This window comes from Asaia lannensis NBRC 102526, assembly GCF_024054035.1.
In the GTDB taxonomy this organism is placed as follows: Bacteria; Pseudomonadota; Alphaproteobacteria; order Acetobacterales; family Acetobacteraceae; genus Asaia; species Asaia lannensis.
The window spans coordinates 55,323-110,575 of sequence record NZ_JAMXQU010000009.1 but is presented as its reverse complement, the minus strand read 5'-3'; the positions used below and the strand labels follow the sequence as shown (position 1 = coordinate 110,575).

The 55,253-nt window shown below is 59.1% G+C and carries 60 protein-coding genes and 1 tRNA gene (2 of these 61 cut by a window edge); 21 read left to right on the top strand and 40 right to left on the bottom strand.

The annotated features are described in order from the left end of the window. The 3 genes in view from NF685_RS11815 to NF685_RS11805 are tightly spaced (at most 19 nt apart) and all read left to right on the top strand, a layout consistent with a single transcriptional unit that may run on beyond the window. Positions 1-244 carry the end of a FecCD family ABC transporter permease gene (locus tag NF685_RS11815; protein ID WP_252849758.1) on the top strand. 770 nt of this gene lie to the left of the window's left edge, so only the last 244 of its 1,014 coding nucleotides appear in the window; its start codon lies beyond the left edge, outside the window; the stop codon is at positions 242-244. Further along, a complete protein-coding gene (locus NF685_RS11810; RefSeq protein WP_252849757.1) occupies positions 244-1,077 on the top strand; it encodes an ATP-binding cassette domain-containing protein in 834 nt (277 codons plus the stop codon). The genes NF685_RS11815 and NF685_RS11810 overlap by 1 nt, the downstream gene beginning before the upstream one ends. 19 nt (positions 1,078-1,096) lie before the next feature. After that, positions 1,097-1,411 (top strand): antibiotic biosynthesis monooxygenase family protein, encoded by a 315-nt coding sequence (locus NF685_RS11805; RefSeq protein ID WP_222548498.1) that lies wholly within the window; start codon positions 1,097-1,099, stop codon positions 1,409-1,411. 747 nt (positions 1,412-2,158) lie between these two features. Here the strand turns inward: NF685_RS11805 and NF685_RS11800 are convergent. The 4 genes from NF685_RS11800 to NF685_RS11785 all read right to left on the bottom strand — a co-directional run bounded on the left by NF685_RS11800 (position 2,159) and on the right by NF685_RS11785 (position 7,580). Next, positions 2,159-3,967 (bottom strand): Hint domain-containing protein, encoded by a 1,809-nt coding sequence (locus NF685_RS11800; protein ID WP_252849756.1) that lies wholly within the window; start codon positions 3,965-3,967, stop codon positions 2,159-2,161. 563 nt (positions 3,968-4,530) lie between these two features. Then, the gene (locus NF685_RS11795; protein WP_222547648.1) at positions 4,531-5,034 is read right to left on the bottom strand and encodes a CinA family protein; all 504 of its coding nucleotides are present in this window, start codon (positions 5,032-5,034) and stop codon (positions 4,531-4,533) included. Continuing rightward, on the bottom strand, positions 5,027-6,997 hold the full coding sequence (locus tag NF685_RS11790) for a lytic transglycosylase domain-containing protein (protein WP_252849755.1): 1,971 nt from the start codon (positions 6,995-6,997) through the stop codon (positions 5,027-5,029). Before NF685_RS11790 ends, NF685_RS11795 begins: the two co-directional genes overlap by 8 nt. Next, complete coding sequence (locus tag NF685_RS11785) at positions 6,984-7,580, bottom strand: TerC family protein (RefSeq protein ID WP_261390351.1); 597 nt, start codon at positions 7,578-7,580, stop codon at positions 6,984-6,986. The genes NF685_RS11790 and NF685_RS11785 overlap by 14 nt, the downstream gene beginning before the upstream one ends. A 207-nt stretch (positions 7,581-7,787) precedes the next feature. Here NF685_RS11785 and purB point away from each other — a divergent pair, with 207 nt between their 5' ends. From purB to NF685_RS11735, 10 genes are all read left to right on the top strand, one after another. After that, positions 7,788-9,119, top strand: coding sequence for an adenylosuccinate lyase (gene purB / locus NF685_RS11780; protein ID WP_252849754.1), 1,332 nt, complete (start codon positions 7,788-7,790; stop codon positions 9,117-9,119). A gap of 98 nt (positions 9,120-9,217) precedes the next feature. Next, positions 9,218-10,606, top strand: coding sequence for a sugar porter family MFS transporter (locus tag NF685_RS11775; RefSeq protein ID WP_222547644.1), 1,389 nt, complete (start codon positions 9,218-9,220; stop codon positions 10,604-10,606). Between the two features lie 96 nt (positions 10,607-10,702). Then, positions 10,703-11,467, top strand: a complete 765-nt coding sequence (gene purC, locus NF685_RS11770) for a phosphoribosylaminoimidazolesuccinocarboxamide synthase (protein ID WP_025886165.1) — start codon at positions 10,703-10,705, stop codon at positions 11,465-11,467. Further along, entirely contained in the window at positions 11,464-11,706 is a 243-nt protein-coding gene (gene purS / locus NF685_RS11765) for a phosphoribosylformylglycinamidine synthase subunit PurS (protein ID WP_222547643.1), read from the top strand. Before purC ends, purS begins: the two co-directional genes overlap by 4 nt. Continuing rightward, positions 11,703-12,104 carry a Rap1a/Tai family immunity protein gene (locus NF685_RS11760; RefSeq protein WP_222547642.1) on the top strand — a complete coding sequence of 134 codons (402 nt, stop codon included), beginning with the start codon at positions 11,703-11,705 and terminating at the stop codon, positions 12,102-12,104. The genes purS and NF685_RS11760 overlap by 4 nt, the downstream gene beginning before the upstream one ends. After that, the gene (purQ, locus tag NF685_RS11755; RefSeq protein WP_222547641.1) at positions 12,101-12,802 is read left to right on the top strand and encodes a phosphoribosylformylglycinamidine synthase subunit PurQ; all 702 of its coding nucleotides are present in this window, start codon (positions 12,101-12,103) and stop codon (positions 12,800-12,802) included. The genes NF685_RS11760 and purQ overlap by 4 nt, the downstream gene beginning before the upstream one ends. Further along, on the top strand, positions 12,799-14,997 hold the full coding sequence (gene purL / locus NF685_RS11750) for a phosphoribosylformylglycinamidine synthase subunit PurL (protein WP_222547640.1): 2,199 nt from the start codon (positions 12,799-12,801) through the stop codon (positions 14,995-14,997). Before purQ ends, purL begins: the two co-directional genes overlap by 4 nt. Positions 14,998-15,000: 3 nt before the next feature. After that, positions 15,001-15,231: a BolA family protein gene (locus tag NF685_RS11745; RefSeq protein ID WP_031241086.1), complete on the top strand. Its 231-nt coding sequence runs from the start codon at positions 15,001-15,003 to the stop codon at positions 15,229-15,231. A 72-nt stretch (positions 15,232-15,303) separates the two neighbouring features. Next, positions 15,304-15,642, top strand: coding sequence for a Grx4 family monothiol glutaredoxin (gene grxD, locus NF685_RS11740; protein WP_222547639.1), 339 nt, complete (start codon positions 15,304-15,306; stop codon positions 15,640-15,642). A 166-nt stretch (positions 15,643-15,808) separates the two neighbouring features. Further along, positions 15,809-16,117, top strand: coding sequence for a hypothetical protein (locus NF685_RS11735; RefSeq protein ID WP_222548772.1), 309 nt, complete (start codon positions 15,809-15,811; stop codon positions 16,115-16,117). A 204-nt stretch (positions 16,118-16,321) separates the two neighbouring features. On the opposite strand, the gene NF685_RS11730 is transcribed toward NF685_RS11735, so the two are convergent. From NF685_RS11730 to NF685_RS11720, 3 genes are read right to left on the bottom strand one after another with little or no spacing between them, the layout of a single operon-like run. After that, positions 16,322-16,696, bottom strand: a complete 375-nt coding sequence (locus NF685_RS11730; protein ID WP_252849753.1) for a YraN family protein — start codon at positions 16,694-16,696, stop codon at positions 16,322-16,324. An 11-nt stretch (positions 16,697-16,707) separates the two neighbouring features. Next, a complete protein-coding gene (gene hemB / locus NF685_RS11725) occupies positions 16,708-17,706 on the bottom strand; it encodes a porphobilinogen synthase (RefSeq protein WP_252849752.1) in 999 nt (332 codons plus the stop codon). Beyond that, positions 17,703-19,166: an APC family permease gene (locus NF685_RS11720; RefSeq protein WP_252849751.1), complete on the bottom strand. Its 1,464-nt coding sequence runs from the start codon at positions 19,164-19,166 to the stop codon at positions 17,703-17,705. The genes hemB and NF685_RS11720 overlap by 4 nt, the downstream gene beginning before the upstream one ends. Before the next feature lie 123 nt (positions 19,167-19,289). On the opposite strand from NF685_RS11720, the gene glyA reads away from it, so the two are divergent. Next, positions 19,290-20,597: a serine hydroxymethyltransferase gene (gene glyA / locus NF685_RS11715; protein WP_252849750.1), complete on the top strand. Its 1,308-nt coding sequence runs from the start codon at positions 19,290-19,292 to the stop codon at positions 20,595-20,597. Positions 20,598-20,695: 98 nt separating this feature from the next. Here the strand turns inward: glyA and NF685_RS11710 are convergent, their stop codons facing one another. From NF685_RS11710 to NF685_RS11700, 3 genes are all read right to left on the bottom strand, one after another. Continuing rightward, positions 20,696-21,772, bottom strand: a complete 1,077-nt coding sequence (locus NF685_RS11710) for a M14 family metallopeptidase (protein WP_252849749.1) — start codon at positions 21,770-21,772, stop codon at positions 20,696-20,698. After that, positions 21,721-22,872 (bottom strand): acetylornithine deacetylase, encoded by a 1,152-nt coding sequence (gene argE / locus NF685_RS11705; protein ID WP_252849748.1) that lies wholly within the window; start codon positions 22,870-22,872, stop codon positions 21,721-21,723. Before argE ends, NF685_RS11710 begins: the two co-directional genes overlap by 52 nt. Before the next feature lie 112 nt (positions 22,873-22,984). Then, positions 22,985-24,109, bottom strand: coding sequence for a DEAD/DEAH box helicase (locus NF685_RS11700; protein ID WP_252849747.1), 1,125 nt, complete (start codon positions 24,107-24,109; stop codon positions 22,985-22,987). A gap of 45 nt (positions 24,110-24,154) precedes the next feature. Here NF685_RS11700 and NF685_RS11695 point away from each other — a divergent pair, with 45 nt between their 5' ends. The 3 genes from NF685_RS11695 (at position 24,155) to NF685_RS11685 (ending at position 27,158) form a co-directional block, all read left to right on the top strand. Next, a complete protein-coding gene (locus NF685_RS11695) occupies positions 24,155-25,084 on the top strand; it encodes a mitochondrial fission ELM1 family protein (protein WP_252849746.1) in 930 nt (309 codons plus the stop codon). A gap of 46 nt (positions 25,085-25,130) precedes the next feature. Beyond that, positions 25,131-27,017: a hypothetical protein gene (locus tag NF685_RS11690; protein WP_252849745.1), complete on the top strand. Its 1,887-nt coding sequence runs from the start codon at positions 25,131-25,133 to the stop codon at positions 27,015-27,017. A gap of 66 nt (positions 27,018-27,083) precedes the next feature. Then, positions 27,084-27,158: transfer RNA gene (locus tag NF685_RS11685), tRNA-Val, on the top strand. A gap of 594 nt (positions 27,159-27,752) precedes the next feature. Here the strand turns inward: NF685_RS11685 and NF685_RS11680 are convergent. The 9 genes from NF685_RS11680 to NF685_RS11645 form a co-directional block, all read right to left on the bottom strand. After that, a complete protein-coding gene (locus NF685_RS11680) occupies positions 27,753-27,941 on the bottom strand; it encodes a hypothetical protein (protein ID WP_222547580.1) in 189 nt (62 codons plus the stop codon). Continuing rightward, positions 27,938-28,273 carry a hypothetical protein gene (locus NF685_RS11675; protein WP_222547579.1) on the bottom strand — a complete coding sequence of 112 codons (336 nt, stop codon included), beginning with the start codon at positions 28,271-28,273 and terminating at the stop codon, positions 27,938-27,940. The genes NF685_RS11680 and NF685_RS11675 overlap by 4 nt, the downstream gene beginning before the upstream one ends. Then, positions 28,270-28,509 (bottom strand): hypothetical protein, encoded by a 240-nt coding sequence (locus tag NF685_RS11670; RefSeq protein WP_222547578.1) that lies wholly within the window; start codon positions 28,507-28,509, stop codon positions 28,270-28,272. Before NF685_RS11670 ends, NF685_RS11675 begins: the two co-directional genes overlap by 4 nt. Continuing rightward, positions 28,506-29,000 (bottom strand): hypothetical protein, encoded by a 495-nt coding sequence (locus NF685_RS11665; RefSeq protein ID WP_252849744.1) that lies wholly within the window; start codon positions 28,998-29,000, stop codon positions 28,506-28,508. The genes NF685_RS11670 and NF685_RS11665 overlap by 4 nt, the downstream gene beginning before the upstream one ends. Further along, positions 29,000-29,329 (bottom strand): hypothetical protein, encoded by a 330-nt coding sequence (locus NF685_RS11660; RefSeq protein ID WP_222547576.1) that lies wholly within the window; start codon positions 29,327-29,329, stop codon positions 29,000-29,002. Before NF685_RS11660 ends, NF685_RS11665 begins: the two co-directional genes overlap by 1 nt. Beyond that, positions 29,329-29,841 carry a hypothetical protein gene (locus NF685_RS11655; RefSeq protein WP_222547575.1) on the bottom strand — a complete coding sequence of 171 codons (513 nt, stop codon included), beginning with the start codon at positions 29,839-29,841 and terminating at the stop codon, positions 29,329-29,331. Before NF685_RS11655 ends, NF685_RS11660 begins: the two co-directional genes overlap by 1 nt. Positions 29,842-30,343: 502 nt before the next feature. After that, positions 30,344-30,475, bottom strand: coding sequence for a hypothetical protein (locus NF685_RS14315; RefSeq protein ID WP_264813771.1), 132 nt, complete (start codon positions 30,473-30,475; stop codon positions 30,344-30,346). After that, positions 30,472-31,320, bottom strand: a complete 849-nt coding sequence (locus tag NF685_RS11650) for a KilA-N domain-containing protein (RefSeq protein ID WP_252849743.1) — start codon at positions 31,318-31,320, stop codon at positions 30,472-30,474. The genes NF685_RS14315 and NF685_RS11650 overlap by 4 nt, the downstream gene beginning before the upstream one ends. Beyond that, positions 31,292-31,477, bottom strand: a complete 186-nt coding sequence (locus tag NF685_RS11645; RefSeq protein ID WP_252849742.1) for an Arc family DNA-binding protein — start codon at positions 31,475-31,477, stop codon at positions 31,292-31,294. The genes NF685_RS11650 and NF685_RS11645 overlap by 29 nt, the downstream gene beginning before the upstream one ends. Positions 31,478-31,556: 79 nt before the next feature. Between NF685_RS11645 and NF685_RS11640 the strand changes: the two genes are divergently transcribed. The 4 genes from NF685_RS11640 to NF685_RS11625 all read left to right on the top strand — a co-directional run bounded on the left by NF685_RS11640 (position 31,557) and on the right by NF685_RS11625 (position 33,689). After that, positions 31,557-31,982 (top strand): Arc family DNA-binding protein, encoded by a 426-nt coding sequence (locus tag NF685_RS11640; protein ID WP_252849741.1) that lies wholly within the window; start codon positions 31,557-31,559, stop codon positions 31,980-31,982. A 557-nt stretch (positions 31,983-32,539) separates the two neighbouring features. Continuing rightward, positions 32,540-32,965: a hypothetical protein gene (locus NF685_RS11635; protein WP_252849740.1), complete on the top strand. Its 426-nt coding sequence runs from the start codon at positions 32,540-32,542 to the stop codon at positions 32,963-32,965. After that, a complete protein-coding gene (locus NF685_RS11630) occupies positions 32,950-33,417 on the top strand; it encodes a hypothetical protein (RefSeq protein WP_252849739.1) in 468 nt (155 codons plus the stop codon). The genes NF685_RS11635 and NF685_RS11630 overlap by 16 nt, the downstream gene beginning before the upstream one ends. Then, on the top strand, positions 33,414-33,689 hold the full coding sequence (locus NF685_RS11625; protein ID WP_222547572.1) for a hypothetical protein: 276 nt from the start codon (positions 33,414-33,416) through the stop codon (positions 33,687-33,689). The genes NF685_RS11630 and NF685_RS11625 overlap by 4 nt, the downstream gene beginning before the upstream one ends. Here the strand turns inward: NF685_RS11625 and NF685_RS11620 are convergent. The 21 genes from NF685_RS11620 to NF685_RS11520 form a co-directional block, all read right to left on the bottom strand. After that, positions 33,667-36,045: a transglycosylase SLT domain-containing protein gene (locus tag NF685_RS11620; protein WP_252849738.1), complete on the bottom strand. Its 2,379-nt coding sequence runs from the start codon at positions 36,043-36,045 to the stop codon at positions 33,667-33,669. The two genes, NF685_RS11625 and NF685_RS11620, sit on opposite strands and share 23 nt — an antisense overlap. Then, the gene (locus NF685_RS11615) at positions 36,035-37,513 is read right to left on the bottom strand and encodes a hypothetical protein (RefSeq protein ID WP_252849737.1); all 1,479 of its coding nucleotides are present in this window, start codon (positions 37,511-37,513) and stop codon (positions 36,035-36,037) included. The genes NF685_RS11620 and NF685_RS11615 overlap by 11 nt, the downstream gene beginning before the upstream one ends. Next, the gene (locus NF685_RS11610; RefSeq protein WP_252849736.1) at positions 37,513-38,319 is read right to left on the bottom strand and encodes a hypothetical protein; all 807 of its coding nucleotides are present in this window, start codon (positions 38,317-38,319) and stop codon (positions 37,513-37,515) included. The genes NF685_RS11615 and NF685_RS11610 overlap by 1 nt, the downstream gene beginning before the upstream one ends. Positions 38,320-38,674: 355 nt before the next feature. Then, positions 38,675-38,992: a hypothetical protein gene (locus NF685_RS11605; protein ID WP_252849735.1), complete on the bottom strand. Its 318-nt coding sequence runs from the start codon at positions 38,990-38,992 to the stop codon at positions 38,675-38,677. After that, positions 38,956-39,447, bottom strand: a complete 492-nt coding sequence (locus NF685_RS11600) for a hypothetical protein (protein WP_222547566.1) — start codon at positions 39,445-39,447, stop codon at positions 38,956-38,958. The genes NF685_RS11605 and NF685_RS11600 overlap by 37 nt, the downstream gene beginning before the upstream one ends. Continuing rightward, positions 39,444-40,889, bottom strand: coding sequence for a packaged DNA stabilization protein (locus NF685_RS11595; protein WP_252849734.1), 1,446 nt, complete (start codon positions 40,887-40,889; stop codon positions 39,444-39,446). The genes NF685_RS11600 and NF685_RS11595 overlap by 4 nt, the downstream gene beginning before the upstream one ends. After that, positions 40,889-42,847 (bottom strand): glycoside hydrolase family 66 protein, encoded by a 1,959-nt coding sequence (locus tag NF685_RS11590; protein WP_252849733.1) that lies wholly within the window; start codon positions 42,845-42,847, stop codon positions 40,889-40,891. The genes NF685_RS11595 and NF685_RS11590 overlap by 1 nt, the downstream gene beginning before the upstream one ends. Continuing rightward, the gene (locus NF685_RS11585; protein WP_252849732.1) at positions 42,838-43,929 is read right to left on the bottom strand and encodes a hypothetical protein; all 1,092 of its coding nucleotides are present in this window, start codon (positions 43,927-43,929) and stop codon (positions 42,838-42,840) included. The genes NF685_RS11590 and NF685_RS11585 overlap by 10 nt, the downstream gene beginning before the upstream one ends. Further along, positions 43,926-44,771: a hypothetical protein gene (locus tag NF685_RS11580; protein ID WP_252849731.1), complete on the bottom strand. Its 846-nt coding sequence runs from the start codon at positions 44,769-44,771 to the stop codon at positions 43,926-43,928. The genes NF685_RS11585 and NF685_RS11580 overlap by 4 nt, the downstream gene beginning before the upstream one ends. A 165-nt stretch (positions 44,772-44,936) precedes the next feature. Further along, positions 44,937-46,232, bottom strand: a complete 1,296-nt coding sequence (locus NF685_RS11575) for a P22 phage major capsid protein family protein (protein WP_252849730.1) — start codon at positions 46,230-46,232, stop codon at positions 44,937-44,939. A gap of 164 nt (positions 46,233-46,396) precedes the next feature. Continuing rightward, positions 46,397-47,263, bottom strand: coding sequence for a hypothetical protein (locus tag NF685_RS11570; RefSeq protein WP_252849729.1), 867 nt, complete (start codon positions 47,261-47,263; stop codon positions 46,397-46,399). A 283-nt stretch (positions 47,264-47,546) separates the two neighbouring features. After that, positions 47,547-49,754 carry a portal protein gene (locus NF685_RS11565; protein WP_252849728.1) on the bottom strand — a complete coding sequence of 736 codons (2,208 nt, stop codon included), beginning with the start codon at positions 49,752-49,754 and terminating at the stop codon, positions 47,547-47,549. A 42-nt stretch (positions 49,755-49,796) separates the two neighbouring features. After that, complete coding sequence (locus NF685_RS11560) at positions 49,797-51,161, bottom strand: hypothetical protein (RefSeq protein WP_252849727.1); 1,365 nt, start codon at positions 51,159-51,161, stop codon at positions 49,797-49,799. Next, positions 51,158-51,463, bottom strand: coding sequence for a hypothetical protein (locus NF685_RS11555; RefSeq protein WP_252849726.1), 306 nt, complete (start codon positions 51,461-51,463; stop codon positions 51,158-51,160). The genes NF685_RS11560 and NF685_RS11555 overlap by 4 nt, the downstream gene beginning before the upstream one ends. Positions 51,464-51,656: 193 nt before the next feature. After that, the gene (locus NF685_RS11550) at positions 51,657-51,959 is read right to left on the bottom strand and encodes a hypothetical protein (protein WP_252849725.1); all 303 of its coding nucleotides are present in this window, start codon (positions 51,957-51,959) and stop codon (positions 51,657-51,659) included. Continuing rightward, positions 51,956-52,144, bottom strand: a complete 189-nt coding sequence (locus tag NF685_RS11545) for a hypothetical protein (RefSeq protein WP_252849724.1) — start codon at positions 52,142-52,144, stop codon at positions 51,956-51,958. Before NF685_RS11545 ends, NF685_RS11550 begins: the two co-directional genes overlap by 4 nt. Beyond that, complete coding sequence (locus tag NF685_RS11540; protein WP_252849723.1) at positions 52,141-52,329, bottom strand: hypothetical protein; 189 nt, start codon at positions 52,327-52,329, stop codon at positions 52,141-52,143. The genes NF685_RS11545 and NF685_RS11540 overlap by 4 nt, the downstream gene beginning before the upstream one ends. Before the next feature lie 77 nt (positions 52,330-52,406). Further along, positions 52,407-53,894 (bottom strand): replicative DNA helicase, encoded by a 1,488-nt coding sequence (locus tag NF685_RS11535; RefSeq protein WP_252849722.1) that lies wholly within the window; start codon positions 53,892-53,894, stop codon positions 52,407-52,409. Then, on the bottom strand, positions 53,887-54,066 hold the full coding sequence (locus NF685_RS11530) for a hypothetical protein (protein WP_252849721.1): 180 nt from the start codon (positions 54,064-54,066) through the stop codon (positions 53,887-53,889). The genes NF685_RS11535 and NF685_RS11530 overlap by 8 nt, the downstream gene beginning before the upstream one ends. Next, entirely contained in the window at positions 54,063-55,040 is a 978-nt protein-coding gene (locus tag NF685_RS11525; RefSeq protein WP_252849720.1) for an HNH endonuclease, read from the bottom strand. Before NF685_RS11525 ends, NF685_RS11530 begins: the two co-directional genes overlap by 4 nt. A 197-nt stretch (positions 55,041-55,237) precedes the next feature. Then, positions 55,238-55,253 carry the final stretch of a putative PDDEXK endonuclease gene (locus NF685_RS11520; protein WP_252849719.1) on the bottom strand. Its footprint extends 317 nt past the window's final position, so 16 of the gene's 333 nt are visible here — the last part of the coding sequence; the start codon falls outside the window, past its right edge; its stop codon occupies positions 55,238-55,240.

Sequence of the window (55,253 nt, the reverse complement as noted above, 5' to 3'; positions counted from 1 at the left end):
GGGCGTGATCGGTTTCGTCGGGGTGATCGTGCCGCATCTGGTGCGTCTGATAAGCGGTCCGGACCACAGGGTGCTCGTGCCTGCTTCGGCTCTTTCGGGCGGAATCCTGCTTGTACTGTCCGATACGCTGGCCCGCGTCGTTGCACCGCCTTCCGACATGCCGGTCGGGATCATTACTGCGGCGATCGGCGCGCCGGTTTTCCTGTGGCTGCTGCTGCGTCTCGGCGATCGGGATATCGCATAATGAGCCTTGTTCTTGATGATGTAACGGTCGCAACCGGGAGGCAGATCGTGCTCGATCGCGTGAGTTTTGCGTTTTCGCCGGGCGAGATGGTTGCGCTCATAGGCCCAAACGGTGCCGGTAAAAGTACGATCATGCGTGTGGCCTCCGGTCTGCTGCGACCGAGTGCCGGACGCGTGACCCTCGGCGGGCAGGATCTCGCGCAATTCCCGATCCCGGTTCTTGCAGCGCGCCGTGCCATGCTGACGCAGGATCACCGCTTCGATGCGCGGTTCTCGGTAAAGGAGCTGGCCTGTTTCGGGGTGGTTGCGCAGTCCGGCATACAGGAACGGCGTCGGTTGCAGACGCTTGTGAGAGACGTGCTTGAGGAAGTGGGCCTGTCGGCACTGGTGGGGCGCGATGTGACCACACTGTCAGGCGGCGAGCGTCAGCGCGCGCATCTGGCCAGGGTGCTGGTTCAGCTACGATGGCACGGAAACAAGGGATACCTGTTGCTGGACGAGCCTGTCTCGGCGCAGGATATTGCCCGCCAGGGACAGATCCTGTCACTGGCGCGGGCGCATACGGGCAAGGGCGGTCGGCTGGGCGAGGTAACGGGCAGGCAGGGAGCCTGCCTTGCCGTCCTGCACGATCTGAACTGGGCAGCCGCCTTTGCCGACCGGATTGTCGTGATTCACGAGGGGCACGTCTATGATGACGGCCCCGCCACACAAATCATGACAAGCCGGATGCTCGAAGACGTATTCGGTCTGACCGGTTACGTTCCCGGGCACCATAGCGGGACGGGGCGGCCTTTCATTCTGCCGCATGACCTCGTTCCGCCCGGTTCATTTTGAAGCAACAAGGGTTATGACGATGTATATCGCAATGAACAGGTTCCAGGTCCTGCCTGAGAGCGAAGAGGCTTTTCGCCAGCGCTGGCTCGATCGCGAAGTGCTGCTGACCACCGTGCCGGGGTTCGTTTCCTTCTCGCTCCTTCGCGGTCCGGTCAAGGACGACCATATTCTCTGGTCGTCTCACACGATCTGGTCTTCGCAGGAGGCCTTTCGCGACTGGACCCAGTCCGAGCAGTTCCGCAAGGCTCACGCCGGGGCAGGGGGCAACAAGCCGCTGACGCTCGGTCCGCCGGTTTTCGAGGGTTTCGAAGTGGTCCAGCATATCGACGCTTAGCCACTGTCAGAGGTCTCTGGGGTCCGTGGCGGTTGCATGTGTGATCGCAGAGAGCAATGAGGCCGTGGCTTTCCTTCAAGTCCGGTTAGAGCGGTCCGTCATTTCCGGAAACGTGTCTGGAGGTTCGCAGCGAGGTGTCGGTAGCGATACGTCCTTTCCGGTAGGGCGACCGCTACCTCGTTGCGTTTTCGCGAGACGAGTGGTCAAGACCTCTTTTCGAGGGTTTCCCTCATACGCCGGGTTTCATCCGATGGATGAAACGTGAGGAGGCGATCCGCCGGAGACCAAGTCCCTTCGGGAGTGCCTTCCAAATGACGCCGATGTCGTAACACTACTACAACGGTAATGACGCTGCGGACTGCGCGGCGGCGTCATTACCGTTCGGACGTGCGACGTTAATCGGCAGTTCCAATGTCCCGATGCTCACTGTCAAACGGCACTCTCTGCATCAGCCTCATCGCAATGGATCATGCCACGCCGAGATGGCTTCAAGGTATTTGCCCGGTTGTCCGGCTGCATTGAAATTATGCTGGGAGCTATGCCCCCAAGGCTTCTGGCGTGATCGAGCGGGTTACTTTTATGAATGGAAACCACCAGGATGATGTCGTTCGAGCGTACCGCCACGCGCTATGAGCTATGACAAGACATGGAAATTCCGGCTCGTTCACCTCAACCTGATCGAGAGTGAGCTGATGCTGGCATCTTTTGTCAATTGAACTCGGATATCCATGATAAACAGCGTTTGGGTTATGCATGAATTGTGACCGCGACTACCGTCGTCTCGAATTCGGTCCGGATATCAGGTAATTCTGCCCGCGCACCCGTCCAACGATAAAGATCGCTCTCGCGGTCATGCCATCCGGTCAACGCGTTTTCGTCGAGGTGCGAGCGGAATGTGCTCATTCCTTCGGGTGAAAACAGATACACTTCGCCAACCAGAACCCCGAGCATGCGGCGATCATCGACGAATGGGCCAATATGCTCATTGGGCGCTTTCGCCTCGGTCAAGATGCTCAATGAACGGATCGGTTCATTGATCGTAAATACCAGAGTGCTGTCTTTTCTGCGGGTGGGCGCTACGGGCGTCTTGTCGTTGAGGAGCAGGACGACATCACTCACCGCTTCAGCGACTGCCTCATCGCTTGTAACAACAAGTCCTGGAACACGGGCGGCAATCTTTCGGAAAATCGGTTCGACGAACCCACGCGTGGTACATAACGGCGCCGCACCATCTTTTTCCCAGGTCAGATTCCGGCTCTCACGTTCTTCAAAGGCAATATGGCCGGTGTCGAGGAATGATTCCGAAAGGAGGCCATTAGCCCGGATGATCGAGTGTGTCTCAAGTTCGATGTGGTAGACATCGTAACTTCGCGAGCACGTATCCAGCACGATCGAATGACCGTTTACGAGCATGCGAACAGGAACAAAACAGTCATCGAGAAACAGGCAGTGCTCTTCGGTAACATACAGGTCTATAAAAGGCCTGTTTACACCCAGTGCATTTGTACGAATAATCACGGGAGGGTGTGTAGCATCTACCCGGGTTTTACCTGTCCAGATTACTGCGCGGGCGATCTGCTTTCCGTCCTCATATGCCAGTACATAATCAGATGGAGTAATATCCTCCACAGCAACCAACCCGCGTGCTGTATCGATCATGGTGCCAGCCAGATAACAGGGCGGGGCCGGAGTGTAACTGACGCCGGTATCGGTCGATCCTGTGTAAGTTTTTACAATAGTAAACCCGCTTGGGTCATAGCCAAGACCAATATCGATATTCAGACTTACAGTGGCCCCATTATAATTCGTTGAGATTGTGAGAATACCTGTCTTGGGATCGTATACGTAGCTATCATTAGAGCCAATGGAACCCAGATCCAGTATATCTCCAGCGCCGAAGCCCCGAATTTTTAGCCCTTTAACGTTGGATATAATGCTTGAATTAATCGCAATGTAATTATTTCCACCGGTACAATTTATGGTTACATTGTCCAGCGATCCCACGCCACCATTACTGCCGAAAGAAATCTGGGATTTGACCATATTTATAGTCTGGCCAGAAATGTTTGTGAATGTCGCATTCTGGTAGCAATACTGATCGTTGGATATATCAGTTGCCAAAGTGACGTTGGTGAGGTTGATTACTCCAGATCCAGTTATGGTTCCAGTATTTTGCCAGTTCAGGAGCGAACAATTGGAAATATTCAGAATTCCGTTGTTCGTCGTGTGTCCGGCTATGTTGAAAAACCCTATCGCTACGCCGGTAGAAACGTCGGCTGCTCCCTGATCACCGCTCCCATTGACGGTCACTACACCATTGCTTCCTATAATGGCTCCATAGTAGTCGGAGCCTGAATAGGAACCCAGTGCAACGCTGGAATTCACCGCCATATTGAAAATCAATGTTCCGTCGACATTGAACGGGCTATTCTGTCCACTGGGCCCATGTGTCCAGCACCAGTTGGCGCCCGTGCTGAGTGTGATGGTATTCGTTACACCGGCAGGAGTTGTGGCGTCTGCATGACTCACAAACGATGGGAAACTTATATTTGCCATTTATCAACACTTCTCAATCTGACCGGTATTTCCCTTCACGCTAGCGGATACCCAAGGCGCGTTCTGTCAAATTTCGGACACATTGCCGCACGGGGCGACTATGCGAATGATGATGTTGGATCGAGCACAAATTCTGTTACATCCACTGCGCCGTGAGAGCCGTGAGAGCTATGAGAGAGGCGTGCGCTAGGAACATACTTCGCGAGCGACAAGCAGAATGGCGTTGCGTGCCGGCGAGAAAGCGTTGGCAAAATGCCTGCACGATCGGCCTGAGTCCTGATCCATTATTCACTTCAATGCAGACGTTGCGATGGAGGAACTATGATACGAGGCGATCTGAGGGATCAGAGTTGGACAGTAATTGGTCCGCGTGTGCCACCTGAACGAGGTCGTTGGTATCGCCTTGTCGTTCGTGATTTCCCTTTACCCCGTCGCATGAATGTCCGATCCGGACTTTTTGTCGACGCGAGCGGGGCAGGCTCTCGAGAGCCGGCGTCGGGTTCTTACGCGTGCATAGTCATCCCGCCTGCGCAGGCGGGAAAATCACTGGGCTGTTCGTATTGTCAGAGACGTGTGAGGATCAGGTCGAAGGCGCGTGAGACCGTTGCCAGACGTATTGCCTCGCGATCGCCGGAGAAATGGGCGGTCTCGAGGATCGGATTTTTCGCGCCCTCCATGATGCACAGGCAGACTGTGCCAACAGGCTTGTCGGGCGTTCCACCATCCGGCCCGGCAATGCCCGTGACAGCAACAGAGATGGACGCGTTTTCGGCGCAGTCGAGCGCGCCCATCGCCATCTCGGTGGCAACGGCCTCGCTCACGGCCCCATGATCTTCAAGAGTGCGTGTCGCGACGTCGAGCACGCTCATTTTCATTGCGTTGGAGTAGGTCACGAGGCCGCCCTCGATGGCATTTGACGACCCTGCAATGGCGGTCAGAGTGGCGGCTATGAGTCCGCCCGTGCAGCTCTCAGCCGTTACCAGTCGCGCGTTACGCTGGCGCAGAAAATCGAGAACGCGGGTCGCCTTGTCCGACAGTGCGGACGGCGTGAAAGCTGTTTCAGCCATGCTGGTTAGTCTCCAGAACACGATAAAGGGCCATGTTTTCTTCTACACGCTGAATATAGGAGCGCGTTTCTTCATAAGGCAGGCTCTCTATCCAGTCGATCATCCCTTCCTGGGTGAGGGGCTGAGGCAGGGGCAGGCTCGCAAGCCACTGGTCCGTGCGATGAGGCCCGGCATTATAGGCTGACAGGACCAGCGGTACGACATTGTCGAACCGTGCCAAAAGCTGGGAGAGATAGGTGCGGCCAAGTGTGAGATTGGTGGCCGGATCACGCAGGCCTGCGATACTTGTGTCCAGTCCGCTCAGCCCTGCACGACGGGCAACGTCTTTTGCCGTGCCCGACTGTAGCTGCATCAGCCCGATGGCTTTCGCAGGGCTGCTCACATGGGCATCGAAACTGCTTTCCTGACGTGCAACGCCCAGAGCAAGGCCGCGGGGCAGGGCGTCTCCTTCAGCCTGAGCCGCATCGAGGACAGGCCAGCCCTCGGGATAAAGTGCCGTGCCGAGGCGACCTGTACGACGCGCCGCAAAAACGGCCGGTTCGAGCGAGCCGATCGAAAGCGCAAAACGCGCCAGAGCCGCTTGTCCGGGGGCGTCCTGAACCTGGGTATAGCCAAGCATCAGGAATTCGCGTGCATGATCGTCATCGCCACGCTCATGCAACAGACGCGCTGCCTCGATCAGATCGGCGCGTGAGATGGCACCGCTCTGCAGGACAGGCAGGCGAGCAAGCGCCTGAGAAAGGCCAGGCACGTCGCTGCCGTTCGGCAGGAGCGTATTGTCCTGTCCGGCGATGGCAGCCAGGGCAAGCTGGCCGTAATAGGTCGTCGGCATGCTTGCCGCCTGACGCCAGGCAGCCTGCGCCTGCGCCCGGTTGCCTTCTGCCTCATAGGCACGGCCCAGCCAGTAAGCCCCGCGACTTCTGGTAATCAGGCTTGTCTGGCGGGCAAGAGGGGCAAAGGCCTCTCTTGCCAGAGCAGGATTTCTGAGAAAGCGCAGATCGAGCCAGCCGCGTAGAAAGCGGGCTTCAAGCCCCGCTGTCGCATTCGTTCCGAGTGTCGTGTCGTCCGCAAGCACACGGGCCTGCGGAACCGAACCCTGCATGAGAAACGCCCGTGCCAGACCCAGACGTTCGGTTGTCCAGTCGCTCGAAGGCGCAGCTTTCTGCGCGGCGAAGCCACCCGATTGCCAGAGAGCGTAGGCACCGGCCAGATCGGATGCCCTGCGCATCTGCCTGAGCCGCGCGATCATGATCTGCGGTTCGGCCTGCACAGCAGCAGGCAGGGAAACGAACTGGACCTCGGCATCGGCCGCGTTCGATAGCAGCGCGACAAGGGCACGCGCTCCGGCCTGTTTTGATGGTGGAAGAAGCGCAATCTGTCTGCCCGCTGCAGTAAACTGAAGGGTGCGGATCTGGCGCTGGAACCGCGCCCAGTGATCGTCCGGTGTCAGTGCAGCGCTGTACTGCGCGAGGATGAGACTCTCGTCCGTCTCACGATCGGCACCGTTGCGCCATATCCGTCTGGCCTGACTGGCCGCGTCGGGAAGAAGGGTGGCGCAGCGTATGAAAGCCTGAACGCCGGTCAGCGGTTCGCGCGGGCAAAGCTGCGGCAGTTCGGCGTCGCTCGTGCGCGTCGCGAGTGCCTGCTGGTAGCGTGCGAGCATGGCAGCGCGCTCAGGCCAGGCCGGTGTCATGTCCAGAAAATCGGCATAGGCGCGCGCCGATGGCGGCGTGCTGGCCTGAACCAGGGAAAGCCACATATCCAGACGGGAAGCGACATCGCTCCCCTGCGAATTCTGTGTCAGCGCCCTGATCTGTCCTTCGTTCAGCGCATCGGAAGAAACGTCTCCCTGCGACAGCGAATCAGGTTGTGGGGATGAGGGCTCAGGCTCCTGAGCGTGTGAGCTGCATCCCCCCAGAAAGAGAAAGGATCCGGCGAGAAGAAAAGACTTAACCCGCGACATGATGCACCACCTCGATACTTCCCTTGTAGATCAGCTCGCAGGCGACGAAAGCGACGATGGCAAGCCCCAGCCAGGCGATCCAGCGATAACGCTCGAGCAGTTTTGCAACGAGCGTGGCAGCAACGCCCATGAGCACGACCGAAAAAGCGAGGCCAGTCACAAGCACGTAAGGATGCCCGAGCGATGCACCGGCAACGGCGAGCACGTTATCGAGACTCATGGAGAGATCGGCCAGGATGATGCGGAAAATGGCCTGACCGAGCGTGCCGTGATGCGTCGTGCCTTCCACCGCTTCGGGGTGGCGCATCTCCTGATACATCTTCCAGCATACCCAGAGCAGCAGAAGCCCGCCTGCAAGGGTGAGGCCGATCACTGCCAGAAGCTTTGAGGCCACAAGAGCGAGCACGATGCGCATGAGCGCGGCGCTGGCCACACCGACGACGATTGCCTTGCGTCGCTGCGCAGCGGGCAGCCCGCGCACGACCATGCCAATGACCACGGCATTATCGCCAGCCAGGGTGATGTCGATCATGACGACCTGGGCGAGCGCGATCAGGGCATGCCAGGTAAGATCAGGCGTCACATTTTCCTCCATGGGGTTGCTTGCATGGAAGTTAGTGAACTGTCTGCACCTGTGCAATTCGCAAGGATGCGGCGCGATCTTGTCGCCCGTTTACGTCAATGGTTGGGGGGCGGTGCAGCGCAGATGACAAGCATGGTGTTCGAGGTCGCCAAGTTGGGGTAAGAGGGGCGCATCAAGCGTCCCCGACTGCCAAGGAGCCCGACCGACATGGTGCCTCGCTATAGCCGCCCCGAAATGACCGCCATCTGGTCCCCCACCAACCGCTATCGGATCTGGTTCGAGATCGAGGCCCTTGCCTGCGAGGCGATGGCCGAACTCGGCGATATGCCCAAGGAGGCGGCAAAGATCATTCGCGAGCGCGGCGATGCTGCCATGGCGGCATTTTCGGATGCCGACCTCGCCCGTATCGACGAGATCGAAGCGGTTACACGTCATGACGTCATCGCCTTTCTGACCTGGCTGGCCGAGAAGATCGGGCCCGAGAGCCGCTTCGTGCATCTGGGCATGACATCTTCGGACGTGCTGGATACGTGTTTCTCGGTGCAGCTGGTTCAGGCGACCGATCTGCTGCTGGAAGACCTCGATGCCGTGCTGGCAGCGCTCAAGAAGCAGGCCTTTGCTCACAAGAACACGGTTACGATCGGTCGCTCGCATGCCATCCATGCCGAACCGACCAGCTTCGGCCTGAAAATTGCCGGTCATTATGCCGAGTTTGCACGCAACCGCGAACGTCTGCTTGTGGCACGCAAGGAAATCGCCATCTGCGCCATTTCCGGCGCTGTCGGCACCTATGCCCATATCGACCCGCGCGTTGAGGAATTCGTTGCGGCACGTCTGGGGCTCGCAGCGGAAGATGTTTCCACGCAGGTCATACCCCGTGACCGCCATGCAGCGTTTTTCTGCGCGCTTGCCGTGATCGCGAGCGGCATCGAGCGTCTGGCTGTGGAAGTGCGTCATCTCCAGCGCTCCGAAGTACGCGAGGCGGAAGAGTTCTTCCATCCGGGCCAGAAGGGCAGCTCGGCCATGCCCCATAAGCGCAATCCGGTCCTGTCGGAAAACCTGACCGGGCTTGCACGTCTGATCCGTTCGCATGTCATTCCCGCTCTTGAGAATGTGGCGTTGTGGCATGAGCGCGATATCAGCCATTCTTCCGTCGAACGTAACATCGGCCCCGATGCGACCGTTGGTCTCGATTTTGCCCTGATGCGTCTGGCCGGGATGATGGACAAGCTTGTCGTCTATCCGGAGCGCATGATGGCCAATCTCGAATCGCTGGGCGGTGTCGTGCATTCGGGTGAGGTTCTTCTGGCGCTGGCCCGTTCGGGCATCTCGCGTGAGGACGCCTACCGTATCGTGCAGCGTAACGCGATGGAGACATGGACCAAGCTGGGCGAGCCCGATGGGCGCAGCTTCCGCGAAAATCTGGACAACGATCCGGAAGTCGCCGGTCGTGTCGACGCCAAGGTACTGGATGAAGCCATGGACAGCACACGACATCTTGTTGCCGTTGACCGGATTTATGACAGGATTTTTGGTTAACTTCCCACATTGTGTGTTGACCTTGTGGTAGCTTGATGTGGAAATGACGTGTTTGTAATCTCAAGCACGTTCATCTGGATCAGGACGAAAGCTCTACAATGGCTTCCACACCACGCCCGAGAGGGCACAGACTCACCAACTTCATAGCCGTGATCGCCGCCACGGGCGGCCTTCTTTTCGGCTATGATACCGGCATCATCTCGGCGGCCTTGCTGCAGCTTACGCCTCAGTTCCAGCTGACAACGGAAAGCGCCGAGATCGTCACTTCGGCGGTTATTCTCGGCGCGCTTATCGGTTGCATTTCCGCCGCTCCACTGTCCGACAGACTCGGACGGCGCCGTACGATCATTGCAGCGGCCACGCTGTTCCTGATCGGCACCGTGATTGTGACCTTCGCTCACTCCGTTTCTGTGCTGACTTTTGCCCGTCTGATTCTGGGTCTGGCAATCGGTGCCTCCTCGCAGATCGTGCCGATCTATATTGCCGAAATCGCACCGCCCGAGCGTCGTGGTTCTCTGGTTGTGGCCTTCCAGTTCGCTATTGCATTCGGCCAGCTGATATCGTTCGTCACCGGTTATCTGCTGCAGGATTACTCCTGGCGTCTGATGTTCGGTCTGGGCGTCATTCCCGCGGTTGTTCTGTTCATCGGCATGCTGTTTCTGCCGAACAGCCCCCGCTGGCTGGCAATGCAGGGCGAGTTCGAGCAGGCACGTGAAGTACTGCGCAGCGTCCGTCATTCCGATGCCGCAGCCGATCGCGAACTGCAGGATATCCAGGACCAGCATGACGAGAAGGCACCGCTTTCCGAAGTGTTCAAGCCCTGGGTTCGCCCCGCAACCATCGCCGCTGTCGGTATTGCGCTTCTTTGCCAGCTCACCGGTATCAATGCCGTGATGTATTATGCGCCGACGATTTTCGCCGATGCAGGTTTCGGACAGTCATCCGCGCTGCTGACCTCTGTGGCAGTCGGTGTGTCGATGGTCGGTACGGTGGCATTTGGCGGCTGGGCGGTCGATGCCTGGGGCCGACGCACCCTGATGCTGCGTATGCTCCCCGGTGCCGTGGTCTCGCTCATTCTGCTCGGTTTCATGTTCTTCACGGGTCAGACCCATGGCTGGGGCGCCTTCGTCACGGCTGCTGCGGTCGTTGGTTACGTCGTGTTCAACGTAGGCAGTCTTTCCGTCGCCGTCTGGCTGGTCGGCGCAGAAGTCTTCCCGCTTTCCTGTCGCGGCACGGGCATGAGCCTTGTTGCTGCCAGCCACTGGGGTGCGGATCTGATCATCTCGCTCACCACGCTGAGCATGGTGAAAGCGCTCGGAGCCGGCGGAACGTTCTGGCTGTTCGCTGCCGTGAACGCGCTCGCCTTCTTCTTTGTGCTGCGTTACGTGCCCGAGACGCGCGGTCGTTCGCTCGAACAGCTCGAAGCCTCACTGCGTGATGGGACATTCGCTCCGATCCAGCGCGAAAGAGCTGCTGAAGCGAAGTAATTTTAGCGCTGCGGCTTGGGGCGATCATGGGTATGAACGGCGTTGCTCCGCTGCTATATGCGGGACAACGCCGTTCACCGTTTTTGAAAGATCGTCATGGCACGCCGTCGTCAGCTCTATGAAGGAAAAGCCAAGATCCTGTTCGAGGGGCCCGAGCCCGGGACGCTCGTCCAGTATTTCAAGGATGACGCCTCCGCCGGCAACGGCGTGAAAAAGGGCATCATTACCGGCAAGGGCGTGCTGAACAACCGTATCAGCGAACACCTCATGCTGCGCCTGCATGAAATCGGTATCCCGACGCATTTCGTCCGTCGCCTCAACATGCGCGAGCAGCTGATACGCGAAGTCGAGATCATTCCGCTCGAAGTGGTCGTGCGCAACGTGGCTGCGGGCTCCATTGCCAAGCGGCTCGGTCTGGCGGAAGGCACACGTCTGCCGCGCTCGATCCTTGAATATTACTACAAGAACGATGCGCTCAACGACCCTATGGTGTCGGAAGAGCATGTGACAGCGTTCGGATGGGCCAATGCCCAGGATCTCGACGAGATCAATGCCTATGCGCTGCGCACCAACGATTTTCTCACCGGCATGTTCCAGGGCATCGGCATCCAGCTTGTCGATTTCAAGCTGGAATTCGGCCGTCTGTGGGAAAACGACGAGATGCGCATCGTTCTCGCCGACGAAATTTCACCCGACAACTGCCGCCTGTGGGATACCAAGACGAGCGAGAAGCTCGACAAGGACCGTTTCCGCCGGGATATGGGGCGTGTCGAAGAAGCCTATCAGGAAGTCGCCCGCCGTCTTGGCATTCTGCCCGAAGCAGGGAATGGCGATCTCAAAGGACCGGAGGTCATGCAATGAAAATTCGCGTCAATGTCATGCTGAAGGAAGGCGTGCTCGATCCCCAGGGCAAGGCCATCGGTCACGCCCTTGAGGTGCTCGGTTTTGCCAATGTGGGCGAAGTGCGCGTGGGCAAGACCATGGAACTCGAAGTTGCGACCGACGACCGCGAAAAGGCTCTTGCCCAGGGCGAGGCCATGGCGCGTGAACTGCTGGCCAATCTCGTGATCGAGGACTTTGCTGTCGAGGTCGTTGGATGATCCGCAAGCTGGCTCTCCTGACGGCAGTCGCGCTTGCGCTGCCCGCAGGCGGCCTTGCCGGTGTGGCCCAGGCCGACGAGCATCGTCTCTCCTCCATGCAGGCGGGCCGCTTCGGCGCGATCTGCTCCAAGCCGCAGGGCAAGGCCGTGTGCGATGCCTATATTGCCGGTATGGCCGATTCAGGTGCCCTGTCCGCGCTCAATGCCAAGAGCAACGGCGACAGCGCTGCGGTCGTCGGTTTTTGCGTTCCCGATGCCGAGACGACCGACGCCATGCGCGGCAAGGTGATCTCATGGCTCAAGAGCCATCAGGATGTGCTGAAATATCCTGTCGGTAAATCGGTATTCGCCGCCCTGCATGATGCGTATCCGTGCTCGGGGCAGGGAGGAAAGCCATGAAGGCGGGTATTGTCGTTTTTCCGGGGACCAACCGTGAGCGCGATATGGCGCAGGCGCTTCGTCTCGTCAGTGGCAAGGCCCCCACCATGCTCTGGCATCGTGACACAAGCCTGCCCGAACTGGATCTGATCGTCCTGCCGGGCGGTTTCAGCTTCGGTGACTATCTGCGCTCCGGCGCGATGGGCGCACATTCGCCTATCCTGCGCGAAGTCCGCGCCTTCGCCGAGCGCGGTGGCTACGTTCTGGGCGTTTGCAACGGTTTTCAGATCCTGACGGAAGCGCAGCTTCTCCCGGGTGCGCTGCTGCGCAATGCAGGTATGCGCTTTCTGTCTCAGGACGGTTTCCTGCGCGTCGAAACCAGCGACACGGCCTTCACCCGCGACTGGTCCAAGGGCGACGTGTTCCGTGCGCCTCTGGCACATGGCGATGGCAATTACACGGCGTCGGAAGCCGAACTCGATCGTCTCGAAGGAGAGGACCGGGTGGCGTTCCGCTATGTCTGCCCCCACGGGACGCTGGATGCGGCGAGCCGCGTCAGCAACCCCAATGGCAGCCAGCGCTCGATCGCCGGTGTCCTGAGTGCCAACAAGCGTGTTTGCGGGCTGATGCCCCATCCTGAAAATCTGGTCGATCCCGATCTTGGTGCGACAGATGGCGTGCCGCTGTTCTCGGGTCTGGTGAAGAGTCTCGTCGCATGAGCATGATCGTCAACGCTGAACTCGCCGCCCGCTTCGGTCTTTCCGCTGAGGAATACCAGAAGGTTCTCGACATCATGGGCCGCGTGCCGAGCCTTACCGAGCTCGGTATCTTCTCCGTCATGTGGTCGGAGCATTGCTCCTATAAGTCCTCACGCGTTCATCTCAAGACGCTGCCGACCAAGGCACCCTGGGTTATTCATGGTCCGGGCGAGAATGCCGGCGTCGTGGATATCGGCGATGGGCTTGCTGCGGTCTTCAAGATGGAGAGTCACAACCATCCGTCGTTCATCGAGCCCTATCAGGGCGCAGCGACAGGTGTGGGCGGCATCCTGCGCGACGTGTTCACCATGGGTGCGCGTCCCGTTGCCAATCTGAATGCCCTGCGCTTCGGCGATCCGTCGCTTCCGGTGACGCAGCGCGTGATCGATGGCGTGGTGCGTGGCATTGGCGGTTACGGCAACTGCGTGGGCGTGCCGACAGTCGGCGGCGAGATCAACTTCCATCCGGCCTATAACGGCAATCCGCTCGTCAACGCGATGACGGTCGGTATCGCCAGCCAGGACAAGATCTTCCTGTCAGCAGCGGCGGGTATCGGTAATCCGGTCGTCTATGTCGGCTCCAAGACAGGGCGTGACGGTATTCATGGTGCAACCATGTCGTCGGCCGAGTTCGATGAGCACGCAGCCTCCAAGCGCCCCACGGTGCAGGTTGGCGATCCGTTTACCGAGAAGCTGCTGATCGAGGCCTGCCTCGAGCTGATGGCTACCGACGCCATTGTGGCTATCCAGGATATGGGTGCGGCAGGTCTTACGTCGTCTGCCGTCGAAATGGCGGGCAAGGGCGGCGTTGGCATCGAGCTCGATCTCGATCATGTGCCGCAGCGCGAAACGGGTATGACGGCCTATGAGATGATGCTGTCCGAAAGCCAGGAGCGTATGCTCATGGTGCTCAAGCCCGAGCGGACCGATGTGGCACGCGCCATTTTCGAAAAATGGGATCTCGATTTCGCCATCGTGGGCGTGCTGACCGACACAGCGCATATCACGGTCAAGCATCATGGTAAGGTCGAAGCGGATATCCCGCTCGCACCGCTTGCCGATGAAGCGCCGCTCTATCACCGACCCATGACGCATGCCGAAAAGCCTGCCCGTCTGGGAACGGTGGCCGATCCTGTCGGTATCGAGCATGCCCTGCTAACCCTGCTGGCCTGCCCGGATCTCGCTTCGCGTGCCTGGGTCTGGAACCAGTACGATAGCGGTGTGGGCGGCCAGACAGCACGTCGCCCCGGCGCTGCCGATGCAGCGATCGTACGCGTCGAGGGTACCAGGCGCGGCCTTGCCATGACGACGGATTGCACGCCGCGCTATTGTCAGGCCGATCCCGAAGCCGGTGGTGCGCAGGCCGTTGCAGAAGCCTGGCGCAACATCACAGCGACTGGCGCCCTGCCACTGGCCGTGACCGACAACCTCAATTTCGGCAATCCCGAGAAGCCGGAGATCATGGGGCAGTTCGCCGATGCCATCAAAGGCATGGGCGAGGCCTGCCGTGCGCTCGACTTCCCCGTCGTGAGCGGTAACGTCTCGCTTTACAACCAGACGAGCCATCCGGGTGGCCTCAGCCAGCCCATTCTGCCTACGCCCGCGATCGGCGCTATCGGCGTGATCGATGACGTGACCAAGGCAGTGGGTCTGGGCATGCCCGACCATAGCGAGCTGGTGCTTATCGGTGAGATACGCGGCGAGCTCGGTCAGTCGCTCTGGCTGCGTGAGATCTGCCATCGCGAAGACGGTGCGCCACCGATCATCGATCTTCATGCCGAGCGTCGTAATGGCGATTTCGTGCGCAGGATGATCGGAGAGGGACGAGTAGAGGCCTGTCACGATATCGCCGATGGCGGTCTGCTCGTGGCTGTGGCCGAAATGGTCATGGCAAGCGGTGTTGGCTGTCATCTCGACAAGCCGCATTACGGCACGAGCCTGCAGGCCTATTATTTCGGTGAGGACCAGGCCTGCTATGTGATTGCCACGAAGCAGGCCATGGCGATCATCGATGCCGCGGAAAAGGCGCATGTACCTGTGCGTCACCTCGGGCGCACGGGCGGTCATTCGCTTGTTCTCTCCGACGGCATGGCGCTCTCGGCGGAGCGTATGCGCAAGGTAAACGGGGAATTCTTCCCGAAACTGATGGAGCGCTGAACCATGCCCATGAGTGCAGAAGAGATCGAACGTACCATCAAGGCTGCCTTGCCGGATGCCGTGATCGAGATCCACGATCTCGCCGGTGACGGCGATCACTATGCCGCCACCGTGACCAGCACCGCTTTCGCGGGGCTGCCACGGGTGCGTCAGCACAAGCTCGTCTATGACGCGTTTGGCGGACGTATGGGGACGGAGCTGCATGCTCTGGCCCTGAAAACACAAACCCCCTGACAATCGAGACCGGTTGGGTCTATAATCCCGTTACGAGTGACCCAACGCGCGTTCTGCGCACAGGAGAGACAAATGGCTGAAGCCGTAGTATTCCAGCAGATCCAGCAGCTCATCGATTCAAACCCGGTCATGCTGTTCATGAAGGGTGACAAGCTGTTCCCGCAATGCGGCTTCTCCGCACGCGTGGTGCAGATCCTCGGTCACATGGGCGTCGATTTCGAGACGGCCAATGTTCTGGCCAGCCCGGAGCTGCGTCAGGGCATCAAGGATTTCTCGCAGTGGCCGACCGTGCCCCAGCTTTACGTCAAGGGTGAATTCATCGGTGGCTGCGACATCGTGACCGACATGTTCCAGAGCGGTGAGCTCGAGTCCTTGTTCGAGGAGAAGCAGGTCGCCAAAAAGGTGTCCTGATCCTGCCTTGATTGCGCCATAAAGACGGCGTCCTGCCACGGTTTTGTCTTAAACTGTGGCAGGATTGCAACGCGCACAGAGCTTGTCAAAAAATCGACCCCGCGCCTCTTGTTGAGCCTTCCCCCTCTTGCCTAACGTGTCGCAAGTCACTCAGAGGGAACAAGAAATGCGGCGTCACTCAGTCATCAAACTTGCAGCTTCGGTCATCACGGCAGGCGTCGCTTTTGCCTCACAGGGTGCCAGCGCAAGAGAGATCACAGACTGGGAAGCCTCGAAGCTGACGCTCGACGCACTGACCGCAACACCGGTCTACCATCGTCCCGTTACCACCTATACGCATCGTCATGGTGCCGCAGTGCACACGGTTGCGGCTCACCACAGCGTTACGCCTTCCCGCCGCGCTCTGGTCCACACGGTTGTTTACCATGCCAAGGCACCGGTCAGCAGCAAGCACCACGCGCGCCGCCACGGCTGATTTCCCCTGACTGTGCAAGCCTGCGCCATGATGTGCAGGCTTGGGGACTGACGATCATCGACCAGTTTCAGCTTGTGCCTGTGTTTTGGGCCCGGAAGCCATATCTTCACGCACGACCACTCTGTGGCGCGCAACGCTGTCCCGGTCTTACGAAGCTGATCTAACATGCATGATGCCCCTGATGCTTTCGCATCGCTCCTGGGGCTACCAGCGCCTTAGTACATCTTCGATCCATCGCATCTGCCCGGCCTCGTCGACCAGGACAAGGTCGAAACGCGTATTGTCGCGTTGCCAGTCAGGTCGGGTCTGGAGCAGGTACTCTGCTGCATCGAGCAGCCTTGCCTGCTGAACCGGCGCCAGTGCGAAAGCGGCGTCGTCGAGTTTGCGGCGTCGCTTGACCTCGATAAAGACGAGAAGATCGCCTGTTGCGGCGATGAGATCGATTTCCCCGAATGGCGTGCGACATCGACTGGCAAGAATGGTGAAGCCTTTGCCAGCCAGTGCGTCACGCGTGCGAGCTTCCGCCGCGATACCGGCAGCATAGGCAATGCCGCCTCGTATCTGGCGTGCCCGTGTCACGATAGGGCGTATTACAGTCTGGCGCGAAGAAGCCTTGCAGCTTCGACCGCGAAATAGGTCAGGATACCATTGCAGCCAGCGCGCCTGAACGCGACCAGGCTTTCGAGGATACTGCGGTCACGGTCAAGCCAGCCATTTTCTATGGCGGCCATCATCATCGCGTACTCGCCTGAGACCTGATAGGCGAATGTCGGGACAGCGAAGGTATCGCGCACGCGACGGATGATATCCAGATAGGGCATGCCCGGTTTGACCATGACCATATCGGTGCCTTCCTGAATGTCGAGTGCGACTTCACGCAGCGCTTCATCGGAATTGGCGGGGTCCATCTGATAGGTTTTCTTGTCACCCTTCAGCAGGTCGCCGGATCCCAGCGCATCGCGGAACGGCCCATAGAATGCCGAGGCATATTTCGCGGCGTAGGACATGATACGCACGTTGTCGTGCCCGCTATTATCGAGCGCCGTTCGTATGGCACCGATACGACCGTCCATCATGTCGGATGGCGCGATGATATCGATCCCCGCTGCAGCCTGATTGAGCGCCTGCAAGGCCAGGATTTCTACCGAAGCATCGTTGACGACATAGTCGCTTGCGATAAGGCCGTCATGTCCGTGATCGGTATAGGGGTCGAGCGCGACGTCGCCGATCAGACCCAGGTCGGGATACACGCGCTTGACCTCGCGTGCGGCCCGGCAGATCAGGTTGTCGGGATTCATCGCTTCGCGTCCCGTCGCATCCCGTATTGCGGTCGGGGTGATGGGAAAGAGGGCAATGGCTGGAATGCCGAGCTCAACCGCTTCGGCCAGGTGGGATTCGAGCAGATCGACACTGACGCGTTCCACGCCGGGCATCGACGCGACCTGTGTGCGCTGGCCCTCGCCCTCGCATACGAAAATAGGCCAGATGAGATTATCGACAGTCAGCGTCGTCTCGGCCACAAGCCTGCGTGTGAAACCGTCGAACCGGTTACGCCTCGGACGGCTGAGGGGGAAGGATCCCGTAATCATCGTGACTGCTCTCCGGTTGTGAGTTTGCTTTTCTTGATGCCATAGACAGCATAGACGATCAGTCCGGCCGCAAGCCAGAGCACAAGGCGCAGCCATGTCAGAACATCGAGCGACACCATTACGGCAAGGCAGCTGAGAATGCCGCAGATCGGCATCACAAGACCCCCGGGAGCCTTGAAGGCACGCGGGCGGTTCGGCTCACGGATACGCAGGATCAGCACGCCCACGCAGACCAGCACGAATGCCAGAAGCGTGCCGATGGATGTCATGTTGCCCAGCACAGAGATAGGCACCAGCCCTGCCAGCAGGCAGGTCAGCACCAGAAAGATCAGGTGCGAGAAGAACGGGGCTCTGGTGCGCGGGCTCAGGCGACCGAAGATAGCGGGCAGAAGCCCATCATGGGACATGGCGTAGAAGACGCGGACCTGTCCCATCATCAGTCCCATGAGAACAGAGATATAGCCGAACAGGATGCTGAATTTGAGCGCACCCTGCAGCCAGAACAGATGGGTGATATCGATCGCTGTCGCGACCGGACTGCCATCGTTTTCGAGCTGTCGGTAATCGACAACACCGGTCAGCACGAAGGCGAAGGCGATATAGATAATCGTGCAGATAACAAGACTGCCCAGTATCCCGATAGGCATCGTTTTTTCGGGGTTGCGCGCCTCCTGCGCCGTTGTGGCGATGATGTCGAAACCGAGATAGGCAAAGAAGATCATCCCGGCTGCCCGCATGATCCCCGAGATGCCGAAATGCCCGAATTCACCTGTATTGGGGGGAATGAAGGGGGAGAAATGGGTGGTCTCGATATAGGGCGAGCAGAACACGATGAAAGCGGCCACGACGCCCAGCTTGAGAACGACCACAACGGCATTGATACGCGTGGACTCGGAAATGCCGCGTAACAGCAGCATGACAATAAAGACGATCGCCGCCATGGCAGGTACATTGAGCCAGCCATGCGCCATGCTGCCATCGGCAAGCCTGACCATGGTCATGGGTGACGCCATCCAGCGTGGGTCCGGGTGCAGGTTCCATTGACCCAAAATGGAGGCCAGATAGCTCGACCAGCTCGATGCGACGGCCGCCGCCCCCACGGTATATTCCAGAACCAGATCCCAGCCGATGATCCAGGCGACGAGCTCGCCGAGTGTGGCATAGCTGTATGAATAGGCCGACCCCGCCGATGGAATCATGCTGGCCAGCTCGGCATAGCAGAAAGCGGCGAAGCCGCAGGCAATGGCTGCAACAACAAAAGCGAGAATGACCGCCGGGCCCGCATTCTGTGCCGCGGCGATGCCGGTGAGGGAGAACAGACCAGCCCCGACTGTCGTTCCTACGCCCAGAGCGATGAGCGAAAATGGTCCGATCACGCGATGCAGGCTGTGCTCGGCTTTTTCGTCGGGTGTTGCATCAATCGGTTTACGCCGCCAAAGGGCGGCGAGGGGCTGGGCCATTCAGTCTTCCTCTAAAACGTCTCCTCCGCGCTTAACGGGTTGGCGGCGGGGGGAAATCTGGGATATTGGCCTAGCTGATACGCCATTTTCCGCGTCTGTGCGCCCCCTCCGGGAGAGAAAAGAATGACTACTCGCGAGAACATGTCCCCCCAGCACGATTTCTACCACCGCGGTCTGAACGAAGCCGACCCTGAGGTTGCAGAAATTCTCAATGCCGAATTGCTGCGCCAGCAGGACGGGATCGAGCTGATCGCCTCCGAAAACATCACGTCTTTCGCCGTTCTCGAGGCGCAGGGTTCGGTGCTGACCAACAAATATGCCGAAGGCCTGCCGGGCAAGCGCTATTACGGCGGCTGTGTCGATGTCGACCGTGTGGAAAACCTTGCGATCGAGCGCATCAAGACGCTGTTCGGTGTCGAGTTTGCCAATGTGCAACCTCATTCGGGTGCCAACGCCAATCAGGCCGCTTTCATGGCCCTGGGCAAGCCGGGCGACACGGTGCTGGGCATGAGCCTCGCGGCCGGCGGTCATCTGACGCATGGCGCTGCACCGAACTATTCGGGCAAGTGGTTCAATGCGGTGCAGTACGGCGTGCGCGCTGAGGATGGCACCCTCGACTACGAGGAAATGGAGCGTCTGGCGCGCGAACATAAGCCGAAAATCATCGTCGCAGGCGGTTCGGCCTATCCGCGTCATATCGATTTCGCACGCTTCCGCCGCATCGCTGACGAAGTCGGTGCCTATCTGATGGTGGATATGGCTCATTTCGCCGGTCTGGTGGCCGCGGGTCTGTTCCCGAGCCCCGTTCCGCACGCGCATATCGTGACCAGCACCACGCACAAGACCCTGCGCGGTCCGCGTGGGGGCGTCGTTCTGACGAATGATCCCGATATCGCCAAGAAGGTGAATTCGGCCGTATTCCCGGGTCTTCAGGGCGGTCCGCTCATGCATGTGATTGCAGGCAAGGCTGTCGCCTTCGGTGAGGCACAGGGCGAAAAGTTCAAGGCCTATCAGACGGCCGTTGCCGAGAATGCACGCGTTCTGGCTGAAGAGCTGGTTGCACGCGGGTTCGACATCGTAACGGGCGGCACGGATTGTCATCTCGTTCTGGTCGATCTGCGTCCCAAGAAGGTAACCGGCAAAATTGCGGAAGCGGCGCTTGAGCGTGCCGGGATCACCGCCAACAAGAATGCCATCCCGTTCGACCCCGAGAAGCCTTTCGTCACTTCCGGCATCCGTCTTGGCAGCCCGGCGGCAACGTCGCGCGGTTTCGGTGTCGAAGAGTTCCGCACGATTGCCCGCATGATCGATGAGGTTCTGAGCGCCTATGGCACTGACACGCAGGATGCGGTCGAGGAGCGCGTTCATGACGAGGTCAAGGCGCTGTGCCGTCGTTTCCCGATTTATGACGTGGCCTATCCGGGAGCCTGATTTCGGGAAGGCCTCTTTTGAGGGGCCTTCCTTCGAAAGATCGACTACCAAAGGGGCGCGCCGTTTGCCCCCTGCATTTTTCGGCTTACTGGCGCTGCCTAAAGCCGGCGGGCCAGACGCACGGCGAGCTGGCCACGCCTGACGCAGAGATTGGGCATGATCAGCACGCAGTGATCGTAGGGTGTGCAGATTTCATCGTCGCCATCGAGCGCGATCACCGTGCCTGCTTTTTCAATGACATGCCCGCCGCGAAAAGGGCTGACAAACCCGAAGCTGGCGCTGCGTGCGACCACATTATCGGTGACGACAGCCTGACGTGCGGCGATGCCCGGCTCGCCCCGGGTACCCCAGTGAACGAAGCAGGCATTTTCGACAAAATGGCGTATGACACGCGCGCTGATCTCGACCGTCTCGGGACGCCAGTGCTGCCCAGCTTCCAGAAGTACGCTTCGTCCTGATCCCGGTTGCGCGATGAAACGCTGGTGTTCGATCAGACGCGAGCCGCCCACATGGCCCAGATCCGTCAATGTCAAAAACTGTGTGTCCGCCTGCGACGAGAGTAATCCGGCCAGAGTGATGGAGCGCTCGGTCTGCGGAGAAATGAAAAGCGGTGACGATTCCCATAGCATGGAATGCAGATCGAGCAGGAAATCGCTTCTCTCGATGATTGGAAGCAGCTCGATGGCGCGTGCCATCTCGGGTGAGCTCGGTGGATGAGACAGTCGGTCATGCGACCAGACGCGGTTCAGATCCTCGGCAATGAAGCGGGATGCCGTGGGCTGACGACGATCGAAGCGCTCGAAAGCGGCCATATTGGCAAAGACGACACGCAGGATTCCACAGAGGGGCGATAATCCGTCGCGGAGCAGCCTGTCTGCCGCTGCAGCGCCGGCGAATTCGTTGCCATGGGTGAGTGCGACGACGGTGATTTCCGGGCCCGGTCGACCGCTATCGCGCTCGATGACACCGGGTATGCCGTTATTGCCAGCGCGCCATGCCGAGAGATCCGGCGGTTCGATCAGGACAGGGAAATCGGGCAGGCGTCTGGGCAAGGCAAGAGAAGGCAGCAGGCGCTGCCGTCGTCGGCGGACGGGATGATGGTCACGCGGTGAAGCCCCGCAGCTCATGAAGCCAGACAGACCCGCCGCACCAGCCGGTCGATCATGCGTTCGCATCGCTCCAGCTGATCGATGGAGATCCACTCATCCGGTTTGTGGGCCTGAGCGATATCCCCAGGGCCGCATACGATGGTGGGCAATCCGGCCTGTTGGTAGATTCCGGCCTCTGTGCCGTAAGAGACATAGCCTGCCTCGTTGCGTCCCGTAATCTGCTGAAGCAGGTTGACCAGCGGTGCATCGGGAGAGAGGTCCAGAGGTGGAAGGTCGACAAGGGGTGTATAGCTCAGTCCGTATTCGGCCCCGGCCTTTTTCATTGCATCGTCGATCGGCGCGAGCTTCTCGCGTATTCGCGCAAAAATTGCCTCGTTGCTGTCGCCCGGCACCGCCCGCCACTCCAATTCGAAACTGGCATGTTCGGGCACGATATTGAGAATGCTGCCCCCCTGAGCCAGACCGACCTGCAACGTGGTGTGATCTGGAACGAAGCCGCTGACATGGGGACCTTCGCGTTCGAACGTGTCTGCCATATCGGCCAGTATGGCGATGGCCCGGCCCATGGCATGCAGCGCGTTCTCGCCCAGTGCTGGTTGCGACGAGTGCGCAGGGCGCCCCTTGAAATCGACACGAATGGTAAATCGCCCCTTATGGGCGATGATCGGAGCGAGCATTGTGGGTTCGCCGACGACGCACAGATCGGGCATCATGCCCCGAGACGCGACATCGTCGATCAGATAGCGCGCGCCGTTGCAGGTGATTTCCTCATCGAATGTGAAAAACAGATGGACGGGCTTATCAAGCTGCATGGCAACAAGGGTCGGAACGGCGGCGAGCATTGCCGCCACAAATCCCTTCATGTCGACAGCCCCACGGCCGTAACAACGCCCATCCTGCGTTGCAAGCGTGAACGGGTCGCGCGTCCAGTCCTGACCCTCGACGGGCACGCAATCGACATGGCCTGACAAGGCAAGGCCGCCCGGTCCGGCAGGCCCCAGAATGGCATGGAGATTCCACTTGCCATCTTCCGGCCCGCGGCTGCGTGTGTAAGGCACGCGATAAGCCTTTAGCCAGGTCTCGATCCAGTCGATGACAGGTGCGTTCGGGTGACGGCTCGTCGTGTCGAAAGCGACGAGCTTTTCCAGAATCGTTGAGATATCCATCGTCTGGGTCTTGGGTGAGGTCATAACAAAGAGTTTAGACCTCGCCCGGCAAAAACCTCAAGGCCATCGCCTGTCCTATGGACAGGCGCTTTTTGAAACGGGCCGCGCGCTATCAGGAGACGATACTGATGCGATAGCCGATTTCTTTCTCGATCGCCCTCAGCATCAGGCGTTCGTCGCGGGTGCAGAACGAGAGTGCGGCCCCGCGTTTGCCAGCACGCGCAGTGCGCCCGATGCGATGTACATAGGTTTCCGCTTTTTCAGGAAGGTCGTAATTAAGCACGAGAGCGACATCATCGATATCCAGCCCACGCGCTGCGACATCTGTGGTGACCAGAATCGCCTGACGTCGGTCACGCAGGAATTCGACGGATTTCTGGCGCGCTCCTTGCGCAAGATCGCCATGCAGCACGGCCACGGGCAGGCCCGCCTTGCGCAAATGCTTGCCGATCGTATCGGCAGACGCTCTGGTCCGCACGAAAACGATCTGTCGTCCATCCGTTTCACTGCATAGTCTGGTCAGGGTCGCGAGCTTTTCTTCCGTCTCGACGAACATCGCACGTTGCTTGATCCGACGCGGGGTAACGGTCTGGCTGGCGAACTCCAGTTCCACCGGCTTGTGCAGCAGGCGCTTTGCCAGCTCACGACCGGCAGGCGGAAGGGTGGCCGAGCACAGCATGGCCTGACGTTCTCTGGGGAGATGGGGCATGATCTCGTCCATCGCGGCGAGGAAATCCTCGTCCAGCATCTGATCGACCTCATCGACAACAAGCATGCTCGTCAGGTCCAGGCGACAGGCACCGCTCATCAGGAGATCGATCAACCGTCCCGGCGTCGCTACGGCAATATCGACTCCCTCGGCCAGCGCCTCGATCTGGGCATCTTTCGGCAGGCCGCCGCAGAGCAGGCGCGTTCGGAAGGGGAGACGACGCCCGATCTGGCGGCATACGCCTGCAATCTGTGTGACCAGTTCGCGCGTGGGGGCGAGGATGAGCACGCGGGGCGCGCCGGGCTGACGTGTGTCGCGCGAATTGAGAAGATGCTGAAAAGCCGGCGCGGCATAGGCAGCCGTTTTGCCGGACCCGGTCTGGGCGATCAGCAGCACGTCTTTCTTGGTCAGCAGTTCGGGCCAGACGCGGTTCTGCACGTCATTGGACTTCTCGATACCGAGTTGTTTGAGACCGGCGGTGATGAGCGGGTCGAAGGGGGAGGGTAGAGGAGCAGGGGCATCGGTCATGAACGCTTCTTGCCAAAATTCGGCTTGTGAAGGAATTACCGAGTTATGAGTGTAGCCATTATTGCTGAAGATTTTGCTGGAATGCGTGCCCAGGCGAGCGGTCTTGTCGAGCGGGCCGGGCTGGAATGGCATTTCCATCCCGTACGCATCGAGGGACTGTGGCGAAAAATCCCCACACGTTTCTGTCCGTTTCCCCTGCGTGCCACTGCGCCGCTTGTTCTGCCAGAGCATACCCGGCTGCTGGTAAGCGTGGGCGGCACCGGCGGCGCCGTCGCTCTGGCGCTCAAGCATCGAACAGGACTTCCTCTCGTTCAGATCCAGAACCCACGTATGAAAACACGTGATTTCGATCTGATCGTAGCCAATGTTCACGATGGCATTGCGGGGGGGAATATTGTTTCCGCACGCACGGCGATGCATGGAGTGACGCAGCAGAAGCTCGCACAGGCGCGCGCGCGCTGGGCTGACCGTCTGCGTCAGAAAGATCGAGCCCTCGTTTCGGTGCTGATCGGGGGGGCCAATGGCCGCTTCAGTTTCGGTGTGGATGAAGCAAGGCGTGTTGGCGCTCAGCTCGCGTCCATCACGCGTGATCATGCCGTGAATGTTGCGCTCACCCCGTCGCGACGCACGGACCCGGCGGCGCTTGCCGCACTGCGTGACGCCCTGCGCACGTCGCCAGCCTATATCTGGGATGGCGCAGGAGAGAATCCTTATCTGGGCATGCTCGCCTGCGCCGATGGAATTGCCGTTACGACAGATAGCGTATCGATGATTTCAGAGGCTGTAGCGACATCGGCACCCGTGACGATTATCGATCTGCCGGGACGTTCACGCCGCATTCGCGCTTTCGTTGAAACGCTTGGGAAAGAGGACCGCGTCAGGCCATTTACAGGTGCCTGGTCGCCTTGGTCTATAACGCCGCTTGACGATACCGACAGAGCGGCCGATGAAATGCTTCGGCGTCTCGCGCTCTGAGATAGGGCGAGGGGTCCGCAACGAAGAAAACGGGTACAGGACGACCATGCTCGATATCATCACCTTCGACGCTCAGGGCGGCGGAAACATCCTCTACAAGGCGCTCGCTCATCCTTTGGCGAGCCAGGCATTGGACAGGCTGGAAGCGACACTGGCAGAAGGGGGGGTGTTTGCAGTTTACGATCCCGCTAATGTGCTGCAGACGCTGGTCGCACTTTATCCGGGACTTAAACCCCAAGCTGGCGTTTACACGCATGACAGCGAACAGGTTGGAAAACCCGACGGGCTTGGCGGTACGAAGCGCGCCCTGACCGATCTTGCGGAAAGCGAGGCGAAGCAGGTTCTCGCCCTGTCATTTGAGCATGAAAAAATGCTGTCTCGTCTGACGCGTGTTACTCATGCCGACCAGCGGATCTTCTCTCTGGAGGAGGCCAAACTGCCGGATACGATGCTGAGCAATCCGCGCAACTATCTCGACAAGCATAATTTTGCGACGAATTTCGCGTTCTTCCGCGATGACGAACGCTTCAGCACACGGCTGGTGACAGCCAATTACTGGTGCAACTACGACGCCAAGGACGTACGCTACTGGCTGCGTCTGTATGACGACAAGGGAAGCATTCTTGCGGAGTGGGAAGAAGAGATTCCCGATGCTCCCGCTGGTATTGTCGTCGATAGTGCGGCTGTACGTGAGCGGTTCGGGCTTCCTGCATTCTGCGGGCAGCTTTTCGTTCATGTGCTGGGCGCACGCGGCCATGATGTCGTGAAATATGCGCTCGACACCTATGGCAAGGGTGACGAGCCCAGCCTTTCCGTCACGCATGATGCCAATGCCTGGCCGTCGCCGCGTTTTGCAACGCTCCCCGCGCCGCGCCCGGGTGAAAAGCTTGTTCTGTGGATTCAGAACAGCCATGCAACGCCGATTCCCGCTGGTGCAATCACCATCAACCAGATGGGTGAGGACAAGCATTTCCCTGTTCCGGTTGAAGTCGGACCGTTCGCAACCTATGCGCTGGATGTCGGCGCGCTTGTCGATCCAGTCGTCTGGCCAGCGCAGCTTGAGTTGCGCTCGGGCAATCATGTCGTGCGCCCCCGCTACGAGATTACCGAGGGTGCGTTGACCCGTATCGCGCATCTTAACGTCGAACGACGTGACCTCGCTCCCGAGCCATCTCTGCGCAACCTTCCCGATTCCATGGGGCGCGGCTTCGTTTTGCCTTTCCCGATCCTGGACCCCAAACGGTTCACCAGCGTGGTTCAGCCGAACCCGATGTCGGAGAAAATTACGAGCCTGCCGCTACGCCTCGATATTTTCGACGAAGAGGGCACGCTGCTCGATCAGAAATTCCTGGGCAATCTGCCGCGCAATCATGAAACGGCCATTGCCTTGCATGAACTGACCGATCGCCCCGGTCATGCGGATCTGGTTTACGATTTCCGTGACGGCGGTGAGGGCGATGGCTGGATGCACGCCCTGATGCGCTACGAAGATCGTGAAAACGGCCATGCCGCAGAAACGAGCTTCGGCGGGCATATCTTCAACACGCTCATGACCTGGCGCAGCGAGCCGCAATCCTACGCAGGTCCGCCGCCGGGGCTTACCACGCGCCTGTTTCTCAAGCTTGGACAGGAAGGCCATCACAGCTTCTCCTGCCTGATCCACCCGGCTTCGGTTGAGGGCACAGCACCTTCCGATACGATCCTTCAGCTTTATTCTAAGGATGGCGTCGAGATGGAACGCCGCCGGATCAGCATCAACCCGTCGGGATCGTTCATGGTGTGGCCTCACGAGATATTCGGAGAGGAAAAACTCGCTGAGGCCGGTATTGGGGGCTATGTGCTCATACGCGATCTGAGCTGCCGTCTGTTCGGCTATCACGGTCAGAAAAACGCAGCAGGTGGCTTCTCGCTCGACCATATGTTCGGTTTCTGATCAGTTTTTTCGTTTTGCATATTGCCGCGTCTCACAGGCTTTGCTAGAGACGCGGCACCGCAGGATGGGTGCGTAGCTCAGCGGTAGAGCACTGCCTTCACACGGCAGGGGTCACAGGTTCAATCCCTGTCGCACCCACCATCCTCACCCGCAGAAAACTGCCGTTTTTTGAAGATTGGCCTCGATAGGTATCAGTCTGTTTCGGTTCATCCCGGTACGTTCTGATCCGATTCGTACCGTGTCAAGTCGTGCCAGATCCGTGCCACTTTCCGCGAGTCTGTATGTCGATTGGTTTCGATTGACTTCCTGCGCTTGTTCGCGCTCTGTTCTCTGTCATGACCGACCTAACCCCAGCCTCCGAAGAAGACGTGACATTCGCTATCCGGATGTCGATCTCGCTCGACTATCGGGGCAAGCCGAGGCGCGTAAACGCGAAGATGAGTGGGGCTGAGATCGATGCGCTGGCCCAGAAAATCACCGAGCAGCTGAAGCGGTCGAACCTGTGGCCACATAGGGGGCCGGGAGCGCCCGCGCACGAGGCGCCAGACTACTCATTGGCATGGCGGGAAAAGGATGTGGACCCAATTCATAAACCACATAACGAGCGGGAATAACGAAACGTTATTTTTACGTTACTCGACTCCGCATCGTGCGTTATGAAGATGGGGCGCGATGCATAAGCGTACGAGCGGCCCGGTTTGGACGGGGTACTTCCTGACCGGGCCGCACTCGATTTCACGAAGCCTGAATGGCAGCGTCCGTAGCCTGCGCCTGCTTGAGCGCAGCGGCGATCTGTTCAGTCGTCGGGCCATCACCGGCCTTGCTGGCAGCGATAGCGTCCTCGATCACCTGAATGATATTCGGCACTTCCTCAACAGCGGCGACGACGCCCTGCACGATTGCGGCAATGAGTGCGGCGTTCATTTCACGGTCTCCGTGGCGATCTTGGTCTGAAGCGCGGCAACGGCGGCTGTCGCGGCTGACACCTCAAGCGCGGTGAGGGGGTTGGATGACTGAAGATCGGTCCCGAGCGGCGTGATGACTTTCATCGCATCGGCACTGGCCGTCTTGATCTCGGTTTTGATTGCCGGGTCTGCGCTCGGCTGCTGGGCGTAGGCGAGGGCGAGCGGGGCCGTGGCATTGTATGCCTGGATGGTGGCGTAACCGGCCTTGCGCAGATTGGTCTGGCTTACGTTGGAGCATGCCGTCAGGCCGACAAAGCCGATCAGCGCGAATAAGGCAAAAAGTCGTTTCATTTGGTAGCGCCTTTCGTGTCATCCGCATTCGCGGCGTGCTTGCCGTTCATGCCGATGCTGTTGACGAGATTGTAGAGGGGGAGCCACTTCGACCCGTCAGCCGGACGGGGCCAGTAGCGCGCGATCACCGCCGCCAGGGCGATGAGGAAAGTACCGATCGTCGTAATGTCGCCCACATAGGCGGCAGGGACGAAGGGGAGGATCTGGGCAAAGAGAGTCTGCCAGTCGATGTTCATGCTTGGATCGCCTCGCGGAAATGGGCGACGTTCGCGACCGGATCAGCCGCGCCGAGCGCCGAATTGTAAAATTGCTTGTGGTAAAGGCTCAGCCCCTCTGCATCATTGAATCGAGGGAGTGCCGGCGCTGCGCGGAAATACTTCACGCGGCACATGGCGCAGGCATAGGCAAGATGAACCACCATCAGATCCGCCACAGCGGGAACGTTGCCGATCATAGCTCTGATCGACGTAGCTGCCTTGGACTGCGCCGGGAAACGTAGCCAGTTCGACCAGCAATCATCGTGCGTGAATGGCTCCATCTGCCAAAGACCACGCGCGGGCCCATAGCTGCCATTTGTGACTTGGCGCAGGTAGGACGCGTTGCTTTCGGCAAGGGCCGTGCCAACCACGAGATTGATGGCAGCCATGCTGGCGAAGCCCGAACCCATCTGCTGAAGCGTCGGGACGACGACGAACTGCTTGAGCTGAGACGTGTCGATGCCGGGCATTATATCTTGCCCAGGCTATGCAAGAGAGCATAGAGACCAACCGAGACGCCGCCACCCAATCCCGAGGCTCCGGCAATGATCGTGGATCGTAGGGTGAGCTTTGAATTGATCCTCCCCACATCAGATTGAATCGCAGCGAAGCCACGCTCCATGGCTTTCTCAGCATGTTCCGCGCGGGCACGGTTTTCGCCATGCAGCTCCGATATCTTCTCGCTCATGGCCGTTTGGCCTTGCTCGATCCGCACAGATCGTGCCTCGACATCGACAAGACGGCGCTCGTGATCATCGAGCCGTTGATCAATCGTGAGAGGCAGCACGACATCGCCCATCACAGTGCGTTCCCTAAGGGGAGGAAGTGCCAAGCCCCGAGCGCATAAACGGCGATGTTCGGCTGGTTCCCGTTATTCGCGTCGAAATAACACGCATATGCAGCACCGGACGGGGCTGGAAGAGCCTTCAGATCGGCAACGGTGTAGCAGTGGGGGATATAGTAACCACCAGAGAGAGGCCCGGTAATCGTGCCGCCCGTGAGGGGGAGATAAGTCGAAGCCGCCTGCGATTGCGTGAGGTAGCCGGAGAGGGCGTTGCCAAGATTGACATACAGCGGGTTGGATTGTGTGCCGACCCGGCGCCCATAGCTGTACAGCTCAACGGGGGCCGCCGCCTGCCCAGACGATGCAGACGCGGAAGGGACTACGGATGAGAGTGCCGCAATGATGGGATTTGACGAGGTCCCGACCCGCTGCCCCTCAGAAAAGGGCGTAACAGGGTTGGCCGCCTGAGACTGCGCGAAGGCAGCGCCGGGAAGCACAAATGGCAGGATGAAGAGTAGCCGACGCATGGGGAATACCGGTCTGATTTTCCCGCCCGGCCATTACTGGCGCGTCGTATGTTTTTTGTACTGGAAAGCGGAATTTTGCGCAATGAAAAAGCCCACAGGCGGGAGGGTGCCGAATGATCAGGCAACTCTCAGGCTTCAATGTACTTGAGTCATCTCACCTCTGGAAAATGACGATGACAAATCAGCCGAACCCAGCCAAGCCAGGGAGCAACGAGCCATTTGAGCCGTATCCCGACACGAGCCCGCAGCAGGACGACGCGCCCGAGCATCCTGATCATCCTGAGGACGGAGGAAAACCAGCATGACCTCAAAACCGACACCGACATACGATCCAAGCCATCCAGCGCCCAAGCCCAAGCCGGGTGAGAATGCGCCGCTGCCGGATGCGCCTGAAAATCCGACAAACTGACTCAAAACGAAAAACGCCCCCGCGGATGACGCGGAGGCGAATGTCTACCACAGACGCCTCACGATAGCGTGAGAGGTTGGAAGAGGCAAGTGGTCAGGTGAGGGCGGGGCGCTCAACCGGACCTATCTTCTCGTCCAGACGCTTTCGTTCGAACATCAGAGCTGCCCTGTGACAAAGCCCCTCCATCTGTTCGAGCAATGCCCGCTCTTCCTCGATTTCGCTCATGACGCTGCCTCCTTCGGGCGGGAGAAAGGGCGCAGATGCTTCACGATCCGGTTGGACCATTTCAGGGTTGCTTGTGACCCTTTGCCGCCCTTGCGCGTCGTGTCGAACATACGCCCAAACGGTGCGCCCTTTTCCGTGGCCTGATAATCCGAGCCCGAAGACGATGCTTGGACCTTGATCTGATAGCCCTCCGCAATCAGCAGTTTGTTCACAGCCACGGCACTGAGGCCGATCTCTTTCCCGATCTCGGTGGCCGTCAGGTAGGCGTCATTGTTCGGGGCTGCGATCGAGGTCACGCCCATGATCTCCAGCGGGTTAACGCCCGTCATGTTGAACGTGCCACGCGCCGCGTGGAGGCGCTGCTGGTTCTCGTCAAAGCCAGGGAGGGTCCGGGCGATCTTGAGAAGGCGCGTGTATGTCGTGTCGAAGGCGGGTTTGCGGGTGCGCTTGGGCGCGGTTGTTACAGCCTTGCCCTGCACCATCGCATCGAACGCCCGGATGACCGTCAGGTTGAACGAAGGGCTGATCCACATCGCATAGGCGTAGACGAGTTCCTTGGCGACGTAGGTGCCGGGGGAAGTTCCGCCGTTTACGGTATCAACGGGACCAGTCCTCAGATCTGAGGAGTGAGAAATTTCCGTAATCAGCGCTTTCGTCGTGTCAAGCCGCATGAAATTTGCGGGCTGTTTGGATTTTTCACCACCTGATGCCTTGTGGCAGTCATTCAGGCAGTAGCGTCCTTCGGCGTCCTGACGGATGGCAGTGGAAATGATGGTGAGAGATGTGTTATTCGTCACTTTCGTGTTCCTTCGTGGTTCACTCAGAGACGGGAGAGGTGCCGCCAAGCATAGCCTCTTCCGTCTTTTCTTTTTCCATCTCCTGCCGAAGCAGAAAGACGATGTAGCCATTCATCGTCCGCTCTTGGCGCTTCGCCGACAACTTAACGTGCCGGTGAACATCAAGCGGAAGACGGATTTTCATTTGGGGGTCTGTATGTTTCATATCTCCACTTCTCTTTGGTCCTAATGGACCACGAAAATGAACCACATATGGTTTCTTGATGCAACCACGAAAGTGGTCCATGGTCCATTTTATGGCTGCCAGCGACCCACAGATGAAAATAAGACTCCCTCTCTTTCTCAAGGAGCAGGTTAGTCGGCATGCTCAGGCGATGGGAACGTCGATGAATCAAGCGATCATTGATCTTTTAGAAGATGCGCTCGCTCAGCTCCCAACAGGGTACAAGCCGCCGCCATTTAACCATGACGAAAACAAGACGAATCTAGAAAAAGAAATTAATTTCTTATGGTATAGAATCAATTCTTTAAATGATGATATATCAAACTTTTCAAGAAATATCGTCGAATCCGAGAGGAGTGAAGATAGAGACACCTCTAATTATAGAAAGTTTTTGATAAAAAGAATTCAGGAAACTGATGCGGAAGCAGAAGATTTGCACAAAAAAGTGCGGATACTAGAGGACAGGCTGCGATCACTCAAGGAATAAGGAGTGACTTGCAATCAACATCCCTCCCCCTCGTCCGTTGACCCGACCTAGGGTGGGGTGATGGGCGCTTGACCCGAGGCCGGTCGAAATTCTGGACTCTGGTGCGTAATCACGGCATTCTAATCACACGACTGAGGCATCTCAGGGCGGGACAACCAGTTCAGAAACCTGACGGTCTATGCCCCGCATTCCTGTACAGAAATCGGGAAAATCTGATAGAACGAGCATATGCTTTGCGTTGGGTGCGCTGGGCAAGTTCGAGGCGGAGTTTCCCATGAGCCGGTCAACACGCTTGTGTCTCAATCTGTCGATTATGATGATTTCATTCGGTATTTTCTGTCGGGAGACAACGCCGTTATTGGTGAAGATCTTCGGCCTGTGAACGATCCAAGCGAAAAAATCTCGGTAAGATTGGAATGGGATTTTCGTCCTCTCGCCACCCCGCGAGCGGCGTTGACCTTCGCAATCTATGCGATCGCGCTGACATGGTGCGCCTGTTACGTCCACGCCCACTGGTGAGATTGACCCGACTCCGGGCGGGGTGATGGGGTGGGGGTATGGAAGCTGAATGCGCAGATGATTGGGAACGCCTTGCCAAGGACGAGATTGAATCTGCCAGAATTATGCTCGCGGCCAGGAAATGGAAGCAGGTTTACCAGCACGGCGGCATAGCGATTGAATGCGCTCTCAAGTGCAAGATCATGCGGCACTTGCGTCTTAACAGGTGGCCGGACAGGCATGAGAGGCGCGACCTCTGGACCCATGACCTTGAAGACCTATTTGCTCTTTTCATGAACGAGGCTGAAGTTGCTCGACTGCTGGCGCAGGCTGACCCACCCTCGCACTTATGCGCCTGGGTGATTGTTAAAGACTGGCATATCGAAATGCGCTATCATAACCCCGATGCCTTTCCTGAAAAAATGGCTCGGGGCTTCCTGAACGCTGCTGATGGTATGGGGTTAATCGAATGGCTGTTGAGATAATTGGCGTGTCGCAAGAGCGTAGAGACGCTGGATATAAGCTTCTTCTGAAAACCGATGAACTCGGCCTGAATGCCAGTGGTGCAGGTTGGTATCAGTCAATCGGGTCTACGCGGTGGAAGTTCTTCCTCGTCACCCCTCTCATCGATAGCCAAGGCCCAGACTGGGTCTATCATCGGCTACTCTCTGGCTTGCGTGTGATCAGTTTTCCTGAGGGGATCACGCCTCTTGAAATCCATTTGGTTAGCCCAAGAGAGGCGCGGTTCCACGATCTGCAACAGGTTCTGGACGTGCCTGATTTAGCTGCCAAAAATCTCTACCACGTTTCAAATGAAGAAGTTCAGCAACACGGCATTTCCGCAATGGTCATCTACAGGATGCGTTCGCTGGATAGGAAGGCTGGAGAACGAGCCCGAATATTCGACGCGCGCGTGAAGGAACTGCTCGCCGCATGACCATCCTCATCGCTGCCGCCGTATTCTGCGTCTGGGCCTATTTCTGGGTGAGGGGCGCGCTTTGGGCAGCGCTTCCTGTTCCTCTCTTCCTCGCAGTTGCTAATTATGACGATGCCATCCTTCATCATGTGACTTATGGCGTCGATCATTGGGCGAGTTGTGCGCTCCTGGCGGCTGCATTTTTTATACCCTACGCGATCAAACGCTACCGAGCCGCGAAGATGGATCGGCTCTTGAACGGCATCCGCTTCAGGGATGTAAGAGGCGATTGATAACCTCCTGATCGATCTTGTTGGCGTTCGTCAGTCGTCGGTTTGTCAGCGCATGGCCTAGCAGCGCATTGCCTGCATGAAGTGCAGAACCGATCGCGCCACCAGCAAGCGCCCCGACCTCCTGGCCGCCAAGTGCGCCGCCAAGGGGGCCAAGGAGAGCGCCGCCTGTCCCGCCGCGAACCTCTTTCGCTCGTTGCGTCATAGCCGCCTTGAATGTCTTGGACGCGCCGCTTGACCGGCCTGCTGCGCGCGTCTCGCGCTCTGCCAGCATGTCGCGATATGCCGAGCGTAAAGCCGCCTCCTGCTCAGGCGTGACGGCGTCCGTACCCTTTTTGGACACTGAGACTTCGTTTTTGTCGAGTTGGCCGATCAGCCTCTTGAGAGCGGTGTAGTTCACCGTTTCGCCGGTGGGTGACTCGTTCGACGCCTGCAAAAGTCCCTTGCTCTGCAAAAACCGCTTGCTGTCGATATCGGAAGATCGTTGCGCATAACCGTTAAGGTAATCGCGGAAACCCGGTGCGCCTTCCTCGATATGGTGCGCCAGGTCGTCCATGAACGGCGACAGGCGAGAGGCAGCGGCTCGCATGTGCGCGGACTCCGATGCTGATGCCTGCTGAAGCCCGTATCCAATCGCCTTGCGCACATTCCATAGATTGGAGGGTAGGGCCGTCCCATCCTCATCTGTAGCGTCGGCCAGATAATCACGCGCCTTGGTGAGCGCTGCTTTGACGGGCGCGTTTCCTCGGCTGGCCTCTATGTTCTCGTTCAGAATGCCATGGAGCGCGTCTGTCGAAACAGGCTGCTCGTTGGCAAACGCCGCCTCGCGGTGCTGTTGTTCGAAAGCCTGCCGTTCCTGCGTGAGCTTCTCGATCTGCTCAGGCGTGCCGATCGTGCCTCGGACGTGCGTGGTATAGGCGTGGTCGTTCGCTTCATCGAGCGCCCGGAACGCCTCCGGGTGCAGGTCGCGAAGATTATCCTCAAGCGCGGCAAGTTTCACATCCTGCGTCCGGGTGGCCTTGGTATGGAAAACACCCGGCGTCTGGGCTTCATAAATCCGCGTGCCGTCCGGGCTGGTAAAGGCGCTTATGATGGCATCAGCTGCTTTCTTGGGGTCGGTGAACGCACCGACGCCACGCAGCGCCTTGGACTGCGCTTTCTCTTCCGCTTTCTGGGCAGATATAGACGCAGCATCATTTGCGCCGGATGTCACCCCCGATGCACCGGACGGGGCAGGCGTCTCGCGCGATACACCTGTCGGATCGAGATAATCGCCGACCCTGCGCACGCCTCCGGCAAGTGCGTTTCCACCTTTCTGCATGAGTGGGGAGATTACTTTCCCGGCCACGGGGATGCCCGCCGCCAGGATGCCGCCCACCTCAGCGGCTTGCGTTCCATCGCCGCCAGCGAGGGCGGTTTGAGCGCCAGCGGCAAGCGCATTGTTCGCGATCCTGGTGACGAATGGGCCGTCACCCTTGAGCACGTTCGAAGCAATGCGACCTGCGCGATTGCTCTCCAACGCGCCGGCTGCCGGACGAATGGCGCGACCACCCAGCTCCGTCGCCAATACGGCACCCGCAAGCGTGCCTACTGTATTCGATACCCCCGACCCATAGTCATCCTTGCGGGCGGCCTCATCCGCGTCCTCGTGACGGGCGACATAATCGCCAGCATCATGCAAAGCCCTAGAGGCCGCATTATCGTAACGATGCCCAGCCGATGCGGCCCAGCTCAACAGATGAGGGACGCCCACGCCGAAGGTGCGATCGATCTCACGTCCTGCTGCATTCACCGTGTCGTTCGTGACCGTCCAAGCCTTTGACAGCCCAGATTGCACAGGCTCATGCTTCTCGGGTTTCTGACTGTCGCCATTGCCAAAAACAGCATTGAAAGCATCGTCGGAAGGCGATGTTTTAGATGCTCCCGCCTTCATTGGTGAAGGAGAGCCGAACATAGCGCCAAATGCGTCTTTGTCTGCGTCTGGGGCAGGCTGCTTTTGTGGCTGATAGTTGGCAGCGACCTTGCCGGGATAAGCCATTGTCTCGGGGTTCCCCCATTTTGCGCGGTTCGTCCCGCCGTTATAGGCTCGGAGAGCATCCGGGAGGTTGCCGTAGCGCCTGATATTCTCGTCCAGAAGCCGGGCGGCTCCGTAGATGCTCTGCACCGGGTCTGTCGGATCTATGCCCAGTCGACGCGCTGTGTCGGGCATGAATTGCATATGCCCGATCGCCCCGGCCTTTGATCTCGCAAGGGGATCGTCTCGCGGGTCTTCGACCTGATGAACTGCTCGCAGCACATTGGGGTCGACATTCCAGTATCGACCGGCTTCGTCATAGTGGCGGTCGAGATCAGCGACCATCAGGGACCAGCCCGGCTGCCGCCATGGCGTTATAGTTTTTCTTCAGCTCATCGAACTGACCGGATTTTTTCAGCCCTTCGATATAGGTGGTCCGCTCTGCCGGCGTCATGCGGATCATCTGAAAGGCGCGCGGGTCGAAACTCTGACTGAACTGCTGGTTCCACTGCTGGAATTGAGCGGGTTGCAATCCGGAAGATTTCCACGCCTGCGCCTTGGCGTTGATTGCATCCTCATTGCCCTGCAACTGGTGAATCATCAGACGATTTGTGCTGTCCTGGAGTGAGCTATTCGGGCTGGCATGGACCGCAGCGGCTAACTTACTATCGGTACCGGTGCCGAGCGCCTGCGACTGAGCATTGGCTAGGTTCTGTGCCCATTTATTGAACGACTGAGCTTTTTCGATTTCACTCTCACCAGAATGAACTGAGTAGGGCGTCCAGTTGTTCCAAGTCGCTTCTATATTGCGCCAACGCTCCCGTCCGGGACCGGAGGTAAAGCCCTCAAGGTCGGAAGCCATATTCCCTAGCATAGCCATGCGGTCATTGCGGTTCGCAGAAGCCTGCATGAGTGCATTCGCTCCTTCCGCTCCCGCTTTCGCGGTTGCTGCAATGGCTTCTGTCTGACCTGCCGCAGGCGCCGCCTGATAGCCGGGATTTCCGGCCTGCTGCGACGGATAACGCCCCGACCCCATAGCCTCAGGGGGCACGGTCGGCCTTCCGCCGCCAGTCCCGACGATCTGATCGCGCCGGACATAGCTGCGTGACCCATCGGGGTTGATGACCTCGGTCGGAGCTGAATTGAATTCCGGCGATGTCTCTTTCTGCACAGTCGTTGCAGGCCGGAACTGCCCGCCAGTCATCGCGCTGCCCTGTGTCCCGATAATCGTCTGCTGCCCGTTATCGACCGTAGCACCCGCCGTGCCATAAACATTCTGCTCCTGACCCTGCGGCGCCTGCATCGAGTTCGTAATCTGAGCCACACCACCCGCAATACCGTTCGGATGGCTCCCGATCTGATGCACGATCGCGTCGATCTGGCCCCACTGACTTTTTGGCAGTACGGCCTTCGCCATACGTGCGCCTGCGTCCAGATGCGCTGCGTCGGGGTTGGCACCCACAAACGACATGATGGAGCCCACGGCATTCTTGGACGCTTCCGCATTTTGCAGGTCATCGTTGCGCGATGCGTTCTGCTGCCGGTAGGCGTCAACGGCTCCATAGGCTGCTGCCGGATCGCGCGCCATGGCGGCACGTGCCTTGGCATAATCGACCTGCCCATCGGCACCGGTTGCACCAAGCAGGGCGTTCCCCTGAGCGACGCGAGCATCATACTCACTCTGCCGGATTTTATTGCCAAGCAAAGCATTGCGGTATTCTGCACCCTGGCGCGCCACCTCAAGCGGGTTCAGCATATTGATCGAGGGGCGCCCTGCCTGGAGCGCGATGGAGGTGTCGATCTCGCCGGCCATTAGGAGTTCTTCCCGTTCAGAAGCGCCTGATAGAGCAGATAGGAATTGCCTGCGCCATTAAGACCAGAAGCCAGAGCGTTACTGCTACCCACTACGCCGGACGCCAGAGCATTGCCGGATTGCGCGCCGTAATTGGCGGAAGCCCCTGCGGCTGTCAGTGCGTTCTGGGCACTGTTGGTTGCCGCCGATGCTCCATAACCTAGCAGGGCATTTTCACGGTTGAATGCGTTATTGATATTGCCCTGGTTTGCTTCGTTGGTCGCGAGCAAGCCATTTCCCACACCCAAGAGCGCGTTATTGCTGCTGATCTGATCGTTATACAGGTTCTGGTATGTCTGGTTGGCTTGCGTCGTCGCGTAATCGGCTGCGCCCTTCATTGCGGCACCGCTGTTTGCAAGGCCGCGAGCGGCAGAAGCGTTCGTAACGCCCTGCTGTCCAAGCGCATTGATCTGAGACCAGCCAGGGGTGTTCTCGATCGATTGTTGGGTGATCCCGTTATTGGCAAGATTGGTCAGGTTATTGGCTGCGGTATTCTGCACGCCCTGAGCCTGATCGGTGTATCCGTTATTGATATTACCCCAGAGGGACATATTGCTCTGGATGCCGCCAAGTGCATTCTGGCCCGCCGCCACATAAGGATTAAGGTAATCCTGTGCGGCTTGTCCGGCCTGCCCAAGGGCAGCCGCCTGCGCAGAAGCTGTGCGTGCCTGTATTTTTGCTGCTGACGCTGCGCCGGAAGCGCCAAGCGCCCCGCTGACCAGACTGCCAACGCCGGATACGCCGGCTCCTACAGCGCCGCCACTCATTGTGCTGCGTCCTTTCTGAAAATGACGGTGTCAATCATGGAGCCATCCGGCCAAAGCATCGGCCCCGTCTGCCAACGGCGGAACCCAAACGCTCCAGCCAGGAAGCGGGCAGGGGCATTATCGCGCCGGATCGGGCCATAGAGCGCAACGCCCGGATGACGCGCGCTCCAACGTCGAAGGAACTGGCGGAATGCAACCATCACAGAGCGGCGGTTCGCGTCTGGCCGTGACGAGACATGCACCTCCCATGCGTCATGCCCCGCTACGGGAATAAAGACGGCAACTGCCCCAAAGCGGGAAAAGACCTCTGCGCAGTGTGGCACGGGAAAGCCGTATATCTGCCGGGTGCGCCATTTCATGACACGACGAACCCGTTGAGGATCATCGACAAGCCGTTCCCTGTTGCGCTGATCGTATCGCCGTTGGCGAGTGAAAACGCGGCCAGTTCGGCGGGGATCGAACTGCTGTTCGCCGCGATCGAGCGCCCAACGATGACAGGAAACGATCCCCCGCCTTTGCGCGTCACGCTGACCGATAGAACGACCGCTGCCGTGCCCGGATTGGCGATAACGGCGGTGGTGATTGTCGTTGAGGATCCGCTACCGGTAGCGACAACCTGCGAGGATGCGCTCAGGTTTATGCCTGGCTGGATTGCAAGAGAAGTGACGGCCATATCTGACTTTGTGCGGACAGTAGCGCCGCATCATCTAAAGATTGACCCGTCTTTGCCGTGAGGCTGCTGGACGTGAGCAAGGTCATTACTAGCACGTCCTGTGCTGCCTTCAAAGCAGATTGCGCGTCTGCTTCCGCTTGGGCTGCTGCCGATTGCGCCGCAAGAGCGTCCGTTTCGGCATCGGCGGCCTGTTGCGCCGCTGCTTCTGCTGCCGCCTGAGCCGTTGCTGCATTCCTTATGGCTGTCTGCGCGTCCGCTTCGGCTTTATTGGCCGTGTCCAGTGCAAGCGTGATCTGTTGCGTGTCATAGACGGCATCCATGCCCTGCTCCTTGCCCGTCCGGTTGAACAGTGCGAGCTGATAGCGGGTAAATGCAGGGGTGGCATTGCCTTTGCTGTCTGTTACGGGCCCCGAATAATAGGGCATGTAGTAATTGGCGGGTTTGGTTTCGCTCATGACGATACGGTATCCACGTCCAGAAAAGCGCCCATCAGCGCGGCTCCCTGTCCACCCGTCCAGGTCAATCGATAGATCCGGTCACGCGCCATTCCGAGACGCCAGACAGTCGGCCATGCGTTACCGGTTGTTCCCAATTGCATCTGCAAAAACGGATGGCTCCATGTCGATCCCCGATCGTCGGACCAGTCGACCTGCACGGTTGCACCACTTCCGTTTTGCATGTCGAGCATCAGTTTGCGGTGAATCATACGCCTGCCGTCACCGATTGCATGGGGGCACGCTCGCTGCCGCTTGATCGGCACTCCAGCCTCGGTATCGAGATCGAGCGTGACTTCGCAAATCGCACCGGTCTCGTAATCCCCGCAAAAGACTCTCCCGTAGGCATTCGCCCACGCATTTGCCCGGAGGCGGGTTTCTGTGAGCGTCCTGCTGTCGAGCGAGCACCGCTCGTGCCAGAGCCCGACCGACAGATCGTACACCCATGTTGCACCTGTCCGGGGAAAGCTCAGAACGTAAAAAACATGGCCGCCTTGCTGATACAGGGAGCCGATCGCGTCGGCTGCGTCACCGTACCCCTGGATAGCGTTATCGATTGCAAACGTGCTGATGGCCTGCGCTTCCGTGCCGCGTCCCATATAAACGCGAGGTAGTCCCATGTTGTCGCAGCCAAGCCAGATCACGGCATCGCCGTTTGACGATATGGAATAAGGCGCAATACAGCCCGCACTGATCGTCAGAGAGGGCATGCGCTGGAAAGGGAAATCGGCCGCGCCGGACGTGTACCAGAGTTCAGTCTCCTGCGTGCCGAACAACCAGATCGTCTGTCCGACGACATCCACCCCCATGATGGTATCGGGATAGCTTGTCTTGCTTGCCACATAGAGGGAGTCGAATGGCGTCGTGGCCTCATCCGTGAAATTGGCCGGCGACACATACCAGTTTGTCGTGCCGGGATTTGTGAAAAGAAAGAATGTATCGAGCACGGAAATCGTGCTGGAACCATAGAAGGCCGGGTCGGAGATCCGGGTAAGCGTGCCGTATTCGCCCTGTCTCGGCTTTTGCGGGATCGAGCAATACCAGCCACCTTTTGGCGTCCCGTCGACGATAAAGAGCGTCAGCCCATTGTCCTGCATTCTGACCTGACCGGTTCCGCCCGAGATGGTGCCGATCTTCGTTGCGTTGCCGGCTGCGGTGGTGACGTAAACTCCCGACCCGACTACGGCGACAAGATCGCCCTGGCTGGACTGATAGAGGCAGCGAACCGCGCCGGTTTCAGGTGTGGAAAATGCGCGGGTTCCGGGCGTCGGGTAGTGCGCAAACTGGATTGGCTCCTGTTGCTGCTGCGGCAAGGGCTCCGGATACAGGTTGAGGCAGCGCTGTGCGGAAGCTGCGAGGGATCGCGCCTGATACGATCCCCCGGTGAGATTAATGCGCGCCATCAGGGCGTCACATAGTCGCTGGAGGAAAGGCCGTTTTCGAGCCAGACCATATCCCAATAGGCGAGGGAAGGCAGCGTGAAGGTGATATAGCTGCCCGAGCTATCCGAGCCGGTAGCATAGGTCAGGCTAACAGGCGCCCCGTGGTTCACGTCCGGGCTGGCCGTGTAGAGGTTCCCAAGCGTGCCGCCTGCGGTGACGTACATCTTGACTTGCAAGGCACCCGTTGTCGTCGGTGCGGCGGCATTGGCTGCGTTGTCGTTCACGTCAGAGAAAGACGCGCTGCTCATCTGCTGGTAATTGAGCAGGTGCAGGATATCGAAACCCGAACGATGGTTCTGGAACATCCAGACCGAGCCAGCCGCTGCTGTCGTGCTTCCCGTTGCGCCGGAGGTGATCGAGGGCGCCGCGGCTGTTGAAGCGCTGATGTTCAGGCGCAGGAGCTTTTCATAAGCCACCCCGAACGTCTGATAGTCATATTCGCCCTGCACCATGTCCGCCTTGGGGCTGAGCATGTTGCCGACAGGGAAATCGTCGTTGCTGATGAAACGTGCGCCGTCGCCCTGGTTCTGCTGACCGTCCACGATCCAGGCATGGTGCGCGCCGGTCGCGAGCATGGCCGCTTCCTGATAGAGCACGCCCGGCGTGTTGAACGTGCATTTCGTTGACCCGCCGTTGATCGTGCATGAACCGGATGCGCCAAGGGTCTTGTTCATGCCCATGTCCCAGTCGAGCCCCAGAGACTGCTTTTTCCCCGCTGCACTGGCCCATCCCCAGACCTGCTGTGCCTTGGTCAGGAATGTGCCAAAATTGCCGATATCGGTCGGGTTGTTCCAGCGCTCCACGAAATGATAAGCCTCACGAAGAGACTGTACGAGATCCTGCTCAAGATACGAGCCTGCCGGATTGAGAATAATCGGGCCGTTCATGTATCCGGCAACCGTGTTCAGAAACGACGAGTAGGCCGTATCCATGATGATGCGATTACCTGAGGCGTCCCACAAAGCGCGATAAATCGTGCCGTAGGTATCCGCAAACATCCCGTCAAAACCAAGACGCCGGCGCATCAGTTCCGCCTGCTGCCCCCAATACGCCTGCCACGCGGTGTTGTTCGGGTTCATGTAGGCGATCTTGTCGTTATACGTCCAAAGATCGCTGATCTGACACGAGCCGCCATTGGCGCCGCATGCGCTTGTGAACATCCCCCAGGAGAGCTGGGCACCCGAGCCGTCTTTCGTGAAATCCGGCGCGATGCCGTAATTCGCCCCGTAGACCGGCATATACATGAACGTGCCCATGCGCAGCGACTTTGCGGCGGCGACATGCTGTTTGATCAGGTCGGTGCTGATGTTCTGCCCGTCGCCATTGATCCACGACGCGCCACTGACCCACGGCTTATGCCAGCGATAGAGCATGTTGTAGAATTGCAGGTTATTGCACTTGTAGGCGTTCAGGCTCTGAAGATCGGCCTGCGCGCCGGAGAAGAACGGTGGCTTCCACCCGCCCCAATCGGTATAGGCGCCCACAACCCAGCACTGACGCGGGTAGGTCGACCAATCGGACGAGATATCGAATGCACCGCCTTCCTGGTCGAGTTGGTGCCCGTTCTGATCGGCGGCGACCAGACTGACGAAATATCCCTGCCAGTTTGTCTGGCTGGACGGGAAACGCAACTCCGCCGTTGCTGTGCCGCCCGCTGGAAGGGCCGTAACCGTGGCTGCCACGGGACTGCCGACCTGCACGCCTCGACCGGTGACGGTGCCGGTAATCGTGCCGGTGAATGGCGCCCCTGTCTTGTTCGACAGGGTGACGATCATGCGCACCTGCTCCCCACCCTTATAGCGGGAGAGATCGGTGTTCACAGACTGGATAAGAGGTCCGGACAAAACGGGCTCAGCATAGGCAGTCCCTGCGGCAAACAACACTGCGACACCTGCGAGCGCGCCTTTGATCATCGACATGAAGTGTCACTCCGGTAGAGATCGCCAGCATCATCAACGCAGACGAAATGCGTACCTGAAGACGGGGCGGATGTGGGCATCTTGCCGTTCCGTATCGGGCTCTGGATGCTTACATAGCCCGTCCCGGCAGCCTGGATATTCACCCAGCTATTCCCGACCTGGGACGCTACATACATATTCGAATACTGGTCCTGCCAGATCGACGCGGGGCTGGACTGCCCCGGCCCGAAGAAATCGAGAACCGCGCCGTTTGTTCCACCCGATGCGGTTCCATGCAACTGGACGTGATTGCCGTAAAGAGCGATCCCGCCCGTGCCGTTCGAATAGATGGACGTGCTGCCATTGGTGGAGCCGGGAGACATATATAGCCCCCCTCCGGTATCCTGCCATACCGATGCCGGGATGGTATCACCCTGACCATACAGGTTGATCTTACCCGCTCCACCGGTTCCCGTGTCATGCACTTCGAGCGCACCGTTGGCTGTGTAAAACGCGAAGACCGAACTGCTGGAATTGGTCGAGAAATTGCCGTTTCCGCTTTTGTCCTGCCAGAAAGTCACAGGATTGGCCGCAAGCGTCGACTGGAGCGTAAGCTGCGGCGAGGACGAGTTTGCAAGCGTGATCCCGCCCGTCACGGTGACATTCGGCGCAAGGTACAGGTTTGGCCATGTGCCAAGAATATCACCGGTAAGGGGCTGTCCGAAAACGCCGTCCGGGGTCGTGATCGGAACCGAGAACGTGCATCCGGTCGGTACGGCCCCGTTGCGGGTACAGGACAAAACCGAATTGATCGCCGATTGAGCGTCATTCACTGCGCTGAGGCCGAACGTGCCGTTGTTGTTGGTCCACCGCCACCGGCCAAGGTCGGCGGATGCAGTCGTATCCACGTTATCGACCGAGGGAGTGGGGCCCGAGACTGTCGGGTTCGAAATGACAGGTTTGCTGGTATCTGCTTTCGTCGCCATGGCTGCATTCAGCCCGTTCGGTCCGGCAAGAGTCACGCGCGGGTTCATTGTGGGCACTGACTGTGCCAGAGCAACGGCGGGAGCGCACAGTCCCGCCAGGAGGATGAGGCGCTTCATAGTTTCTGGATCTCCAATCCGGGCCAGTAGAACGGCGCGCCGCCAGCGGTGAGGGCTGCGGGCATTCCGAGGGTAGGGGTTTTGAGGTTTGCAGTTCTGATTGTGGCGAGAGCCCCGCGCGCCTCAGCCACCACAGTCGGGCTCGGCTCCTGCCCGTAGGACGGCGCCAGCCTCTTGGCGAGCGACCACATGATGGCGTCCCAGTATTCCGGGGGCAGGTTTATGGCATCGTTCTCTGACAGGGTGGCCGGAAGCGGCTCGGAAGCGATAACGTGCAATTCCCAGACTGAGCCAGCCGGAATAGGCCATACGCGCAATTCGCCATGCGGGAAGGTCGGATTATAAAAGAAGTAGCTCGGCCAGGTCCGCAGGCCTTTGAGACCGATCGAGGCATAATCCTCATAAGACGGGATTTCTGTCAGCGCGTAATCGATAGGGTTGCCAGTCGACAGGCCGTCATTGCCAGTGTCGAAATCACCACCGGCGAAATCGACAGGCGAGAAATCACCCTGCTGTACAGCCTGTCCGTTGGTGAGCAGTCGTGCATAAGCGGCGTTAATTTGAGAAGGCCGTGCGGGAGTGTCGATATCACCGCCCGGGCCGATATAATAAACGCTCGCGCCGCTCGATACGACTGACAGGTCGACGAGGTTCGGCACGAGGCAGTGACGGCGCTGCCACTGTGCAAGCATCATGTTCAGATGCATGACGCCGGATTTGATGCCTTGCGGGTCTATATTGACGCCACCAACACCGATCCCGAGTTGTTCAAGCGCCATACCGACGAGATCTGAAACGAGATATCCCCGCACGCCAGGGGCGCTGCTAAGGCTTTCTGACATTGGACGAACGTCCTTTCGGGCGCATCACAGTCCGGGGCGGGCGCCCTTTGCCCGCAGGCTCGGGGCGCCCTTCGAGACGAGCGCGAACCCGCGCCTCCTGCTCTGCGTCCCTGACGGTCACGAATGTGCAGCCGTCAGGCGAGAGAATTGAGCGCGGATACCGCATCAGAACCCGTCATCCGTGGGAGACGGGACGATCACGCCCCAGTCGGGGCGAAGCATGGCCTTGCCGTAAAGCAGATCCATACGTGTTCCCCGCACGTCGACCGGGCCGTCATAGTAGGTCAGTGTGCGCAGGCTGATGCCGTCGAGGTTGTCACGACCGCAATCGATCGTTGCGCCCGTGACCATTTCCAGATCGACCGTCGCAAGCGTCATCGCCTTCTTGTGGTAGATGAAGTTACGGCGCGTGACCTCGCCAGCCTTGCCGATCAGGTTGACTTTGGCTCCGCTCGCCGGGGCCGAATCAACGGTCTGGTAAAGCGCCGGGCTGCCGTCCGAATTGGGCGGGATCAGTGCGGGCATAATCGGGATCGAGGTCGCGCCTGATGCCACGTTCTGAGCCACCACGAACTGCATCGGAATGGCGCGAGACTGCTTGGTCACACGGTTGACGCGGTTGACGTTGGTGATCGTGATGATGTCGCCAGCGTTCAGACCGCCGTTCACAGCACTGACCGAGATCAGAGACATATGCGGCGAGGCAACAGCACTGATGTTGCTCGACGGCACAACCTGACCTGTCGGCGTGAACGAGTTGACCGCTCCCGTTGACGTGGCCTGACCGTCATAGGAACCAGTCTGATGCACGATGACCGTATTGTCCTGCATCCACCCCTGAACGCCGAGCAGACGCGAGCCCATGCGGCCCGATCGGTTGATGTCCGAAATCTCGCCGGCGGGGTTGAACATGCCCATCAGCCCCGCAACGGTGTCGGCCTCGGACAGAGGATCGAGGATGGCGTAGCGATTGGCCGCTTCAGCGTTACACTCGGACAGGATCGCATTCGCGCGGAGCCAGGTGTTCGAGGACGGCGTGATCGTGTTGCCCTGATCGTCAGTATTGCGAACGAGGTTCGAGAACTGAAGCGAGAGCCCGATCAGATCGGCAGCCAGGGCACCGACAAGCACGTTGACCGAGGGCGCGACGTAGCGTTCAGCGAAGCGGTCCACCTTCAGGGTACGATCCTGGGTGGTGAACGAGAGCGACGTATTCCAGCGCGAGCTGATCGTCAGCGGGATGGACCGCTCCTGCATGCTCTGCGGGTTAACGACCGCGCCCTGGATCGCCACGTTATCGTTCGGCAGGCGAACGTTGACAGTATCGCCGATCTTGCCGCCATTCTGGGCGAACTGATCCTGATAGGAACGGTCGACATTCTGCACGAGGGAATTCTGGTTACGACGAATGGCAAGGGCCATCTTCGTAATCATCTGGTTATTGATAAGATTGTTTGCCACGGGTTGGGTTCTCACGCATGGCGCCTGTGCGCCTCGTGTCCCGCTCTCGACTTGCGTCAGAACGTGTGCCGGTTACGACCGGAAACCACCCGTGGCTGTCGCGCCCGTTGGCGCCCGGTTATTCGATACCGGGAAACGGTCGGTTTAAAGCCCCTCGGCTTTGCTCAACTGCGCTTGTTGAGCATGGTGGCGAAATCCTCTGCTGACAGGCTCGGGTCATACAGAGAACGGCCGCCAGTAACGGCGCGTGCCGAACCCGTGGCGGCGGCTACAGGAGCAGGCGTCCGGGATATCTGAGGCGCGGGACGAGGTGCAGGAGTTTCCGCCTGTTTCGCGCTCGTCTCGGCCTTGGTCAGCCCGTCAGCGAACTTCTGCAACATGGCGTACTGTCTGCGCTCGGGAGCATCGAGCAGCGCGCTTGCCGCGTCTGGATCGTTGGCCAGAGCATAATACACCTGGCCAGCATTGGGCAATTCTGAAATATCGCGGATGATCTGCTGATGGCCACGATCAGCGAAATCCAGCCCGGATCGTTCGATAAGCGATTGTGTAGCCGCAGTGATCGCCTCGCGGCCATGGAGTGCAGCCAGTGCGTCTGCAACCTTCACGGTTGCGGCACCAAAGTCTTCAACGTCCCGCCGCTGGGCTTCCTGCGTAGCAATGCTTTCGCGTTCCTGCTGACGTATCTGGTCAGGCGTCATTTCCGGCTGGCGCGACTCTTCCTCGCCACGAGCTGCGGCAAGAGCCCGGCGATATTCTGCCAACTCCTGTTCAGCCTGCGCGGCCCGTTCCTCGGCTTCCCGTCGCTTGGCTGTGATTGCGCCGATGCGACGAGAGAACCACGCAGGCTCTTCCGTCTTGCGCTCGACCTGCTGAGCTTCCTGCTCGGCTTCGGTTCCCGGCGTTCCAGGCTCGTGGCGCGGCGCTTCGGGCGAAGGCGCTTGCGCCTGTCCCTCTGGCTGGTCGCTACCGAAATCGATGCCGGTCAGGATGTTGGTTTCCTCGGCAGGGGCTTGAATGGCCTCGCTCATCCGACCAACTCCTCATGAAGGTGACAAACCTGCCGCTGCGTCTCTCGCATTTCGTCGCGAAGGCCTTTCAGGGTCCCCAGTAGATAGGTGCCGTCTGTAACTGGAGCGTTGGTCGTTGGCATGGGACCCGTAAGCGATGAACATAGAAGCGATGTACGCTCGCTGATTTCGGAATGCAGCTTATAGATATCGCGAAGCACGCCAATGATACTCTCATTAGGTGGCAGACATGACCCTACATCTACTTCGGGGTGGGGCGAACTAATCCTGTTAAATGCTTGCATCATACGTCAACGGCTCCATTGATGGGGTTAGGTGCGTGGATCACGCCGCCAGGGGGATTTGCCGAGGGGATACGCGGCAGTTCATGCGCTGGACCATCCGGTATCGTCGCCGGGGCTTCCTGATGTTGTGGAGTGCCATGGCCCAGTGCTTCGAAAACGAGCTGATGGACGAGAACACGCAGCGCCTCGGGGTCGGTCGATCCAATGGCGGCCATGCGGTCCGTCTCGGCCTTGTACTGGTTCGTATCCGCCGCCATAGCGTCCTTCACGACCGTATGCTGTTGCTCAGCCTGTTTGTCCTTGAGCTGCTGCATAAGCTGCCCGATCTGCTCCTGCATCTGCTGGATCTGCTGCTGTGCCTGCCCAAGGCGAGGATCGTCAGAGGTTGGCTTCAGTCGGTCAGCAATTTCGTCAGCAAGCGGGAAATCAGCCGCCTTGAAGAACAGATCACCGATCTTTTCCATGATGGCCGGATTTGCCTGCAAGACCTGCATCAGGCTGTTGAACGTGTCTTGGCGACGCGTTGCAAAAGCGGGCCCGACATCTGCCTCGACGTCATATCTGCCAACGGTCGGATTGATCGCAATAATCGCGCCCTCGATTGCGGCTTGCTGCTCGAATGTCATGCCCGGCTGCACCTGTTGACCGGGAGGGAGCACCACTTGCGCCGCCTGCTGTGCCTGCGGATCGACCACTGCGCTCGTCTGCGTGCCGTCTGCGCCCATCACCTGCACGGCCCGCTGGGTGTCGTAAACGTAAGGGATGGCGTCGATCAGGATGCGCCCGGCAAGTCGGAGCGCCATGCCCTGATTGTCGGTATAGTGGTAATTCGCAGTGTCGGACTGGCGCTGCCGTTCATTGATGGCGCGGCCTGATTTCTCGTTGCTTGGTGCGCCCATCTCCGCCTGATATTGCCCTGTAACCATCTGCATCTGGGCGTCGGAAGCCTGCATGAGACCGATATGACCGGTCGACCCGGTTGCTGGGTCGAGGCGCTGGGGTGGCGCGATTGGTGTTGTTCCATCGTCAGGATCGGTTGATCGGTACGGCAGATATGCGGCGTTCGAGACATTCGCGTTCGCCCACTGGTTTTCGTAACCCTCGATCGCGCGCTCATCGACTAGCCATGGCGATTTCGTCTGGAGCGCAACGCTCTCGACCGATGCCGACGCGCTGTAATTATACATTCTTTGCGGATCGAGCAGGGCGCGCACAAGGCCGGAACGATCCAGCTTGCCATCAATCACGCTCTCCATGCCCACAACCGGCACAAGCGGAATGTGCGTGAACACAGTGTCGCCGCTCGATACGATTTCATCCCCGGCAATCAGAAAGAACTCGACGTGAGGGCGCGTGATCGGGCGGCTTTGAGCGTGCATCGAGCGGCAATACTCGACTGCCTCATCCGACATGACGCTTTGACGCATAATCTGGATCGACGGCGGGCCATTCTGCTGCGGGACAGGAACGGCCCAGAGCGTGTCTTTCCGTTCGCTGCGCCGGTAATATCGGATTACGCGCACAACGTCCTTGCCCGCTTCCTGTCCGCGATAGTCTGTACTGCCGGCGATAGCGATCGGGGCGCCTGATGTATCCTTGTGTCCGGGGTAAAGCCGCTCGAACTCGGGCTTGGGCATTTCCTCAACGATCATGGCCCACTGCATGTCGCTGTGGTCGGGCTCCTGCGTGTTCGGATCGGAATAGACGGCACGGGGGTCAGGCACGCTCTTGATGTAGAAATCCTGGTCGAACGTGTCGGCCCCGTGGACATAGTCGGTCACGATATGGAACCAGCCCATGCCCTGCCTGACCTGCCCTTGGATGGCGCACATATAGGCGTTCTGCTGGGCGTTGGACTGGTACTCGATGTGCCGGATAATGCCCTCGATCACGTCCGCAGCCTTGGCGGTTGAGCCAAATCCGGTCGCGTTGACCTTGATGCCCATCTGAGACTGTCGGGCGTCGTTCTCGACCTGCAAGACATGCTGCGCCGTCTTGTTGATCGTCAGGCATGGGCGAGGGGAGCCGCCGAACGTGCCCGAACGCGCCTGATAGACGGCACTGTCCCACTGGTAATGATTGTATGAATCGGCATGGAAGAACCGCAAGTCATCGAGGGCATGCGCACGCCAGTCGGCTTCGAAAGCCTCCGCCGCCTGAAACCGATCTTTGACTTCCGCTAGGATGTCGTCCGCTCTTTCTTCCATGCATGAGTTATAGCATAATGCATATTCTCTGGTACAGAAAAATCAGAGCGCCGCCCAGCCAGAAGGGCCGCCGATAACAGGCGAGGCGCGAGGGGCTTTAGGGGGAGCTATTTTCGTCCGCTCTCGCAGACCGACCGCAAGATATCGGAAGGCATCCGAGCCATGCGAAGCCCAGTCATGAACCGGGCTGGCCTTGAACTGCGCCAGCTTGTCATTCCATTCGCGTCGGTAATTGGTCAGGCACTCAACACCGCGCTTGCACTTCGTTTCATCGAACCAGCACCGGGCAAGGAACAGACGAACAGCGTTAATTCCGTCATCCACGCCGATCTGAGGCACGATCCGCACCTTACGCCCATTGGCTCGGGCGATTTCCTCGCGGGTCTTGCCGGTTCCCAGTTCACGCGCTCTGGCGTCGTGCGGAAACAGATCCTCCGCATACCGGTAGCCGCGCCCGTCGAGCCACTGGCAATAATGCGAGATGGCCTCGCCACTGGCCTCGTAATAGTCAATCAGGTGGATTTCACGCCCGACGATCTGGGCGCACCAGAGCGCCATGCTGTCGGCAATGCCCAGATCCCAGGCGACGTACACCGGCACCGATGGATCGTATGGCACGCGGCACAAGCGAGGCTGCTCTCCGCCTTTGATGGCGTCCATTTCGGCCTTGTAAATCGCCCCCGGAACGTCGAGCACATCCCACCTTCCATCGAGTAGAGCCCGGCGTTGCATTTCCGGCATGGTTGCCAGATTTGCCCGGTATTCAAGGTCTATGTACGGATTGTCAGTTACGCGAGCGCCGATAAAGCGTCGCCGTGTGGTGATCGTCTGTCCCTCGATCTCGACCGATGAGGCCGAGCAGGTGTCCCGCCCATCGTCAGGGATGGACCAGTATTGTTGCACCCATTTCGATCCGCTGCCTCCCGGATTGCAGTTTGCCCGCATCAGCCGCTTGAGGTTCGTGCCTCGCAGTCGCGAGCGTAAGTATGTCCAGACGAAATCGGACGGGTACTGTGTTAATTCCTCGACGCCGATCCACTGGAATTCCTCGCCCTGGAACTGGAACACATCGGCGTCGCGTTCGGCGTAGCCCATGATGACCTTGGCGCCAGACGGGAACCGGAACTCGTGCTTCTGCTCGTTCCACGTCACGCCATCCAATCCCTGAATGGACGGATACAGCGCCCGCGCACGGTCGATCACCTCGCGCAACTGCTGATAGGACCGGCGAAGGATCAGGGCCTTGTAGCGAGGAACCAGTGGGGCGCTCTGCCATAGTCCGAGAGCGTCCACTATGAACGCGTCTGTCTTTCCGCCACCAGCCGCACCACCGTAAAGAACTTCCTCTTCCTCGGCTGCAAGAAAGACCTGTTGTCGATCAGTTGGCGACCAGACGACGTTCGTCACTTCGAGCCCTTGACGGGCAGGGCGATCACGCCGAGCGTCTGCACCTTGCCATCCTCATCGACCTGCTGGAACTGTGCCGGTATTAGGCTCGCGACAACCTTGACGTAATCGCCCGGCTTCTCGGCCCGCATTTCTTGAATGGCCCGAATGCCGTGCTCTTCGAAGTCAGCGTAAAGGGCTGCAACGAAGTTCTCGGAGAGCTTGTTGCGCGTGCCTTTGGGGCGTCCTGCTGGGTTCGCGTTGTTGCCGGGCTTGAACGGCCTTCCCCGCGGTTTTCCTGCGTTAGAAACCGCGTCCGCCATCAAACCCACTCCCCGCCAGAAGCGCGAAAAACCGCAACAGCCGCCCAGGTTCCAGCGAACGCCAACAGCAAAGCCGCAACCAAAGACAACCACCCAGTGTGGGTATGATGAGCTGCAAACGCACTGTAGGCGTAGTATCCCCAGAGGATAGCGAACCCGAGGATAAGGATTGCATATAGGGCAACGGCTGGTCTCATTGTTTCACACTCCCGCCAAATCCACCCCGCGCATTATCAGACATGCCTAAGCCTCTCAGGCAGTAACTTTCCTCCGCCGTCACAGGGCCTATTTTCCGCCCCGTACAGGCCGTTCCAATTTCCTCCGGTGAGTTTGTCGTCTCGTCCTTTGCACCGCCCTCAGCGGGCCGCAAATTGGCTCTGGCGACGTGATACGGCACAGGCTTGGCGATGAGGTGCGTTGCGTCCACTCGGTCGGCCCATCGCTTGCCGGTGTCCATGAGGTCGGTCGGGATCGCCCGTTTCGTCGTTTCGCTCATGCGTCATTCCCCAAAACCATCGCTGTCGCCGCAGCGAATACGCCCATGGAAAAAACCCAAATCGCGCCCCATCCGAACATGTTCGATGCAATGCCAGTGTCGCAGTAGGCGGCTGCCTCGATCAGCGGGAGGGATAGCGCCCAGCAAACACCCGCAACGATTGCGGCTTTTCTCGTTTCGCTCATTGCGTCGAAATCCGCATGATGAACGCAACGACGGCAACGAAGGCCGGGACAGCAAACCAAACCGTCACCAGCGACATTACCCCACCCGCTCCACCAGAGTTCAGCCAAACAGCGAGTATTCCCGCCACAAGGGAAGCCAACCAAAGCGCCCCGGCAACAATGCCGATTTCGTCATCTTCGCTCATGCCCGATCCTACCACACCCCGAGTCCTGTTTGTACCGAAATCGCTCGGTTTTGCTGGGTTTTTCATGGGTTCTTCCATCACCAAGCCTCGCTGTTCTGGCGCTCATCCGATCCACGGAACCACGTCGAGGGGCCGTCAAACTGCATCTCGACAATCCCGGTCCGGCCGCCTCGGTTCTTGAGCACGATTACTTCGGCCGTGCCTGTCACCTTCCGCAGACGTTCGAGGACTTCGGCCGCCCGCTTCTGATACGCCGCGTCACTCTCGCCGTTGTTCCGGCTGACCTCGCCATCCTCGCCAAGCCGCAGCCGCAACGCCATTTCCTCACGGTAGAGCGCCATCACACATCGGGCGTCCTGCTCGATCGCGCCACTGTCGCGGATATCGGAAAGGGAAGGGCGGCGGTCCTCGCGGTTCTCTGATTGCCGGTTGAGCTGCGACAGGGCGATGACAGGGACGTTCAGTTCCCTCGCCATGCGTGCCACATCTCGGCTGATCTCGGTGACTTCGGCCGTTCGATTGCCGGATCGCTTCACGGCCGCGCTGGCTTCCATGAGTTGCAGGTAGTCCAGCGCGATGAATGCAAGCCCCTCCTTTTGCCGCTTCATGCGCCGGGCCCTGGTCAATACCTGCTGAACCGTCGCGCCTTCCCGGTCATCGACCATGAGCGGAATATCCCGCGCCTGCATTCCGGCCGACACAATCCGGCCCATGTCCTCGCGTGATACCGCGCGCCTTTCGCCATCGGGGAATTTCCAATGGCCAGTAGCGATCACGTCAACCGGCATCCCCACCTTGCCCGCGATTGCCTTGCTCATCAGTTCCTCGGCCGACATTTCGCCGGACCATATCAGCCCCCGGCCGGCACGTTGGGCAGCTCGCATCGCAAGTCCGAGCATGAGGGATGACTTGCCGACGCCAGGACGCGCAGCGATGACATACATGCCTCCCGGCTTCAGGCCGCTCAGGAGGCCGTTTAACCCCTCGTACCCGGTATCGATACCCGAAAGGGCTTCCCCTGCCTTCCACGCGCATTCTGTGGCCTCTAGGAGGGCGTCCACGGCGGTCGCGGAGGTCTTGGAAGGACGTTCAACGTCTCCGGTCAGTGAAAGGCTCTCAAGCCGCCCTTGCAATTCCTCGATCAGCATGGCCCCGGTCTTGTCGCCGGAATGCAGCACATCGAGCGTCAGGTTTTCCGCTTCCTCGCGGAGTTGGCGAAGGAGGTAGGTGTCTGCGATGGATCGGGCATATCCCCGCATGACCGGCTTGCCGACGAAGGCCGTCGCGAGCTGCGGGGCCGACGCCTTCCAGAAATCGGCCGTCTTGGGGTTTGTCTGGGCTTCGCCCCGGATCGTGATGAAGTCGCACGCCTTGCCCGACTGGATGCGGTCGCGGGCGATGCGGTAGATTTCCCCCAACGCTTCGGACGTGAACGCCTCGGGCGTCAGGAGGTCATCGACCAGATCGAGCGATCCGCTGTTGAGCAAAATCCCTGCGACAAGCGAACACTCAGCCTCGAACGTGTCCAAGGACCGCTTGGGGGTGAGGAAAATGGATTCACTCACGGTCATTCCTCCCGAATTGCAGCTCTGCAATGTAGCGAAGGGCGTTCGTGGTCGCCTCGATTTCTGCCTCGATCTCGTCGCGTGTCAGTCCGCCTTGCACGATCGCATCCGCAAACGTGCTATTCATGCGTTGCCGGTTCACGAAGAACGGATCGGCTATGTGCTGGATCATGCCCGTGCCTTCTCTGCGAAATCCTCGATCATGGGCGGCGCCCCTTGGAAGCCATTCCTTGCCCATTCGCGCTTTGCCGCCTTGTGCGCTGCCTCGACTTCGGCCGGATACTGCGGCGCGATCGGTCGGGCCCCAGACTGCACGACACTCTCGTCGTTCCACCGCTCGCCGTTGAGCCATGAAGCAGGATGCGGCCGGTAGTCCTGCCCGTTCCGCACATTCTCGTCGAACGGCCATGACGCAATCGCCTGCATGATGGCGGCATGGCCGATCTTCTTTCGGGCCTTGTCGTAGGCGCGTCGAGCCGATGCCTTGCCCTCCTTGCGAGGGTAGGCCGTCCAGAATTCATCGAAGTCCCTGGCTGGCCCCTCGGTCTCGCATCCGGTCTTTCGATCTTCCGTTTCGAGATCCAGCGTCGGCTCGTCCCCCGTGGGGACTATAGGGGTATATGCTTCTGCTTCTGCTTCTGCTTCTTGGTGTTTAAGGTCGGAACTTGCTTTTCCGTCCTGTCGGAATGATCCGACACTAACCCCTAAGTAGGGGTCGGAAGGATGAGACCAGTCCTTCCGCGCCCTAGCGTGATTGCACGCTGCGCAGGCTGCCACGAGGTTGGATTCATCATTCGACCCACCGTCGCAAACCGGCTTCAGGTGATCGATGTGGCAATAGTCCGGTCCAGCTTGCCCCGACAGGCGCAGCTTTACTCCGCACCAGAAGCATTTTCCATTGCTGCGGGCGATAATGCGCTTTGTCTTCTCTGGGCTATCTGATTTGCGATACGGGCGGACCCGGTCGGATTTTGGAACCGATCCGCGCCGCAAAAATGGATTACCTCCCTCACTCCCATTTGCTGAAGCCTCATCGGAAATGGCCTTATCCCTGACCATGCGTCGATTGAAGATTACGCCATTTTCCGCCCTGCTGAATGCACCCGCTTCCTCAAGTTCTGAGAGGCAAGAGGTCAGTTCATCCACACTCGCGCCACACACGGCTGCGAGTTGTCTTTCGGTCGGCTGGCGACCGTTAACTAGCAAATGACCGCATGGCTCTGCATCGAACATGATTGCAAGGAGGTCCATCCATATACCGCGTGCAGCCGGGGAGCACATCCGCAATGCTGGATCGCGCTGCCAGTCCTGCCACCACCATTTTGTCCATCGCCTTGCAATGCTCATGACTTCCCCCCC

Excerpts from the sequence above, each read along its gene's own strand:
- NF685_RS11625 (WP_222547572.1), top strand. The coding sequence starts at position 33,414 with ATGACCATCCTCATCGCTGCCGCCGTATTCTGCGTCTGGGCCTATTTC.
- NF685_RS11810 (WP_252849757.1), top strand. The coding sequence starts at position 244 with ATGAGCCTTGTTCTTGATGATGTAACGGTCGCAACCGGGAGGCAGATC.
- glyA (WP_252849750.1), top strand. The coding sequence starts at position 19,290 with ATGACTACTCGCGAGAACATGTCCCCCCAGCACGATTTCTACCACCGC.
- NF685_RS14315 (WP_264813771.1), bottom strand. The coding sequence starts at position 30,475 with ATGAGCGAAATCGAGGAAGAGCGGGCATTGCTCGAACAGATGGAGGGG.
- purS (WP_222547643.1), top strand. The coding sequence starts at position 11,464 with ATGAAAATTCGCGTCAATGTCATGCTGAAGGAAGGCGTGCTCGATCCC.
- NF685_RS11550 (WP_252849725.1), bottom strand. The coding sequence starts at position 51,959 with ATGAGCGAAACGACGAAACGGGCGATCCCGACCGACCTCATGGACACC.
- NF685_RS11795 (WP_222547648.1), bottom strand. The coding sequence starts at position 5,034 with ATGGCTGAAACAGCTTTCACGCCGTCCGCACTGTCGGACAAGGCGACC.
- NF685_RS11655 (WP_222547575.1), bottom strand. The coding sequence starts at position 29,841 with ATGCGTCGGCTACTCTTCATCCTGCCATTTGTGCTTCCCGGCGCTGCC.
- purL (WP_222547640.1), top strand. The coding sequence starts at position 12,799 with ATGAGCATGATCGTCAACGCTGAACTCGCCGCCCGCTTCGGTCTTTCC.
- NF685_RS11585 (WP_252849732.1), bottom strand. The coding sequence starts at position 43,929 with ATGAAGCGCCTCATCCTCCTGGCGGGACTGTGCGCTCCCGCCGTTGCT.
- NF685_RS11615 (WP_252849737.1), bottom strand. The coding sequence starts at position 37,513 with ATGGCCGGCGAGATCGACACCTCCATCGCGCTCCAGGCAGGGCGCCCC.
- hemB (WP_252849752.1), bottom strand. The coding sequence starts at position 17,706 with ATGATTACGGGATCCTTCCCCCTCAGCCGTCCGAGGCGTAACCGGTTC.
- NF685_RS11620 (WP_252849738.1), bottom strand. The coding sequence starts at position 36,045 with ATGGTCGCTGATCTCGACCGCCACTATGACGAAGCCGGTCGATACTGG.
- NF685_RS11605 (WP_252849735.1), bottom strand. The coding sequence starts at position 38,992 with ATGGCCGTCACTTCTCTTGCAATCCAGCCAGGCATAAACCTGAGCGCA.
- NF685_RS11640 (WP_252849741.1), top strand. The coding sequence starts at position 31,557 with ATGGTCCATTTTATGGCTGCCAGCGACCCACAGATGAAAATAAGACTC.
- NF685_RS11645 (WP_252849742.1), bottom strand. The coding sequence starts at position 31,477 with ATGAAACATACAGACCCCCAAATGAAAATCCGTCTTCCGCTTGATGTT.
- NF685_RS11695 (WP_252849746.1), top strand. The coding sequence starts at position 24,155 with ATGAGTGTAGCCATTATTGCTGAAGATTTTGCTGGAATGCGTGCCCAG.
- NF685_RS11570 (WP_252849729.1), bottom strand. The coding sequence starts at position 47,263 with ATGAGCGAGGCCATTCAAGCCCCTGCCGAGGAAACCAACATCCTGACC.
- NF685_RS11540 (WP_252849723.1), bottom strand. The coding sequence starts at position 52,329 with ATGAGCGAAGATGACGAAATCGGCATTGTTGCCGGGGCGCTTTGGTTG.
- NF685_RS11545 (WP_252849724.1), bottom strand. The coding sequence starts at position 52,144 with ATGAGCGAAACGAGAAAAGCCGCAATCGTTGCGGGTGTTTGCTGGGCG.
- purB (WP_252849754.1), top strand. The coding sequence starts at position 7,788 with ATGGTGCCTCGCTATAGCCGCCCCGAAATGACCGCCATCTGGTCCCCC.
- NF685_RS11665 (WP_252849744.1), bottom strand. The coding sequence starts at position 29,000 with ATGCCCGGCATCGACACGTCTCAGCTCAAGCAGTTCGTCGTCGTCCCG.
- NF685_RS11675 (WP_222547579.1), bottom strand. The coding sequence starts at position 28,273 with ATGAAACGACTTTTTGCCTTATTCGCGCTGATCGGCTTTGTCGGCCTG.
- NF685_RS11710 (WP_252849749.1), bottom strand. The coding sequence starts at position 21,772 with ATGCGAACGCATGATCGACCGGCTGGTGCGGCGGGTCTGTCTGGCTTC.
- argE (WP_252849748.1), bottom strand. The coding sequence starts at position 22,872 with ATGGATATCTCAACGATTCTGGAAAAGCTCGTCGCTTTCGACACGACG.
- NF685_RS11595 (WP_252849734.1), bottom strand. The coding sequence starts at position 40,889 with ATGGCGCGCATTAATCTCACCGGGGGATCGTATCAGGCGCGATCCCTC.
- NF685_RS11660 (WP_222547576.1), bottom strand. The coding sequence starts at position 29,329 with ATGGGCGATGTCGTGCTGCCTCTCACGATTGATCAACGGCTCGATGAT.
- grxD (WP_222547639.1), top strand. The coding sequence starts at position 15,304 with ATGGCTGAAGCCGTAGTATTCCAGCAGATCCAGCAGCTCATCGATTCA.
- NF685_RS11580 (WP_252849731.1), bottom strand. The coding sequence starts at position 44,771 with ATGTCAGAAAGCCTTAGCAGCGCCCCTGGCGTGCGGGGATATCTCGTT.
- NF685_RS11635 (WP_252849740.1), top strand. The coding sequence starts at position 32,540 with ATGGAAGCTGAATGCGCAGATGATTGGGAACGCCTTGCCAAGGACGAG.
- NF685_RS11805 (WP_222548498.1), top strand. The coding sequence starts at position 1,097 with ATGTATATCGCAATGAACAGGTTCCAGGTCCTGCCTGAGAGCGAAGAG.
- NF685_RS11735 (WP_222548772.1), top strand. The coding sequence starts at position 15,809 with ATGCGGCGTCACTCAGTCATCAAACTTGCAGCTTCGGTCATCACGGCA.
- purC (WP_025886165.1), top strand. The coding sequence starts at position 10,703 with ATGGCACGCCGTCGTCAGCTCTATGAAGGAAAAGCCAAGATCCTGTTC.
- purQ (WP_222547641.1), top strand. The coding sequence starts at position 12,101 with ATGAAGGCGGGTATTGTCGTTTTTCCGGGGACCAACCGTGAGCGCGAT.
- NF685_RS11530 (WP_252849721.1), bottom strand. The coding sequence starts at position 54,066 with ATGATCCAGCACATAGCCGATCCGTTCTTCGTGAACCGGCAACGCATG.
- NF685_RS11590 (WP_252849733.1), bottom strand. The coding sequence starts at position 42,847 with ATGTCGATGATCAAAGGCGCGCTCGCAGGTGTCGCAGTGTTGTTTGCC.
- NF685_RS11760 (WP_222547642.1), top strand. The coding sequence starts at position 11,703 with ATGATCCGCAAGCTGGCTCTCCTGACGGCAGTCGCGCTTGCGCTGCCC.
- NF685_RS11670 (WP_222547578.1), bottom strand. The coding sequence starts at position 28,509 with ATGAACATCGACTGGCAGACTCTCTTTGCCCAGATCCTCCCCTTCGTC.
- NF685_RS11610 (WP_252849736.1), bottom strand. The coding sequence starts at position 38,319 with ATGAGTGGCGGCGCTGTAGGAGCCGGCGTATCCGGCGTTGGCAGTCTG.
- NF685_RS11745 (WP_031241086.1), top strand. The coding sequence starts at position 15,001 with ATGCCCATGAGTGCAGAAGAGATCGAACGTACCATCAAGGCTGCCTTG.
- NF685_RS11775 (WP_222547644.1), top strand. The coding sequence starts at position 9,218 with ATGGCTTCCACACCACGCCCGAGAGGGCACAGACTCACCAACTTCATA.
- NF685_RS11720 (WP_252849751.1), bottom strand. The coding sequence starts at position 19,166 with ATGGCCCAGCCCCTCGCCGCCCTTTGGCGGCGTAAACCGATTGATGCA.
- NF685_RS11565 (WP_252849728.1), bottom strand. The coding sequence starts at position 49,754 with ATGGAAGAAAGAGCGGACGACATCCTAGCGGAAGTCAAAGATCGGTTT.
- NF685_RS11680 (WP_222547580.1), bottom strand. The coding sequence starts at position 27,941 with ATGAACGCCGCACTCATTGCCGCAATCGTGCAGGGCGTCGTCGCCGCT.
- NF685_RS11555 (WP_252849726.1), bottom strand. The coding sequence starts at position 51,463 with ATGGCGGACGCGGTTTCTAACGCAGGAAAACCGCGGGGAAGGCCGTTC.
- NF685_RS11800 (WP_252849756.1), bottom strand. The coding sequence starts at position 3,967 with ATGGCAAATATAAGTTTCCCATCGTTTGTGAGTCATGCAGACGCCACA.
- NF685_RS11700 (WP_252849747.1), bottom strand. The coding sequence starts at position 24,109 with ATGACCGATGCCCCTGCTCCTCTACCCTCCCCCTTCGACCCGCTCATC.
- NF685_RS11600 (WP_222547566.1), bottom strand. The coding sequence starts at position 39,447 with ATGAGCGAAACCAAACCCGCCAATTACTACATGCCCTATTATTCGGGG.
- NF685_RS11790 (WP_252849755.1), bottom strand. The coding sequence starts at position 6,997 with ATGTCGCGGGTTAAGTCTTTTCTTCTCGCCGGATCCTTTCTCTTTCTG.
- NF685_RS11630 (WP_252849739.1), top strand. The coding sequence starts at position 32,950 with ATGGCTGTTGAGATAATTGGCGTGTCGCAAGAGCGTAGAGACGCTGGA.
- NF685_RS11690 (WP_252849745.1), top strand. The coding sequence starts at position 25,131 with ATGCTCGATATCATCACCTTCGACGCTCAGGGCGGCGGAAACATCCTC.